Below are 57,671 nucleotides of genomic sequence, written 5' to 3' on the forward strand. Positions count from 1 at the left end.
CACGCCGCCAGCGTTCGTCCTGAGCCAGGATCAAACTCTCCATTAAAGTGTTTGTCTTGCTCATTTAGAAAAACTGACGAGAATTTTACTTCTCAAGATGATATTTCAAACGGCCTCGCGACCAGCTTGGAATTCATCCATTTTAATACTCACTCGTTGTTCAGTTTTCAAAGATCAACTTCGTTTTTCTTCGTTACCGTTGTTTCAGCGGCAACTTTTATAATATATCACCATTCACAAGTAATTGCAAGAGTTTTTTGAAAAACAATATTTTCGATTCATCCAGCTCTTCTTCATTACCTCAAACGGTAAGTAATAATATACCCTAAACCGCAGCTAAATATCAACCCTAGGAAAGAACTTCCTCGATATAGAGTTGTCTTTCCTGTATAAGGTTCACGATCTGCCCCTGAACGGACACCATTGGACGCGTCGGGTGGTCGCGATCGGAGAACACGATTTCGCCCACTTTATCATTACTAAGCCTAACGCGCATTCCGGTATGGAATTGCGTCACTTTATCTATGAACGCCTGCACAATGCCGGGGTCAAGTTTGCCGAACGCTTCGGTTTTGATTTGCTCTAGCACCAAATAAGGCGACTTGGCTTTACGATAACGGCGATTCAGTGTCATGGCATGGAAAATATCCGCAATCGCAACGATTTTCGCATAGACATGCAGTTTGTCGCCGGTCAAATGAAAAGGATATCCGGAGCCGTCCATTTTCTCATGATGCTGCAGCGCCGTTAAGCGAACTCCCTCGTTAATCGCCGCCGTTTTTCGCAGCTGCTGATAACCGTAAGTAGTGTGCATCCGCATTTCTTCGGCTTCTTCCTCCGTAAGCGCACTCGGTTTATACAGAATAACCGGGTCGATTTTGGTATTGCCGATATCATGGAGCAATCCGGCAAAAGCGACCTGCATCCAATCCTTTTGCTGCAATCCGTACCACTGTGCCAACAGATAGGAAGTTAACGAAGAGAGGATCGCATTATGATACAGGTAGTCATACTCGTTCATATTCCGCGGAGCAAATGTCAGTACGTTATAAGATTTAATATGCCGGATAAGAGCTTCCAGTTGATGCCGTAATTCATAGATGGGAAGTTCGGAAGCAAGTACGGACTGAAAGGCGCTTTTCGTTAAATGCAACATTCTGTCGTATTCCTGATGCAAGGGACTGCTTTCATTCCTGATGTCATTAATAGCTGCGCCGACATTGGCGGCATTCGAAGAAGCCGCTGAGCCCGCTTTTGTACTAGTCGTGTCCTGCCCGGAGGCCGCAGGAGTTGTCCCTTTACGATCCGTAGCAAAAGGTTCCTCAATATCTACCTGCTGGATCATAAACGCACGAATAATATCGAGATCCCGAGGCAGCAGGACCTTTCCTTTTTGCAACAAGAGTCCGCCAAGCGGAGTATAAACGGAACTGATCAGCTTTACGCCGGGTTTTATGTCCATCACAGAAATACTAGTCATATCCATACTCTCCTCAATTGTACAACTGGGGCTTCCATCACCTAAAAATAGGGAAAAAGAACTATTCCTCACCCACTAACATTATAGTACGCCTTTAAAAAAGCAAGCAATCCTTCTTTTTCAACGGAGAGTAAAAGAGTAGTAAAAAAGCGGACCTCCTTGGGGGAAGTCCGCTCTATGCTGAATTTCTGTTATTCTTCCGAATCTACGCCAGGTTCCGTCTGGGAAGGATCGGTGACACCTTCACCGTTCTCATCGTCCGGCTCATCCGTATCCTCGCTCTTATCCGAGCGGCAGACGGTAGCCACCGAATCATCGTCCCGAATATTGATCAGCTTCACGCCCTGCGTATTCCGGCCCATGGTCGAAATGCCGGCCATGCTCGTACGAATCAAGGTGCCGCTGCTCGTAATGATCATCAAGTCTTCTTCATCTTTGACGACCTTCAGACCAACTACGGAGCCGTTTTTCTCGGTCACGTTGATTGTCTTTATCCCTTTGCCGCCGCGGCTTTGCGTCCGGTATTCCGAAGCAGGCGTCCGTTTGCCGTAGCCCTTCGCCGTAACGATCAGGATATCCTGCTCAGGCACCACGACATCCATACCGATCAGCTCGTCACCATCGTCGAGCGTGATCCCTTTGACGCCTGTAGCCGCCCGTCCCATAGAACGAACATCGCTTTCCGGGAAGCGGATGGACATGCCTTGCGCCGTCCCCATGATCACTTCATGAGAACCGTCGGTCAGCTTCACATCGATCAGCGTATCGTCGTCGCGCAGATTAACTGCGATAAGCCCGCCCTTGCGGATATTGATATAATCCTCAAGCGGCGTCTTCTTAACGATGCCCTGCCGTGTGGCAAAGAACAAATATTGATCCTCGTCAAAGCTTTTCACCGGTATGACGGCATTGACGGTCTCGCCCTGCTCGATTTGGATCAGGTTGATAATCGGAGTTCCCCTTGCCGTACGTCCAAGCTCCGGAATCTCGTAGGCTTTCAGACGGTAAGCTTTGCCCCGGTCGGTAAAGAACATCAAGTAGTGATGAGTATTCGTCACAAACAGATGCTCGACAAAGTCATTATCCTTGGTGTCCATGCCAACGACACCCCGGCCTCCGCGTCTTTGGCTGCGGTAGGTCGTAACCGGCAATCGCTTGATATAACCGGTATGGGTAATCGTAATAACGACTTCTTCCTGCGGAATCAAATCTTCATCCAGAATGCTTTCTTCCCCGATCGTAATCTCCGTACGACGAGGGTCCGCATATTTATCGCGAATCTCGTGAAGTTCATCGTTAATAATCTGGAGAACCAATGATTCGTTCGCCAAAATATCGCGATACTCGGCGATTTTCTGAAGGAGCTCGTTATACTCGTTCTCGATCTTGTCGCGTTCCAAACCGGTCAAGCGGCGAAGTCTCATATCGAGAATCGCTTGTGCCTGCTCGTTGCTCAGACCAAATCTTGACATCAAGCCGTCGCGGGCTTCCTCGTCCGAATTGGATGCGCGGATCAAAGCGATGACCTCATCAATATAATCCAGCGCGATACGCAAACCTTCCAGAATGTGCGCGCGAGCTTCCGCTTTCTTCAGGTCAAATTCCGTACGACGACGGATCACGGTCACTTGATGCTGCAAATAGTGGCTGAGAACTTCCTTCAAGGTCAAAATCTTAGGCTCGTTATTCACGATCGCCAGCATATTGATCCCGAACGAAGTTTGCAAAGCCGTATGTTTATACAAATTGTTCAAAACGACATTCGGATTAACGTCACGACGCAATTCGATCACGACGCGCATCCCCGTACGGTCCGACTCATCCCGCAAATCGGTAATGCCGTCGATTTTTTTCTCCCGCACGAGTTCGGCGATTTTCTCCACCAGACGTGCTTTATTCACCTGGTACGGGAGCTCGTCGACGATGATTCGAGCTTTATTGTTATGCTCTTCGATCGTCGTCTTGGCCCGCATCGTTACCGATCCGCGTCCCGTCGTATAGGCTTGACGAATTCCGGAGCGGCCAATGACATAACCGGCCGTCGGAAAATCCGGGCCATGTATATAATCCATAAGCTCCAGCGAGGTAATATCCGGGTTTTCAATCAGCGCATGAACCCCATCGATGACTTCGCCCAGATTATGCGGAGGAATATTGGTCGCCATCCCGACCGCGATCCCTGAAACCCCGTTGACCAGCAGATTCGGGAAACGGGACGGAAGCACAACCGGCTCATGCTCTTCCCCATCATAGTTAGGCATGAAATCAATGGTTTCTTTATTGATGTCGCGAAGCATTTCCATGGCGATTTTGGATAACCGGGCTTCCGTATACCGCATCGCTGCGGCCATATCGCCGTCAACCGATCCAAAGTTGCCGTGTCCTTCGACAAGCATATATCTCATGGAAAAATCCTGGGCCATACGCACCATCGTTTCATAAACCGCAGAATCCCCGTGAGGATGGTATTTACCGATAACTTCGCCGACGATTCTCGCCGATTTCTTGAATGGCTTGTCCGGATGCATTCCAAGCTCCGACATCGCATACAAAATACGGCGATGCACCGGCTTCAAACCGTCCCTTACATCCGGCAAAGCACGGCTGACAATAATGCTCATGGCATAATCCATGAAGGATTCGCGCATTTCCACATTAATGTCCCTATCGACGATTTGCGGGTAATTTTCTTCTGCCATGCTGGACCTCCTTTGTTATTCATCCACGTGCCAAATGTATGGGAAAAGACTTGAAACCAGTATCCAACTCGTCACTTTATATCATTTTTCACAAAACAAGCCTAATTAAAACCTCTTGTTCTTCCAATCCTTTTTCCCATACGACAGCAAAAAAATGGGGATGTGTCCACTCCCATCGTGATGTCCGCTCATACACTACGGATATAGCTTTTTCTTAAATTGCTTAAAAAACTAATAAAATCCCCGTATCTTATTATTATATCATTGTTTATCTCTTCTGTCCTATGTTTTTCGCAGTCAGGGATGCAAATTCCGAACATTGCTTCAGAAAGGAAGGGTTGTCATTTGGCCATTCAGCGGATCGCGAGCAAATGGGAAAAAACGAAGATTATCAGGCAGCAGGAGTCTCTTCGCGCCTATATTCCCGACACCCGCAAATACAACTTGGAAAATCTCACGGAGATGATGGAGACGTATGGCATGGTGTTTGTGAAACCGGATCACGGCACCTATGGCAACGGCGTCATGAGCATTGAATTTTGGACGGATGAGCTTGTTCCGGATTCCTCCCGCAAATATAAATTGAGGCACGGCATCGAGTATGAACTTTATGACACGGCCCAGGAACTGCATCATGCGCTTAAGAGGAAAATCAATGAGAAGCTTTACTTGATCCAAAAAGGCATTCATTTGCTTACCTATCGGCGCCGCAGATTTGACATTCGCGCCTTGGTTCAGAAAACTCCGCTTCAAACCTGGGAAACGACCGGGCTTATCGGCAGGGTAGCCGCACTGCAAAAAGTGGTGACAAACTATCATGGCGGCGGCAGCATCATGTCCATAGAAGAGTTGCTTGGCTCCTACCTGTCCCCTAAAGAATTTACCGAGCTATACAAAGAAATGAAAAAGGTCGGTGTGCGCGTCGCTGCCCAACTGGCCAAAAAGCTTCCGAATCTGAAAGAGATCGGCCTTGATATCGCAATTGACGAGCAGTATCGCATTTGGATTTTGGAAGTCAATACGCTCCCGGCTTTGTTCCCTTTCAAACTGCTCGAAAATAAAGACATTTACAAAAAAATCAAGAGATACGCTGTCGCATACGGCCGGTTGAAACCGTCGTCCGTAAATACGCCTCCCCGCCAATAAGAAAGGGCTGCTCCAATGAACCGGATCCATTCGCCGGCATTTGGAACAGCCCTTTATGTCAGTCCGTCTCCCGGACCTTTAGATATCGAGATTCTTCACGTATTTCGCATGCTCCTGGATAAAGTCATACCGTGGAGCGACATCGTCGCCCATCAGCGTATCGAAGATCGCGTCCGCCTGAATGGCATCGGAGATGGATACCTGCTGCATCGTGCGGCTTTCCGGATCCATAGTTGTCTCCCACAGCTGCTCGGCGTTCATTTCGCCCAAACCTTTGTAACGCTGGATATTGAGCTTCACGTTTTCGCCGAATTCAGCGATGATCTCGTCGCGTTCCTTTTCGGAACCGGCATAGCGCACCACTTTGTTGCGTTCGATTTTGAACAGCGGCGGCTGCGCGATGTATACGTATCCGGCTTCGATAATCTTCCGCATGTAACGGAAGAAGAACGTCAGCAGCAGCGTCCGAATATGGGCGCCGTCGACGTCGGCATCGGTCATGATGATCACCTTGTGATACCGCGCTTTCGTAAGATCGAATTCTTCCCCGATCCCCGTTCCCAAAGCCGTGATGATCGCCCTGATTTCAGCGTTGCCCAAAATGCGGTCAAGCCGCGCTTTTTCCACGTTCAGAATTTTACCGCGCAGCGGCAAAATCGCTTGAAAATGGCGATCCCGCCCTTGTTTGGCCGAACCGCCGGCCGAATCGCCTTCGACGATGTACAGTTCGCTGAGCGAAGCATCTTTGGAGGAACAGTCGGCCAGTTTTCCCGGCAAAGCGCTCACTTCAAGCGCACTCTTGCGGCGAGTCAACTCGCGGGCTTTACGCGCGGCTTCGCGAGCCCGGGACGCCTGCAGCGATTTCTCCAGAATCCGCCGCGATACGGACGGATTTTCATCCATGAACTCCTGCAGCTTTTCGGCGAAAAGCGATTCCACAATCCCTCGCACTTCGCTGTTTCCGAGTTTGGTTTTCGTTTGTCCTTCAAACTGCGGCTCCGGAATTTTTACGGAAATAATCGCATTCAATCCCTCACGCACGTCATCCCCGGTTAGGTTGGAATCATTGTCCTTGATCATGCTGGTCTTGCGGGCATAATCGTTGATGATCCGGGTCAGCGCGCTCTTGAAGCCGGATTCATGCGTTCCGCCTTCATGCGTATGAATATTGTTCGCGAACGACAAAATATTTTCCGTATAGCTGTCATTGTACTGAAGGGAAACTTCCACTTGGATCATGTCCCGCTGGCCTTCAACGTAAATCGGCTGTTCGTGCAATACCTGTTTATTATGATTCAGGAATTTGACGTACTCCATGATCCCGCCTTCGTAGTGGAAACTCTCGGAGGCTCCCGAACGCTCGTCGGTCAAAGAAATGTTGATGCCTTTATTCAAAAAAGCAAGCTCGCGAATCCGCGCCAGCAGCGTATTATAATCAAACACGGTCGTTTCCGTGAAAATTTCCGCATCCGGATAGAATCTCGTTTTTGTCCCCGTCTCGTCTTCGTCGATGTCTCCAATCTTTCTTACATCGTACTGCGGCGTTCCGCGGTGATATTCCTGCTGATAAACATGCCCGTCCCGTTTAACTTCTACGATCACTTTCGTCGACAAGGCGTTCACGACCGAAACACCGACGCCATGAAGCCCACCGGATACTTTATATCCCCCGCCGCCGAATTTACCGCCGGCATGCAGCACGGTCATGACAACTTCGAGCGACGATTTTTGTAATTTCTCATTCAGACCTACCGGAATTCCCCGCCCGTTGTCTATAACGGTAACGCTGTTATCCTCATGGACGATTACGTCGATCTTGTCGGCGTAACCCGCCAGCGCTTCGTCGATACTGTTATCTATGACTTCCCAAACCAGATGGTGAAGCCCCCGCGCGCTGGTAGATCCGATATACATCCCCGGACGTTTGCGGACCGCCTCCAATCCCTCGAGCACCTGTATATTACTCTCGTCATACGATTGTTCGTTCATTGACATGCCTTCACCTACTTCTATAGATTCAAAGAGCGGTTAACCCGCAAAAATAATGTTGGCCTTCTTTTTCAGAGTCGCGGAAGAAATCGGCGAATAATATATTCCATCCTTCGTCACTACAATGGACTTCGCTTCTTCCTCGCCGATGCGCAACACGTTTTTCTCTTCGATCGCATGGGTGATAAATTGCTTGGAAATTTTGGACGATTTCTCGATCGAAATGTCAAAAATCGCTATGAGTTCCGAAGAGAGAATGATCTTCTCCCCGCCTAAATGAATATACACTCGCATCCCTCCGCCCTTGATTAATGGACTTGTCCTTCCTGAACATGAAAAAGGCTGGCGTCCGTAAGCCGGCTCGCATTGAGACTCTCGATCCCCGTAGCCGTAATGAACGTCTGCACTTTACTCTGAAACGTCTCGATCAATTGGGTTTGCCGGTAAGGATCAAGCTCGGACAGCACATCATCGAGCAGCAAAATGGGGTATTCTCCGATCTCCGCGTGAATCAGTTCGATTTCCGCCAGCTTAAGCGATAAAGCCGTCGTTCGTTGCTGTCCCTGGGAGCCGTAAACCTGCGCCTCATTGCCGTTAATATGAAAAGCCAAGTCGTCACGATGCGGTCCGGCCAGCGTCATGCCGCGGCGAATTTCCTGATCTTTCATTTGTGATAACTTTATCATAAATTGCTCCAATAGGACAGCTTCATCTTCCTCTTCCGCTTCTCCGAACGAGGGAAGATAGGATAATTTCAGTTTTTCCGAGCCTCCGGTAATGCCCTCGTGGATCTGCTCTGCCCAAGTTTGCAGTTTTCTTATAAATTGTTTCCTTTTTTTGATGATTTTAACACCGTGCTCGACAAGTTGCTCATTCCAAATTTCCAGCATCGTCCCAAGCTCCGGACCTGCTCCCCAGGCTTGCTTAAGCAGATTGTTGCGCTGGATAAGCACCTTCTGATACTGCTGGAGATGAAAAAGATAGCTGGGCTGCACCTGGCCGATCTCCATATCCAGAAAACGGCGCCGGATGCCCGGTGTTCCTTTCACGATCTCCAGATCTTCCGGAGCGAACATGACCACGTTCAGAGCCCCGATAAAATCGCTGAGCTTCCGCTGTTCAAGCCCGTTCAGCTTGGCTTTTTTGCCTTGGGCCGACAGCCGGAGCTCCATCTGAACCGTTCCGTACTTTTTCTCCACCTCGGCATGGATCAGGGCGTGGTCGCTGCCAAAAGCGATCAGCTCCTTATCCTTGGCCGTCCGGTGCGATTTCGTCAGAGCGAGCACGAACAAGGCCTCCAGCAGGTTGGTTTTTCCCTGCGCGTTGCGCCCGATAATGAGGTTAACGTTGCCAAAAGAGTTCAGCGAGAGTGTGCCATAATTCCGGTAATGCTGCAATGACAATTGATTGACGAACACGTAGAGACTAACCTCCTCATTCCCGCTGACCGCTTTTTGCCTTCATTCTTGGGCAGCCACCCGGAAGGAACCGCAATCTTCAACGTCGACCACATCTCCCGAGTACAGCTTTCTTCCCCGGCGATCTTCCGGTTCGCCGTTCACCTTGACGGCGCCTTCCTGCAGGATTGCTTTGGCCATGCCCCCGGTAGGAACGCAATCCGCTAGCTTCAAGAATTGGTCCAACTTAATATATTCCGTCGAAATGGAAATTATCTTCATCGTTTTACGATTTCCTTTCCGTTATCAGTTCGTCGTCCGGTAAGGCAGAATCAGATACAAGCTTTGGCTGTCATCCACCGGTTTGATAATGATCGGACTCATCGCGCCGGTAAAGCCGATATGCAGCTGCTCGCTTTCTACGACTTTCAGAACGTCCAGCATATATTTGGAGTTGAATGAAATGCGCAGCGGGTCGCCGGTAAATTGAGCAACCTCCAACTGCTCCGTAACTTTCCCGAGCTCGGAAGAGCTGGAAGAGATTTCGATTGATCCGTCTTCCAAAGTTTGCAGGCGGACGATATTCGTTTTCTCCTCGCGCGACAGCAAATAAGCCCGGTCGATCGAATCGCTCAATTTTTTCGTATCAAGGACAAGTTCTGTTTTATAGCTTGTCGGAATAATTTTAGAAGTGTCCGGATAAGTTCCGTCCAGGATGCGGGTATAGAACAGCACGCGGTCGATTTTGAACAGCACTTGATTGTCGGCCACGACAATATCGACACGGGTGTTTTGATCCGGAATGATTTTGCTAAGCTCGTTCAGCGTTTTGCCGGCAATGACGATATTGCTGAAACGAACGTTGTCAGCGTCATCCATTTTGGCCATCCGGCTTGCCAGCCGATGACGGTCGGTAGCGACGAATTTGAACAGGTTTTCGCTTAAATTCCAGAGAACCCCGGTCAGAATCGGAGAGGTTTCGTTGAAGGAAATTGAAAATACCGTTTGGCGGATCATATTTTTCAGCAGGTCACCCGGAATCGAGATCGTTTGGTTCTCTTCAATGCTCGGGAGAACGGGGAATTCCTCTGGATCCAGTCCTACCATCTGAATATCCGTCGAGCCGGAACGAATCAAAGTTTGAAAACCTTCCAGCACTTCCATTTCGATATCCTGCGAAGGGAGCTTTTTGATAATCTCTACAAAAAATTTTGCAGGCAGCACCACGCTGCCGGGGCGCTCGATTTGGACGATTTGCTTGTCTTTGTCTTCGGCCGGAATAAACGCTTGAATGGAAATATCGGTATCGCTGGCAGTCAGCGTCATGCCTTGAAAGTTCACGTCCAGCTTAATCCCCGTCAAAATCGGAATCGTAGTCCGGCTGGAGATCGCTTTGGACACGTGTTGGATCGACTCGTTTAATTCATGCTTTAAAATACGTATTTTCATAAATTCAACTCCTAAAAGTTTTATGAAGCATAGGCTTCTTGGGATTACTTCGCAATAAAACTTACTTCGTAAGCACAGGCTTAGTTTTTATGAAGCATAGGCTTCTTTGAAATTACTTCGCAATAGAACTTGCTTTGTAAGAGCAGGCTTACTTTTTATGGAGCTTGGCTCCTTTGAAATTACATCGGAATAAACTCGTCGTTTTGGAGCAACAGCCGATTGGGTTAAGCTGGGGCTTCTATCAAAACCTCGCTAAATCCAGATAACTTTTCCAAGCACTATCAATATCTTCGGCTTTTATATTTTTTTGCATAAAGCAAGTTTTTATCGCATAGAATGGTTGCGAAGAGCAAGTTTTTTTCAGGTGCCGTATGGATGATAAATATCTTTAAAAATATAGAAGAAGTAGTAGGGGCCCTGAATATGTGGATAACAACATAAAACAGATGAAATGAAGCCTATCCACATGTGAATATCATGTGCATAGGCTCTTTGCTTATTCAGGTCGCACTTTTTATTTTTTCGGTTATGTTATTAATAATTTTGAATAGATCTTGGTCGGTTTTGAGCTGCTGAGTGATTTTTTCGTGAGCGTGAATGACCGTGGTATGGTCGCGGCCTCCGAAAGCGTCGCCGATCTTAGGGAGGGAGAAGTCCGTCAGTTCCCTGGAAAGATACATGGCGATTTGACGAGGGAACGCGATGGCTTTCGTCCTTTTACGAGCTTTGAAATCATCCAGCCGCAGATTATAGTATTCTCCTACTTTTTGCTGAATGTCCTGAATCGTGATCATCTTGGGACGACTGGATGGAATGATATCTTTCAGCGCTTCCGCGGCAAGGTGCGTGGTCACGTCCTGGTTGATCAGGGAAGAGTAGGCCACAACCCGGATGAGAGCTCCTTCCAGCTCACGAATGTTCGTGTCGATCTGATTTGCGATATACATCATCGCTTCGTTCGGAATATCGAGGTTTTCCGCCTTAGCTTTCTTGCGTAAGATGGCGATCCGGGTTTCGAGGTCCGGAGGCTGTATGTCGGTGATGAGTCCCCATTCGAACCTGGATCTAAGCCTCTCTTCCAGCGTAGGAATTTCTTTGGGCGGCCGGTCGCTGGAAATGATGATTTGCTTGCGTTCTTCGTGCAGAGCGTTAAAAGTATGGAAAAATTCCTCTTGCGTCGATTCTTTGCCGGCAAGGAACTGGATATCGTCAATCAGCAGAATATCGATGTTCCGATATTTGTTGCGGAAGCTCTCCGCGCGGTTATCCCGGATCGAATTGATAAATTCGTTCGTGAATTTCTCAGAGGAGATGTACACGACTTTGCTGCTGGGACTGTGCTCCAAAATGTAGTGGCCGATCGCATGCATCAAATGCGTTTTGCCGAGTCCAACGCCGCCATATAAAAACAGCGGGTTGTACGCCCGTGCAGGCGCTTCGGCAACGGCCAGCGAAGCCGCATGGGCGAAACGGTTGCCCGACCCGATGACGAACGTATCAAACGTATACTTCGGATTAAGCATATGGGAAACGCTTTCTTCAGTCTGGACGGGTGCGGGAGGCTCTTTGATCGTTGGGATTTGCTCGGGAGGAGCCGATTCTTCAATAACGAAAGAAACACTGACTTGTTTCCCGATATATTCGAATACGGTGGTCGCTACGAGCTTGGTATAACGGCTCTCCAGCCATTCCACGGCAAACGTGGTCGGTGCGGAAATGACGATCGACTGGTCGGTCAGACTGACGATCTTCGTAGCCTTGAACCAGGTATCGAAGCTGGGTTTGCTGAGTTTGGTGTTGATGATGGATAAAATATGTTGCCATATTTCCGAAGTATGGCTGTCCACAGACTGTCACTCCTTTTAAATCTTCCAATTGTGGCTTAAGCCATGCAGAAAGAGTCGAAAAAACATAAATAAAGGGGAATTTTATCCCCAGTAGTAAGTAAAGTATAATCATTATAAACAGAATTAAATTCGAATTGTTCACAATGTTATCCACAGGTTGTTAATAAATCAGTCCATAAACTCAGATATTCACAACAAAAACAATATAATCATAGCAAAAGAAGCCTTATTTTTCAATGGACAGTCAGCTTTTATCCACAAATTCAATAACTTGTGCATAATTATCATTAACACCACTACATATTGTTTATAGTATGTTTAAAATTCGACAGAAAGAGGTAAAATTCAAAAAAAATATGCACAGGTTATTAGAGGATGCTGCTAATTTTGAAATTCCGGGCTTGTGAATAATCTTCGATTGTATCCGTAAAAAAAGAGCCGTTATCCTTTTCGGATAACAGCTCTTTTTGAAATGGGGGATATTCGCTTTAGGCCTTCGGCTCGTCCATGTCCATTTGCCGCTGGAATTTGGCGATGGCCTCGTATTCCTCCGTCAATTTGCGCGAAATGCGGATGTAGATCGGCAGCAACTGCTTGTATATAGCGGCGTTCTCGGCAATCGGCGTATGCTCGTGCGTGCTTCCCACCATCGTTTTAACGATATCGAGCGTATCGGTTTTGCCCAAGGCATACAGGCCCAGCACAACGGCGCCAAGACAGGAGCTCTCGATGCTTTCCGGGATCACGACTGGCTGGTCGAAAATATCCGCCAGCATTTGCCGCCACAGAGGGGAGCGGGCAAAGCCGCCCGTAGCCTGAATTTTGCTCGGCCGTCCGATTTGTTCTTCCATAGCCAACAACACCGTGTAGAGGTTGTAAATAACCCCTTCCAGAACGGCGCGAATCATATGCTCTTTCTGATGGCCCAGCGTTAGCCCGAAGAAGGAGCCACGGGCATTCGGATCCCAAAGCGGCGCACGTTCACCGGCCAGATAAGGGTGAAAAATAAGCCCGTTGGAGCCGGGGCGCACCCGTTCGCCGATTTTGGTCAGCACATCGTAGGGGCTAATGCCCAGCCGTTTGGCCGTTTCCACCTCGGAGGCGGCAAATTCATCCCGGACCCAGCGGAATATCACGCCACCGTTATTCACAGGTCCGCCAATGACCCAATGTTTGTCCGTCAGCGCGTAGCAGAAGATTCGGCCCTTCGGGTCTGTCGTCGGACGGTCTACGACCGTCCGAATCGCGCCGCTGGTTCCGATGGTCACGGCGACGACCCCGGGATCGATGGCATCAACCCCGAGATTGGACAATACGCCGTCGCTCGCTCCGATCACAAATGGAGTAGAAGAGGACAAGCCCATTTCGGCGGCGTATTTTGACGATAGCCCCTTAAGGGAGTGGGTCGTCGGAACGATCCGGGACAGCTGTTCCGGCGTGATGCCGGCAACTTTCAACGCTTCTTCATCCCAATCCAGTCGTTCAAGATTCATGAGCCCCGTGCAGGATGCGATGGAATAGTCGATCACGTATTCTCCGAACAACTTGAAGAAAACATACTCTTTAATAGAAATAAACTTTTTGGATTTGCTGAAAATTTCCGGACTTTCATGGCGCAGCCACAGCAATTTCGTCAGAGGGGACATCGGGTGGATTGGCGTTCCGGTCCGCAAATAAATCTCATGACCGCCGAGCTCGTTTTTCAACCGTTCCGACCACAGCGCGCTGCGGTTATCCGCCCAGGTCATGCAGCGCATCAGCGGCTCGCCGTTTTCATCGACGGGAATGACGCTATGCATCGCCGAACTGAAGGAAACGAACATGATTTGCTCCGGATCAACCCCGCTTTGTTTCATGATTTGCCCAACCGAATGAATCACAGCATTGAAAATCTCTCCAGGCTCCTGCTCCGCAATGGAAGCGGAAGGCGTGTACAATGGATATTCCTCGTTCGCGGAAGCTGCAACCTTTCCGTTTTGCTCAAACAAGACGGCTTTGGTGCTTGTCGTGCCGATGTCAATTCCGATCATATACGCGTGTGCATCCATTTTATAACCTTCTCTCTGTATTTAGCTCTTTTCCTTTATAATTTCACTTTGTTATCCACGATATTAGAAAACCAGGCTGACGGCAAGAATCAGAATCAGGCCAACGACGGATAGAATCGTTTCCATGACGGTCCATGATTTCAAGGTTTGCGGCACGGACATGTTGAAAAACTCTTTGACCATCCAGAATCCGGCGTCATTAACATGCGAGAGTACGATCGAACCTGCGCCAGTGGCGAGTACGGCCAATTCCACATTGGCACCCGGGGTCATGGCGAGAACCGGCGCAACAATGCCGGCAGCCGTCGTCATCGCAACCGTAGCCGAACCGGTGGCCACACGAATCAGGGCGGCAACGAACCAGGCAAAGAGGATGATATTCACATGCGCGCCGGTGGCAATTTGCGCGATGGCGTCGCCGACGCCGCTGTTGATCAGCACTTGCTTGAACGCACCGCCGGCGCCGATGATCAGCACGATCGTAGCGATAGGCGCAAGACATTCACTCGTAAACTTCGAAATTTCGTTTTTCGTAAATCCTCTGGAAAAACCAAGCGAGAAGAAAGAGAAAACGACGGCGATCAGTAGGGCCATAATTTCATGACCGATAAATTCACAGAACAAGGTGATGGGTCTCGTTGCCTCCGGATCGAGAATGTCGGCGATCGAGCCGATCAGCATCAAAATAACGGGCAGCAAAATCGTAAATAACGTAATTCCGAATCCGGGCAGCTTGCGGTCGTTTTTCACGGAAAATTGCTCCGCCAGCTGTGCCGGCGGTTCAAGCACGATTCGTTTGCCGATAAATTTACCGAAAAGCGGTCCGGCGATAATTGCAACCGGCAGGCCGACGACGATAGAGTAAAGAATCGTCTTCCCGAGATCCGCCCCGTAAGCGTCGATTGCGATCATTGGCGCCGGATGCGGCGGGACCAGACCGTGGACGGTGGACAAGCCGGCCAGAATCGGAATCCCGATTTGCAGCAGCGACATTTTGGTCTTCTTGGCGACCGTAAACACGATCGGAATGAGCAAAATAACCCCAACTTCGAAAAATACCGGAATACCTACGATAAAGCCGACCAGCATCATAGCCCAGTGGACTCTTTTTTCGCCGAACCGGTCGACTAATGTCGTGGCGATGCGCTCCGCGCCGCCGGATTCGGCCATCATTTTACCGAGCATGGTGCCAAGTCCGATGACGATGGCTATGGTCCCCAGCGTTCCGCCCAGCCCGGAGGTAATTGAGTTGACGACATCAAGCGGCTTCATGCCGGCCAGAAGTCCGAGAAGTAAGGCCGAAATCAGCAGGGTGACGAAAGGATTCCATTTAAACTTCGAAATGAGGATAACGAGAAAAACGATTGTTAGCAAAGTCCAAAATATCAATGTGGCATTATGACTCATGCCGAATAGCGTATCCATTTTGAATTCCTCCTTCATGCATTTGCGCAAGCCCGCGTTATTTCATAGATGCAGCGCTTTCATAAACCTTTTTCAGATAAAGCTTGCATTATTATGAGTTTTTTTTCCTGAATCGATGAGTGTATACTTGTCGACAACTAAAGTAAAAGAAAACGGAACGGTTTAACTCCTATTAAAAAGCGTCTTGATCACCCGGATTAACTTGGGATACTGGTATGCAGCGTGTTGCGCGAATCGGCAAAATACTCCTCCACACAAGCTTGGATGGTTTCGATGTCTCCCGATTCCAGACCTTTTAGCAGCTTGCGGTGTTTATTGACGACATATTCGATTTTTTCTTCGCCTTGCGACAGGACTTCCTTGGTCGTGATAAGCATGACGGTCATGACGATCTGGCGGATGCTGGTCCACAGATGAAAAATTCTCGTATGTTTGGCTTCCGTGATGACCAGTTCATGAAAACTGAGATCCTGATAGGCAAACTCCACGATATCCTGATGTTTTCCGGCGAGCTCCATTTTGTCGATAATTTGCCGCATTTGGGCCATGACCTTGGTTGGCTCGGCCGCAAGCCGTTTCCAGGCAAAGCTTTCAATCAGAAAACGTACGTCGTACAGTTCTTCAGTATCGAGCAAACTAAGTCCGTTCACAACGGCACCCATTCGTTTCAATGTAATCAGTCCTTCGCCGGACAGCGTTTTCATGGCTTCCCGAACCGGGGAACGGCTCGTTCCGAAATCCGCGGCGATGCGGTTCTCGGATAATACCTCGCCCGGCTTGATCGTTCCATTGATGATTTGCAGACGCAACTCGGAAGCGATCGATTCGCCGAGTGAGCTGCCTTTTAACCATGAAGAAGGATATTGCATCTTGCTTATCTCCTATCCAAGGGATTTCATCCCGATATGATCAAATGTTCTGAAACAACTTTCTGAAACATTTAAATCATAGCATGATTTCCCTTGAATTGGTACGTGGCGCCTACTTGGACGATTCTACCCCGTGGCCTCCGAATTCGTTGCGTAGGGCGGCTACAACCTTGCCGTGGAAAGTGTCTTCTTCCAGCGAACGGTAGCGCATGAACAGCGACAGGGCGATAACCGGCGCACTAGCTTGCAAATCAAGCGCGGTTTCCACCGTCCATTTGCCTTCGCCTGAGGATTTCATGACACCGCGGATGCTTTCCAGTTTCGGATCCTTGGAGAAGGCGTTTTGCGCCAGCTCCATCAGCCAGCCGCGGATAACCGAGCCGTTCGACCATACTCTGGCGACATCTTCGAATTGAAAGGCAAAAGGACTTTTATCAAGCAGTTCAAACCCTTCCGCAATCGCCTGCATCATGCCGTACTCAATCCCGTTGTGCACCATTTTGAGAAAATGGCCGCTGCCGTTTGGTCCGGCATACAGGTAGCCGTTCTCGACGGAGATATCTTTGAAAATGGGTTCAATGAGGCGGAACGCCGTTTCGTCTCCGCCGATCATGAAACAAGCGCCTTGTTCCGCACCTTCTACGCCACCGGACGTGCCGACATCGAAAAAGTTGATCCCGGTCGTTGATAGCTGGTCGGCTAATGCGAGCGAATCCTTATAATGCGAATTGCCTCCGTCAATAATGATGTCGCCTTGCTCCAGCAGGGGAGTAAGCTGATCAACAACGGATAGAAGCGGGGCGCCGGCGGGAACCATAACCCAAACGATGCGCGGAGCCTCCAGCAAAGATACGAGTTGTTCCAAACTGCCCGCTGGAATGGCGCCTTGACTCGCGGCATTTTCAACCGATTGGCTGTTCATATCGTAAGCAACGACTTCGTGCCTGTGACCCAGCAGATTCGACACGAGATTAAGGCCCATTTTTCCAAGACCGATCATCCCTAATTTCATGAAAGTCCACACTCCTTTTTAGACAAGTATACTTGTATACAACTTTACATTTTCAATATACTCCGATCCATTCTGCCTGTAAATACTTTTCTGGAAGCGCTTATTTTCACATAGCCATTTCACTTAAAAAATACTTTTCCACATGTGCATAACTTATATTCATCCTGAAATGGAAGTGTTGCTGTGGAAAACTCGGAATTCAAGCGATTCACATGTGAATAACCGGGAATTTCGCCCAAAAAGAGATGCCAGGTTCTGTTGACTTTTCAAAGGGGTTATGGTTAAATGTAAAAAGGCATTTTCTGTGGACATGGAAATGATAATAAGACAGTGATTCCTGTAAGGGGGTGCAATAAATGAAACCGACTTTTAAACCAAATGTGAGCAAACGTAGTAAGGTTCACGGTTTCCGTAAAAGAATGAGCACGAAAAACGGCCGCAAGGTTCTCGCAGCTCGTCGTCTTAAAGGCAGAAAAGTATTGAGTGCGTAATGCGTGCGTGAAGACCACTACGGTGGTCTTTTTTTGTTAATGCGAATTTTGCCGTTTTACTTGGCCCTATCGTTGCCGACGGCAGAGGTTTACCGCCTATGACGTTGGTTTATAATACATTAGAAGTTAGCCAACCATGGATTACAGAGCCATTTTTGAAAATCAATCGGGTTTGAAGCAGGGAGATTGCTGTGCATAGAAAGCTTCGGTTACGGAACCGGGCCGATTTCAATCGGATCTACCGGTACGGAAAGTCATTTGCCAATCGGCAACTGGTCGTCTATTGGGCGGGCAGATCGGATATCGAGCGGTTTCGGCTCGGCGTGTCCGCCAGCAAAAAAATCGGCAACGCCGTTGTTCGCAACCGGATGCGCCGCATGCTGAAGGAGATCGTTCGTCTGCATGAAGCGGAGATTCGGGATCATGTCGATCTCATTCTGATCGTTAGAAACGGCGCCGTCGGAATGGAGTACAAGGAACTGGAAAAAAGCGTGCTCCATGTACTGCGAAAAGCCTCGCTGCTGCGGCCTTCGAGGCCTTAAGTGGTCTTGTTTCTTTGTCCTTTTAAATATGTTATGATTTACGATGAATGGATAGGTTAAGAGAGGGGTTTTGAAGTGTCGCGAATGATCAATAACAGAAGAAGATGGCTTCTTCTCATTCTTGCGATCGGACTGGTGGCTGTGCTCGCCGGTTGCGGAGTGCAAAGCAACAATATTACAACAACTACGGAAAGTATGAGAGGCAGTAACTCTTGGTGGACGGCCAACGTCGTTTATTACTTCTCGCTTGCTCTGGATACCTTTGCAAAATGGTTCGGCGGAGCATACGGGCTAGCGATCCTCGTGATGGTTATTATTGTTCGGACATTGATTCTTCCCCTGACGCTGAAGCAGGTGAAGAGCTCGAAAGCGATGCAGGCTATTCAGCCGCAGCTTGCGAAGATCAAGGAACAATATAAAGATAGCCCTGAGAAACAGCAGCAGGAAACGATGAAGCTGTTCCAGGAGCATAAAGTAAATCCGATGGCCGGCTGTTTTCCGCTGATTATTCAAATGCCGGTGTTCATTGCACTGTATAACTCGATTTACCATAATGCCGCGATCCGTGAACATTCCTTCCTGTGGCTTCATCTCGGTGAGCCGGACAAGCTGTTTATCCTGCCGGCGCTTGCCGCACTGACGACGTTCATTCAAACAAGAATGATGTCGAACATGAACCCTTCCGGAATGCAAGGGCCGATGCAGTTTATGATGTTTGTCTATCCGATTTTGATTTTCATCATGGCTTACAACTTTGCCGCGGCGCTTCCGCTTTACTGGATTTTCAGTAACTTGTATACGATTGCGCAGAACTTTTTTATTTACCGGAAGAAAGATCCGGTCCTGGCCGTCAATGGGCCAAGCGGTTCTTCACCTTCAGGTTCGAGTTCGGGTTCGGGTAAGAAAAAGGGCGGTTCGAATTTAAAAGCCGGTCATCCCGGCAAAGGCGCCAAGGAGGCCAAAAAATCGAAATGAATAAAATCATGACGTCGGGAAAAACCATTGAAGATGCTGTAAAACAAGGATTGGCCATGCTCGGCACTACCGAGGATAAAGTCGCCGTGAATGTGTTGGAGCAGCCGTCAAAAGGATTCCTGGGACTGATCGGAGTCAGGGAGGCCAAGGTGGAGCTCACCTTGCTTGAAAAGACTTCGGCAGAACCATCATCGCTGGGGAAGTCTTCGGAACCCTTCGCTTTTCCTTCTAATAAGGAAGGCTTGGTTCACGATGGCAGAGACCCCTATGAGGAGGCGGCGTTATTTGTACGGGACGTCGGTACGAACATGGGGCTTGAGATTGAAGTCGATATCGAGCACAAAAAAGACAGCACCGTATTGAACATTTCGGGAAATGATTTGGGACTCTTAATCGGGCGGAGAGGTCAGACCCTCGATGCTCTGCAATATTTGGCGAATATTATCGCTAACCGTTATTCCGATAGCTTTATTCGCATTGTTCTGGACGCGGAAAACTTCCGCGAACGCCGGAGAAAGACGCTGGAGGAGCTCGCCATCCGGTTGGCCGGGCGGGTCGTCCGCACGCGCAAAGAGGTTACTCTTGAACCGATGTCGCCGCAGGAGCGCAAAGTGATTCATTCCAAACTTCAGGATCATCCGGAGGTTAAAACGTACAGCAAAGGCGAGGAGCCAAACCGGCGGGTCGTTATAACACTGAAGCAAAGCAAATGAATGAGACGCAATGACGTTGGCTACGGCATGATGCCTGGTGACGTTGTTGCGTTTATTTTTATGGGCCTCAGCCCTCCCAAACCCTCCCTTACCGTAAGGGAGGGCTCCGAGGGCCCGCAGCCCTCTGGACTCACGCAAACTGGACTAACGTTGGAGGGACAGAGGTGCACCTTTATCGCTGTTCCCTACGGGAATGCGCTGGACTGTGGCGGCGGAACGCTTTTCTCCCCCTAACGGGGGTACGTCTTACTGTTGGAGCTCCTTGGGGACCTGGAAAAGCGGAAGTAACGAGGGAGAGGCAGAGGCGCACCCTCGTCGCTGTTCCCTACGGGAATGCGCTGGGTTACGTGCAAGGAGGCGCTGTTCCTTCGGAATGCGCTTAGGTTTGAGCAATTCGGTGAAATGATGTTATAGATGAAGCAATGTTTGTGAGTTCCGTGAATGAGAGCGGAGATGGCTGTTTGAGTCTGGAGAAGCGAAAGCGTTCGCCTTTGCCATTGGATTGTAACCTTGCAAGGTGTTATATAATATTGGCAATCCAATGGCAACAGCGATCGGAAGATCAAACAGCTGGCGCAGCCCATTATTCACGAATAAATATCAACAGCGAGGTGAGAACATGCTAAGCGATACGATAGCAGCGATATCGACGGCGGTGGGCGAAAGCGGGATCGCGGTGATCCGGGTCAGCGGGCCCGAGGCGATTGACGAGGTGGGACGGTTGTTCCGCTCCAAAACGGCTCTGCCGGAGGCGGAAAGTCACACCGTGCATTACGGGTTCATCGTTGACCCCGAAACGGGGGAGAAGCTTGAGGAGGTTTTGGTCACAGTATTTCGGGCCCCGCGGTCGTTCACTACCGAGGATGTGGTGGAGATCAGCACCCACGGCGGGATTATTTCCGTGAAACGGGTTATGGACCTGCTGCTCATGCAGCGCGGCATTCGTCTCGCTGAGCCGGGGGAGTTTACCAAGCGGGCGTTCCTGAACGGGCGGATCGATTTGTCGCAGGCGGAAGCCGTGATTGACCTGATCCGCTCGAAGTCGGACCGGGCCTTTTCGGTTGCGCTGAAGCAGGTTGAAGGCGAATTGTCGCGTAAAATCAATCTGCTGCGGCATACGTTGGTGGAAACCCTCGCACATATCGAAGTGAACATCGATTATCCGGAGCATGACGTCGAGTCGATGACGATGGAGTTCATAAAATCGAAATGTGATGAGGTTACAGAAGGAATCGAAGCCCTGCTGCGGACGGCGAACCAGGGGAAAATTTTGCGGGAAGGCATTACGACGGCGATTGTAGGACGGCCTAATGTCGGAAAATCGTCGCTAATGAATGCGCTGGCCCGGGAGAATAAAGCGATCGTCACGGATATTCCGGGAACGACGCGGGATGTTATTGAAGAGTACGTCACCATTAACAATATTCCACTGAAACTGCTCGATACGGCCGGTATTCGCGAAACGATGGATGTTGTCGAGAAAATCGGGGTGGAGCGCTCCAAGGCTGCGGTGAATGAGGCGGACTTGATTTTGCTGGTGCTGAACAGCGCCGAAGCTCTTCATGAGGATGAAATTTCTTTAATGAAGCAATTGTCGGGAAGATCAACGATTGTTTTGCTAAATAAAATCGATCTTCCGCAGGGACTTGATCGTGAAGTTGTAGGCGAGTATTTTTCGGCGGAATCCATCGTGGAGCTTTCCGTTAAGACGGAAGAAGGACTGGGCCACCTGGAGGAAGCAATCTCTCAGCTGTTTTTTGGCGGACAATTGGAATCAGGCGATTTGACCTATGTCAGCAATGTGCGTCATATTGCACTGCTGAAAAAAGCGAAGCAGTCGCTTGCCGACGCGTATGAAGCAGCGGACAGCGGCATTCCGATCGATATTTTGCAGATTGATGTGCGGCTTGCCTGGGAGCAACTTGGCGAAGTTATCGGGGACTCGGCGCCGGATGCGCTGATCGATCAGATTTTCTCCCAATTCTGCTTGGGGAAATAAGTCGGAACTTCATAGCGTTCATGATATGATAAATTTAAGTATTTTAAATTGCAACTATTCCGGAAACCAGAGAAGTCTCTCTTTTTTCCGTGTATATAAAGGAGGTTCATTTGATGGGTTATCCTGCCGGAAATTATGATGTGATCGTCGTCGGAGCAGGCCATGCCGGCTGCGAAGCCGCTTTGGCTGCTGCCCGGATGGGCAGCCGTACGCTGATGATCACGATCAATTTGGATATGGTGGCGTTTATGCCTTGCAACCCGTCGATCGGAGGCCCGGCGAAGGGCCATGTGGTACGCGAAATCGATGCCCTTGGCGGCGAAATGGGCCGAAATATTGACAAAACGTTCATTCAAATGCGGATGCTGAATACCGGCAAAGGTCCGGCGGTTCACGCTCTTCGGGCTCAGGCCGACAAGTTTTTGTACCAGCATGCAATGAAAGAAACGATGGAAAAGGAACCGAACCTTACGCTTCGCCAAGGTATGGTTGAAGAGCTGATCGTGGAAGACGGCAAATGCGTTGGCGTCGTTGCCAAGACCGGTGCCGAATACCGTGCTCAAGCGGTCGTACTCACGACCGGAACGTATTTGCGCGGCAAAATCATCATGGGCGAGCTGATGTACGAGAGCGGTCCAAATAATCAACAGCCTTCGGTAAGACTTTCGCATCATTTGAAAGAGTTAGGCTTTGATCTGGTTCGCTTCAAGACCGGAACGCCGCCGCGTGTGCATGGGGATACGATTGATTTCTCGCAGACGGAAGTTCAGCCGGGCGATGACAAACCCAAGTTTTTTTCTTATGAGACTAAGGGTTCGGACAATGAACAGCTGCCTTGCTGGCTCACTTATACCTCGGCGGAGACGCATCAAATTATCACGGACAATTTGCATCGTGCGCCGATGTTTACCGGGGTGATTGAAGGTACTGGCCCGCGTTATTGTCCTTCCATCGAAGATAAAATCGTTCGCTTCAGCGACAAGCCGAAGCATCAAATCTTCCTGGAGCCGGAAGGGAAAAACACGTCCGAATACTATGTTCAGGGTTTTTCCACCAGTATGCCTGAAGAAGTTCAATTGAAGATGCTCCGCTCCATTCCGGGACTGCAAAACGTCGAAATGATGCGTACCGGGTACGCCATTGAATATGATGCGATGGTTCCGACCCAACTGTGGCCTTCACTTGAAACGAAGAAACTGCCGGGCCTATTTACGGCGGGACAAATTAACGGGACATCGGGATACGAAGAAGCGGCGGGACAAGGCATCATGGCCGGAATTAATGCGGCCCGCAAGGTGCAGGGGAAAGAGCCGGTCATTTTGGACCGTTCCGAGGGGTATATCGGAGTGCTTATTGATGACTTGGTTACGAAGGGAACAAATGAACCTTACCGTCTCCTCACTTCCCGGGCGGAATACCGTTTGCTATTGCGTCATGATAACGCCGACCTCCGGTTAACGCCTAAGGGTTATGAAATCGGGCTGATTTCGCCTGAGCGTTATAACCGCTTTTTGGATAAAAAACACAAAGTAGAGCAGGAAATCGAACGTTTGAAAGCGACAAAAGTCCGTCCGGCAGACATTAACCCGCTGCTTGAATCGATCGGTTCCGCGCCTATTCAGGATGGAAGCAACCTGCTGACGATTCTGCGCCGCCCCGAAGTTACTTATGCTCAAATACATTCGGTTTCTCCTGCGGAAGTGGAATTGGATGAAGAAATGCAGGAGCAAGCGGAAATCCAAATTAAATATGCCGGTTACATCGAGAAACAACTTATCCATGTTGAACGGTTACAGAAAATGGAAAAGAAAAAAATCCCTGAAAATATTAATTATGAAGACATCCAGGGATTGGCGATTGAGGCACGGCAAAAACTAATGAAGATCCGTCCGATTTCCATCGGTCAGGCTTCCCGGATTTCCGGCGTCACACCGGCGGATATTTCCATTTTACTGGTTTATTTGGAACATTATAATCGAGTTACGGCAGCGGGAGGGTAACGCTTTGGATTCCGTACAATCACATTTTCACGAACTGCTTTCAGAAAAGGGAATTGAGCTTTCCCCCGTTCAAATGGGTCAGTTTGAGGTTTATTTTGAGGAACTCGTTTCCTGGAACGAAAAAATGAATTTAACGGGGATCACCGAGCGCGAGCAAGTGTATATCAAGCATTTCTATGATTCTATTACGCTTGCGTTCCATGTTCCTATGAATGAAATCGCATCGCTTGCCGATATTGGATCGGGTGCCGGGTTTCCCGGTATTCCCTTAAAAATTTGTTTTCCCCATCTGCAGTTGACCATTATCGATTCGCTGAACAAACGCATTCACTTTTTACAAAATGTGGCGGAAAAGCTGGGACTTGAGCAGGTCAATTTGCTCCACGGCAGAGCGGAGGATTTGGCCCGACAGAGTCAATTGCGCGATCATTTTGATTTGGTTACGGCTCGTGCGGTAGCGAAACTGGCTGTGTTGAATGAGTTTTGCCTGCCTTTTGCAAAGCCGGACGGCATTTTCGCTGCGATGAAAGGGAGCAATCCCGGTGAAGAGGTAAAAGAAGCCGCCAAAAGCTTCTCGGAATTAAACGGAAAGCTGTTAAGCGTTTCCGAGTTTTTGCTGCCGCTGGAGAACTCGGAACGTCATATTATTATTGTCAGCAAAACCGGCACTACACCGAAGAAATATCCGCGGAAAGCGGGAACACCTTTGAAATCCCCAATTCTATGAGCAAAACCCACAAATATGCGCTGTGACAATGTTCCACGTGAAACAAAATTAAAATTTGTAAGCAAATTTACGAGATTAGAGAATAGGATTATAGAGGAAAAAGTGGTAGAATAGATATATCGGGTACTAGACGAAGGTGTGGTACATAAAGTGATCGCTCAACGAGTTATTTAAACACAAAGACCGTTATGCAGAAGTTTTCTGTTTTTGGTTTAAATGACTTTATTTGAGCTTTCTCCCCAAGGATCAGCCTTTTTAGCGGGTGGCTTTCACCCTTACACTGCATAGCGTATTCATCCCTGCAAAGGGATGCTGCCCGTAAGGCTGAATGCCTTATGTCACTATGAAACTAGGTGGTAATTAACGGAATGAAAGATCAATTTTCTAAGTTGTTCGGTTTAGCCGAACGAAGCAGCGGAGATGAAGTGAGACAAATCCCGGTGGGGGAAATTGTCAGCAGTCCTTACCAGCCTCGGACTATTTTTGATGATGAGAAAATCGATGAATTATGCCAAACCATTCGTACTCATGGCATCATTCAGCCGATTGTCGTACGCTTCCGCAATGACAAATACGAGATTATTGCCGGGGAACGTAGATGGCGTGCAGTAAAAAAACTGGGGTTAGAGACCATTCCGGCCATTATGCGGGATTTCAATGACTCGCAGGCGGCATCCATCGCTTTGATTGAGAACCTTCAACGTGAAGGCCTGACCTCAATTGAAGAGGCGCTGGCTTATCAGAATCTCATCGATCTCCACCAGCTTACCCAAGAAAGCTTGGCTCAAAGGTTAGGAAAGAGCCAATCCACCATCGCCAACAAGATTAGGCTGCTGCAGCTTCCTGAAGCTGTGAAGAATGCATTGATGGAACGCAAGATCACGGAACGTCATGCTCGAGCTCTTTTATCGTTAGATACCGAAGAGCTTCAAATGAAGGTATTGAATGAAATTATCAGTAAGGAATTAAACGTTAAACAGACGGAGGCCAGGATCGCCTTTTATAAGGAAGTCGCCAAAAATAAAAAGTCGGCTAAACGAATTTCGTTTACGAAAGACGTCAGACTGGCACTAAATACGATCCGCCAATCGATCGACATGGTTTCCGGTTCCGGGCTTGCGATCACTACCCAGGAAAAAGATCATGATGACCATTATGAAATTGTAATTCAAATTCCCAAAAGGTCGAAATGAGTGCTCGCTGACCATAACCGCGAGGTTACGGGGTCAGCTTCTTTTTCGCTTATTTGTAGATGTTGCTGCACACTCGCCGAATATATTGCTTTATGCCGTATCCGCAGCTCACGGTGTTATTTCTAACCGTAAGGTTATCGCCATGCAAAGCTTTTTTGGTCTTTTTGTAGCTGCAGCTTTGTCGTCTCTATCATGTTAAAAAAACTACAAGAAGATTCTTCTAATATATTGAGGTGAAATGGATTGTCTAAAATCATAGCCATTGCTAACCAAAAAGGAGGCGTCGGGAAGACGACGACTTCAGTCAATTTGGGAGCGGGACTTGCTGCGATCGGTAAAAAAGTGCTGCTCATTGATATTGACCCGCAAGGGAACACGACTAGTGGTGTGGGTATTAATAAAGCTGATGTTGCCAATTGTATTTATGATGTGCTTATCAATGAGGTCGACCCAAAGGAAGCAATTGCTCATACGGATGTGGAGAATCTGGATATCATTCCGGCAACGATTCAATTAGCCGGGGCGGAAATCGAACTGGTTCCGACCATTTCCCGCGAAGTGCGATTGAAGAAATCACTTCAACAAGTAAAACACCTGTACGATTATGTTCTAATCGATTGCCCGCCGTCTTTAGGCATTTTGACGATTAACTCGTTAACGGCCGCCAATTCGGTGCTTATTCCAATTCAATGTGAGTATTATGCTCTTGAAGGGCTGAGCCAACTGTTGAATACGGTACGCCTTGTTCAAAAGCATTTGAATACATCCCTTCAAATTGAAGGGGTTCTATTGACGATGTTTGATGCCCGAACCAATTTGGGTATTCAAGTTATAGACGAAGTTAAAAAATATTTTCAGCAAAAAGTGTACAAAACGGTTATTCCGCGTAATGTACGGCTAAGTGAAGCTCCATCGCATGGTCAAACGATTATTACCTACGATCCCCGGTCCAAAGGCGCGGAAGTTTATTTAGAGCTGGCAAAGGAAGTGGTCTCATATGAATAAACGTTTGGGCAAAGGATTGGATGCTCTGATTCCCGCACTTTCGATTCAAGACGATGATAAGGTTGTGGAAATACCGCTCACTCAACTTCGTGCCAATCCGTATCAACCACGCAAGACTTTTGACGAAGAGGCAATAAAAGAGTTGGCGGAATCGATCCGCCAGCATGGCGTGATTCAGCCGATCATCGTTCGCAGTGTGCTTAAAGGTTATGAAATTATTGCCGGTGAACGACGGTTCCGGGCATCCCAATATTGTGGTAATGCTACCATTCCTGCAGTGGTACGTACGTTTTCGGACCAGCAGGTTATGGAGATTGCGTTAATTGAAAATCTGCAGCGGGAGAACCTGAACGCAATGGAGGTTGCGGTTGCTTATCAGGGGCTTATGGATCAATTTCAATTGACCCAGGAGGAGCTTTCCCTGAAGGTTGGCAAATCCCGTTCGCACATTGCTAATTTTTTGCGGCTTTTGTCCTTACCTGAAGAAGTTAAAGATTATGTTTCACGTGGAACATTGTCCATGGGACATGCGCGTGCATTGGTTGGGATCAAGGATCCGGCCGTGATCAAGCAATTGGCTAAACAGTGTATTGATCATGAGTGGAGCGTCCGCGATCTTGAGGATGCCGTTCAACAGCTGGATCGCAAAAAACAGGACAAGCCAAAACCTTCCAACAAAAAGCGTGATCCTTACATTGATGAAGTAGAAGAAAGTTTAAGAGAACGCTATAAAACGACGGTCAAAATAAAATCGAATAAAGATAAAGGTAAAATCGAAATCAATTACTACAGCATGCAGGATTTGCAAAGATTGCTCGATTTACTGGGTTAACCGGCGATGACATATTCATCTTTCTTATGGAGGCAGAGGTTCTTCCGGGGGAGAGAAGAATATGTCATTCTTGACTCCGAAGGAGGTAACATTTTGGACAAGAAATCCGTTATTTATTTGGATCATGCAGCCACTTCTTGGCCTAAACCTCCTGGGGTAGGAGAAGCGGTGTTGGAGATAATAAACAAACCGGTCGCAAATGCCGGAAGAGGAAATTACGGTATGGCGCTTCTGGCGGGAAGGGCAATATACAAAACTCGCTCGAAGCTAGCCGACTTGTTTCACATTTCCAACCCGAATGATATCGCCTTCACATCTAATACGACATCAGCGCTGAATTTAGCCATCAAAGGTTGGCTGAAACCGGGTGACCATGTGATCGCGACCATGGTTGAGCATAATTCGGTCAGAAGACCGTTGGAATTTTTGAAAAGAACCCGAGGGATCACGGTCGATTATGTGGAGGTGAGCCGCCAAGGAGAACTTGATCTTGAAGTGGTGAAAGGTTCCTTTCGTCCAGAAACCCGGATGCTGGTTTGTTCGCATAGTTCAAATTTACTTGGCAGCATTTTACCCATTCGAGAACTGGCTGCGATTGCCCATGAACATGGAGCCGTTATCCTGCTGGACGCCGCTCAAACGGCTGGTTGTTATCCGATTGATGTGCAGGCACTGCAACTGGACATGCTTGCTTTTCCGGGGCATAAGGGACTGCTTGGACCACAGGGGACGGGCGGACTTTATATCCGTCCGAAAATTGAACTGGAGCCATTGCTTCACGGCGGGACCGGAAGCCAGTCTGAGGAACCGGAACAGCCGGCGGTTCGTCCGGACCGGTATGAAGCCGGTACGGCAAATGCGCCAGGCATCGCCGGACTTGGCGCGGGAGTGGAGCACCTGCTTAAGCGTGGCGTGAGTAAGATATACGAGTGGGAATGGGGCTTGACGCAAATATTGATGGAAGGCCTGCTATCGCTGCCGGGCATCGCGATTTTGGGGCCGGATTTGGGACAAGCGAGAACCGGGATCGTATCGTTTAACTTGGAGGGCCGTGACGCCTCCGAGATCGCCTTTACGCTGGATCGGAACTATGGGATTGCGGTTCGCGCCGGATATCATTGCACGCCCCTTGGACATATGACGGCAGGAACTACGGAAGGCGGAGCAGTGAGGGCGAGCGTAGGGTACGATACATCTATCGAAGAAGTGGAAGCATTGATTTCGGCCATGAGAAAAATAATTTAATAAAAGCAATTATATGGCATAGAGGAGTAGACGAGAGCATGCAAGAATGGAACGAGCTCATTTTTGACCAGTTGATTTGGGTAGTTGGCGGTATTGCGATTCTGCTGGTTTGGCTATTGATTTGGAATTTTGTTCAAGGAAGCCGGCTGCGGAAAATGCGCAAGAAATATGAGCTGATGATGCAGGGAACCGGGATCGACAATCTGGAAAGCCTACTGATCGATTTGAAGGTTGGGCAGGGCAAAATTGAAGATATCCAGGAAGGTCAAAAACAGCAGCTTGAGCGTATGCAAAAATTGCTGCCGAAGCAAAAAGCGAAAATCGGCATGAAGCGGTATAACGCATTTGCGGAGCATGGCAATGAATTAAGCTTCTCCGTTGCGTTTGTCAATGACGAGCTGGATGGTGTGGTCATCACCAGCATTTACAACCGGGAAGGCTCGTTCATCTACGCCAAGCCTCTGGTCAAAGGCGAGTCGCAGCACGCTCTTTCTCCGGAGGAAAGAGAAGTTATTGCTCTCGCCGCGCAAGGGGAATAACACTCCGGTTCCATTCCTTAATCGCTGTATAAATACTGGTGGAAATAATTTCCGATAGTTTCATGACCAAGCTGAGCCTTGTGTTTTGTAATACGAAGTACTCCATAAAACCGCCGACATTGACGATTCCCGTTAGATGGATATCGCCGACCGGCGGTAATTCTTTATTTACGCCTGCCCCGGGGCGCAGAGGGCCCTGTACGACCTGGATCGAACCCACGCTGGATGTTTGTCCCAAACAAGCGTCAATCCCGATGATGAACGGTTCCTGGTAACTCTGTTGAATATGCTGCAGGGTATCTTTTAAATTCATGGCGTGAACCGGTTCCTCCAGCGTGCCATAAAGATAGAAATAGGGGCTTTTATATTTGGACAAGCTTGTCCCAACGAGCGGACCCAGGCAATCGCCTGTGGAACGGTCGGTACCGATGCATACGATCACGATTTCCTGACCGGGCAGGACTTGGCCAAAATGAAGCAGCAGCCGATGAATGATCGCTGAGTGGACACCCGGCTCGGTATGGGGCATTTTTAAAAAGGGAATCTCTTGTCCGGAAGGCGTCGGTTCGATCTGTGACATGGAATCTTCCTTTCCTTCATTTTAGGTTGCTGTTTGGAGAATTAGTAGATAGTATATGGAAGAAAAGGCCATTATATACTCGGACTAAAGTCATGATTGCGAAAGGAGAGAAGAGCGATGGAGGAGTGGCTGGTTATGGCGTTTGATTCGACGCAGCAGGCACTGCGCGCCGAAACGCTGCTTGAGTACGCCGAAATCGATATCGATCTGTTTCCTACGCCAAAAGAGATCACTGCGGGCTGCGCTTTATCGATACGGTTCCCGCAGCAGTCCCTTTCGGTCGTTAAAGACATCATCGTTTCGGAATCAGTAGAGATCCGGGGGATTTACTCCCAGAGCGGGATGGGCTATGATAGCATAAAGTTATAGGCAAGGGGTGGTATGATGCGATTAACTGCTAATACTCAAAATTTGTTGGCATCCGCGGATTCCTGGAAGGATAATGTCTGGGAATGGTTTACAAATATAGAAATGTGGCAGCAAGTTTTATTTGCGGGCCTAAGAATATTATTGATCTTTTTATTGACTCGTTTGTTTGTTAAGGTGATTTACCGGATTATCGACCGTTCGCTGCAAAGACGGGAGAAGAGCCGGCTGCAAATGAATCCTCGCAGATTGGTGACGGTCGGGGAACTTTTGAAAAATGTCACCTGGATCACAAGCAACTTCATCATGATCATGCTGGTGCTGGGGGAGGTCGGATTTCAGCTCGCTCCGCTGCTGGCCGGCGCAGGAGTGCTTGGGCTTGCTATCGGGTTCGGCGCTCAGAGTTTGGTCAAGGATGTCATTACGGGATTTTTCGTCATCCTTGAGGATCAGTTCGCCGTAGGCGACGTCATTCAGACGGGGAGTTTGAAAGGAACCGTTGAAATTATCGGGTTAAGGTCTACCCGGTTGGTGAGTTGGACAGGCGAGGTTCATATCATTCCGAACGGAATGATTACCAATGTAACTAACTTTTCGCTGGGGACCGCTTTAGCAGTTGTGGATCTTCCGTTTAGCAATTCGCGCAAGCTGGAGGACAGCCTTGATATGCTTAGAAACGCAATGTATTTATTGAAGGAAAATAATGAGCAGATTCCGCAGGTTCCTAATGTGCTTGGGATTCAGTCGATTACGGCTAGTGAGTATGTCATCAGGATCGCGGTAGAATGCCAGCCTGGCGACCGAGCATCGGTGGAAAGGGAAATCCAGACCTATGCCAAGGAAGCGCTGGAGGCGGCGGATACGGGCTCTCAGAGGCCGTCAGGTAACAGCGGAGCCTGAGACAGTGTTTGAGCTGAGATCGGATTTTTAGAAGGCAAAGAAGCCGGAACAATGAACTATATAAGTTGAATTAATGTAAAGGTAACCTATTCAATCTTTAGTTCAACTTATATATAAGGGGGAGAGGTTATGGAACGAAAAAATTTTCAACTTGGCGATATTGTATTAATGAAGAAAAATCATCCGTGCGGCAGCAACGAGATGGAAATCATTCGCATGGGAATGGATATCCGGATCAAATGTGTGGGATGTAAGCACAGCGTACTTGTGCCTCGGGCAAAATTTGAAAAAAATATGCGGAAAGTGTTAAGATCGGCGGGTACGAATGAGACTGGGGAGACGGGGGAAGCGATGGAATAACAGGGTGCTGGGCGGCTTTTGGACACGAATGATTCTTCTATTGCATTGACTTTGGATTCGTGGTACAATCATTCTTGCTTGCTGTGGAGAGGTACCCAAGAGGCCCAAGGGGGTTGACTCGAAATCAATTAGGCGTCGCAAGGCGTGCGTGGGTTCGAATCCCACCCTCTCCGCCATTCAAAGCACATATTAAATTGACTATAGCCCTTTACGTTTACCCAAACGTGAGGGGTTATTTTATTTGCATTCGAATCAGCAAAAGAAGGACCCTTTGGGGTCCTTCTCGTTTGACGGCGCGCTTATTTGGGAATTCTTCATTCACAACGTAAGAAACATTCGATTTTTTTGCTTTTTCAAGCAAAGCATAAGTTAGTGAAGAGGGGTCTTCGCTAATTTACAAAATCTAGGCTTCTTGGTTTAGTGACCAAGACTCCAAGCGATTGATGTTGCCGTGGATGTCTCCAACGGAACCACCTCTCTTGCTCGCCGTCTGATTGTATTATGTGCAGCCTTTGATTTTTTATACGCTTACAAATAATAACAGCCATCGTTTCAAAAAACGGTTAAAAGAGAAATGACCCGTAACAGATCACTTTTTTAAGGTGTCTATTTACGGGTCACTTTTACCCTTACGGGTAGTTGACGGCGTGCTTATTTGGGAATTCTTCTCTCACAGCGAAGAAACGTTCGATCTCTTGCGTTTAGGCAAGCACGAGTTATTGAAGAGGGGTCTCCGATAACCCGTGATCTAGGCTTCTACAAGTGGTGAATAAGACTCCGACGATTGATGTTTCTCGCGGAATTGTCCAACGGAACCACACCTCTCTTTGCTCGCCGTCTGATTGTATTATGTGCAGGCTTCATTTTTCTATACATCCAAAAAAACATGGAAAATCGAGTTAATGGACACGGGCTTTCTCGACTTTTTTCCATTTGCGGTTTTTGTTTGACGGCTCAGGAAAAGTATCGCCCTTTTCCATTGTAATTTGTTTTGGATTTTTGACTTGGGTATGGAAGCTCCGGGACTCGCCGACCTCGGTATAGATGCCGGGGTTCGGGGCTTTGTCGCCCTCTTCGAACTCGGTACGTTCGCCCATAAAATGAAGACCTCCTTTCCGAAAAAGATCACATTCGAATAAGAAAGCATTGAAAAAACGTTTATATTGTGTGCTGTCCGCCAGCGAAACATGTAAAAGGGAAATTATGCCTGAGTCGATGCCCAAAGAAAGAAAAGGTCCAAACTTTATACCAGTAAATACATAAAATGGCACTATAAATTGAGAGGAGGAATAAAACATGTATTGTTATCCCAAAAAACCGAAAACATTCTTCAAAAAAGTTACGAAAACATACGTAACAAAAGTGAAGTTCGTTCCGAAAGTAAAAAAATATTCATGGGTCGACGTTAAATGTGGTTTTAAGCATGAACACCACAACAAGAAAAAAAGACATCATGATTATTACGATGACTACATGTTTTAATTCAAAAAGGTTTCAAAGCTGCCGGGATTTTCTCGGCGGCTTTTTTAATGTTTAAATCATTTCATCCGGTCCCAAGGATTGGACGATTTCATTTAACTTGCAGGCGATGCGGTAATTTGGTATATTAATATGGTGCGAGTTTACGCTCGCTCCTTGCTCCCAAGGTCTACAAATTGGGGGCCATAGTCCAAGAGGAGGTGAATCAGATGCGCAAATACGAAGTGATGTACATTATTCGTCCTGACGTTGAACAAGAAGCTGTTCAAGCTACAGTCGAAAAATTCCAAGGCATCATCCAAAACGGCGGTGAAATTACCAAACATGACGTAATGGGCAAACGCCGGCTTGCGTATGAGATTAACAAAGTTCGTGACGGAATTTACGTACTCGTAAATTTCACGGCTACCCCTGAAGTGGTTGCCGAACTTGAACGGATTTTGAAGATTTCCGACGAGGTTATCCGTTATCTCATTACAAAAGACGTAGCCTAATATTCAAGCTTTGAGTAATACTTGCCCGAAGGAGGGGATTTGATTGTTGAACCGTGTCATTCTAATTGGACGTCTTACCCGGGATCCCGAGCTGCGTTATACGCCTGCCGGTGTTGCTGTGACCCAGTTCACGCTTGCCGTGGACAGACCGTTTACCTCGCAAGGGGGAGAACGCGAAGCGGATTTTATTCCGGTCGTTACATGGAGACAGCTCGCCGAAACCTGCGCGAATTATTTGCGCAAAGGCCGTTTAACGGCGGTGGAAGGACGCATTCAAGTACGGAATTACGAAAATAACGAAGGAAAACGTGTATACGTAACCGAAGTCATTGCCGATAATGTTCGTTTCTTGGAATCGAGCCGCGAAGGCGGAACGGGTGGCGGCGGTCAGCGGGAGGAAGCTCCGTTGGCAGGTGGCGGTAACACCAGCCGCAGCAACGGCAATTTCTCGCGCGGCAATCAAAATGATCCTTTCTCCGACGACGGGAAACCGATCGATATTTCGGATGACGATTTGCCATTTTAATAACGGAAAGGACTGAAAAGCATGAGCTTCAAACAAAGAGAAGGCGGAGACGATAAGAGACCGGCTCGCCGCGGCGGCCGCAACAAACGTCGTAAAGTGTGCTACTTCACTGTGAACAAAATTACTCACATTGATTATAAAGATACTGAGCTGTTGAAGAAATTCATCAGCGAACGCGGCAAAATTTTGCCGCGTCGTGTCACTGGCACAAGCGCGAAGTACCAACGCCTTTTGACGATCGCTATCAAACGCTCCCGTCAAATCGCACTGCTTCCTTACACCACGGAGTAAGCAAGATGAGAGAAACGGCCGGATCCAACAGGATTCGGCCGTTTTTTTAACCCCGCAAGTTCATCCTGAAATCCCTCAAAACCATCAAAAATATCCTCGGAGTGTCCTCCACAGAAATACACATGTATTTATCTGGCAAGCATTAATTGAAAAATAATAAGCAATTTTCAGAAGGAATTCAAGCGTTATTACGACATAAAACGACACAAAAAACAAAGTTTTTATGAATAAAATGGAAATTTTAATCGATATCTGTAAAAAATATATAACCATCGAAGTAATATGTATGTCATAAAATATAACTTATATTTTGTTGGAGGCGGTTACCTTAATACATGACTATCCGTATCCAGTGTATATTGAGCGAAAACCATTAATAATTCCTATAAAAAACGTATTGACGTGAGATAAATTCACATGTATTATGTACAATAATTCAGATGGAAGTTTCTTACCTTCATTTTACACAGGGTTGAAAGCATTCCATTAATTAACCATTGGTTTATATTAACGCATTGCCGCTTTATATAGTTAATACTAGTTTTTTTATGCGGTTAATCAGTTTCTTCCTCTATCGTTCATTACATCATCGTTTTTGTACTTCCGCTCCAAGATCTGCTCAAACCAACCTTAGCTTTTCTTCAATAAATGATTCTTCAAGCTTTTACTCTCGTTGCCACATAAAATTTCGTTAGCCCAATGTCGGTCAATGACCGGCGTATTTATAAAAATCCATAGAAAGAAATGCTGTTATTGCGTTAAGGGGGGATTAGAGAAAGAGATTTTTTCAAGCATTTTGGTGGTGGGGCTGAAACGGCTGTGATTTTTTATGATTACATATTTAGAGGAGGAGTCAATTGAATGAAGGCAAAGAAGAAGAGTTTATGGTCCATCTTGCTGATTTTATCACTCGTAGGGATTTTATTTACCGGTTGCAGTACGAATAACTCTGCCTCAAATAATACACCGGCTCCTACTACGGAGAATAACTCGACGAATGAGACAACAGAGCCGGAAACTGAGCCAACGGCCGACACGCCGGTAGACGGAGGCACGATCACGGTCAGCTCTTTTTCCGATATTGTTAGTGAGAATCCATTGATGATTAACGATACGGCTTCAGGCGACTTGGAACAGTTCCTGTTCGCGAAGCTGTATGATCTTGACCGCGAAGGGAACGTAAGCGTACAGCCTTGGTCCTTGGCTGCCGAGCTTCCGCAAATTTCCGAGGACGGCAAGACTTACACCGTGAAATTGAAAGATACGCCAAAATGGACCGACGGACAGCCGGTTACGGCCGATGACTTGATATTCACCATCGATACAGCCCGTAATCCCGATGCCGGATCCCCAGGAATTAGTTTGTTCGATAAAGTAGATAAAGCTACAAAAGTAGACGATCATACGGTTACGATCACCTTGAAATCCGTTTATGCTCCATTCCAATATTCGCTGGTTACGGAACTTGTACCGTTCCATGTCCTCAAGGACGTTCCGGTTAAAGAGCTGCAAACCAACGCGTATGGCACCGATCCTGCGAAAACGGTAACGAACGGTCCTTGGAAATGGACTTCGTGGAAGCAAGCTGACAGCCATACGCTGGATGCCGATCCTAACTATTGGGGCGCAACCAAACCGCATATTGCGCAAATCATTTTCAAAATCTATGCGGACCAAAACACCGAAGTTCAAGCGATCCTGAAAGGCGACACCGATCATATCAGCGCCATTCCGGTTACGCAAGTGGATGCGGTTAAAGCCAATAAAGACATTGCCATTATCCAAAAGCCGGGTCCAACCTATGAATATTTGGGATTCAACTTCGATGCGAAGAACTTCCCGGATAACTACGGATTGTTTGCAGGCCAAAAGACAAGACAGGCGATTGCTTACGCTCTGAACCGTCAAGGCATGGTCGACAACATCCTGAAAGGCGTAGGCGCTCTGATGAACGCACCATTCCTTCCGGATACTTGGGCAGACCCGAAAGACGCTGCTGTTAACTATGAATATAGCGCCGATAAAGCGAAACAATTGCTGGCTGATGACGGATGGGTAGCAGGCTCAGACGGCATCTTGGCGAAAGACGGCCACCGCTTCTCCTTCGAGCTTCAATACAATGCAGGCAACAGCCGTCGTGAACAAGTCGCCGCGGTCATTCAACAAAACCTTAAAGATGTAGGTATTGAAGTTAAACCAAAAGCGATCGACTTCGCAGCTTGGATTGACCAAAACGTAACGCCGGGTAAATTCCAAGCGGTACTCTTGGCTTGGTCCTTGAACACGCCGGACCCTGATGCAGAAAGCATTTATTCGTCCAAATACTTCCCGCCGGCTGGACAAAACAGCGGCTGGTATAAAAACGAAAAACTCGATCAATTGTGGGTAGACGGATACTCCACGGTCGATCAAGAAAAACGTAAAGAAATCTATAAAGAAGTGGCTAAAGAAATTTCCACCGATCTCCCATACGTCTTCTTGTATCAATACGGCAGCGCCATCGGTACAGGACCAAGAGTTCATTGGGCAGAAGATGACAGACCAGAACCTTCGCTTGGCTATGGGCAATACTTCCACATTATTAATTGGTGGGTAACCGACTAAAAGAGCGGATACAGGAAATAGAGTCACCCCAGGGGAAAGAGAGTATTCTCTTTCTCCTTCTCCTTTAAGGGGATGCGTTTTTGGTGGTTCTATCCTTGCAATCTGTAGGAGGATAAACGATGACAGAATATCTGATCCGTCGCTTGCTGCAATCATTACTCGTAATTTTTTTAATCACGATCCTAACCTTTCTACTCATCCATGCTGCCCCGGGCGGTCCGACTCAAGTTATGTTATCCCCTGGTCTTTCTCCGGAAATATTTGAGCAGCAAAAGCACAATTTAGGTCTTGATAGACCGATTCCCGTGCAATATGTGCATTGGGTTGGCGGTCTGTTGAAAGGCGATTTGGGCTATACATTCAAAAACCATCTTCCGGTGGGCGATTTGCTGTGGCCTCGTATCGGCAATACATTTATTCTCATGGGAGCCGCTTGGCTGCTTTCTTTGATCATCGCTCTTCCTTGGGGGATCTATAATAGTACGAAAGAATATGGAATATCCGACCAGACGGCTTCATTTATATCGTATATAGGTTTTGCCATGCCAAGCTTCTGGTTTGGTATACTGCTGCAGCAGTGGTTATCGCTTGGCCTGGACTGGTTTCCGCTTTCCGATATGCACAGCAGAGGCAAGGATGGAAGCATCGCCGACTTGTTCATGCATTTGGTGCTCCCCGTAACCGTGTTGTCTCTAGGCTTTCTCGCTTATTACATTAAGTATTCGAGATCCAGTATGCTGGAGGTGCTGGATCAGGATTATATTCGTACCGCTCGGGCAAAAGGCGTTAAGGAGAGAAAAGTGGTGTTCCGTCATGCGCTGCGCAACGCGCTGATTCCGATCATCACGATTCTTGGGCTTGATTTGCCAATCCTGGTAGGGGGAGCGGCGCTTACCGAAAACGTATTTAACTGGCCGGGGATGGGGCGGCTTTATGTGGAGATGGCAACGCAGCGGGAGTATTCCGTACTGATGGCCATCACAATCGTAACCGCGGTTGTGGTTATCATCGGCAACCTGTTGGCGGATATTTTATATGCCGTGGTGGATCCTCGGGTTAAGTTGGGTGGAAAAGGGGGTAAAGCGGCATGAGTGAACTGAAGATGGAGTTTCCAACCAGTCCGGCCCCTGAACCGGCTAAGTCCCCTCGATTCGATTCAGGTACCAGTAGCGGAGATTCTGAACCGTTAGCACTTTCCAAGAAGCCGCCGGGTCCCTGGCTGATGCTTATGAAAAAGTTTTCGCGTAATCCTTATGCGATGACCGGGCTTGTAGTATTGCTGGTTTTTGTGATTTCGGCCATTTTGGCGCCAATACTCACCAAATATGACCCGACTCGGATTGACATGATGTTTCCGAATCTGAAGCCGGGTACCGACGGGCATTTGCTCGGTACGGATGAGCTTGGACGCGACATTTTTACCAGGCTGCTGTACAGTGCGCGCATATCGCTGATGATCGGTTTTACCGTCGCCCTTGCTTCCGTATGTATCGGTTCGATTATCGGAGCGATTTCCGGCTATTTTGGCGGATGGGTTGATGCTGTATTTATGCGTCTGGTTGACGTTATGAACTCGGTTCCTACGATTTTCTTGAACATTTTGGTATTGTCCATCTTCGGTTCGGAAATCAAATACATGATTATGATCCTTACGTTTACAAGTTGGATGAGTATTGCGAGATTGGTTCGGGGCACATTCCTTCAGCTGAGAGAGATGCAGTATGTCGAAGCGGCGAAGGCCATTGGGGTTTCAAATTGGGGGATTATTTTCCGGCATCTGCTGCGGAATTCAAGCTTCCCGATCATTGTCAATGCGACGTTGATGGTAGGGTCCGCTATTTTGAGCGAATCGGCATTGTCTTATCTCGGACTCGGGATACAAACTCCGGCGACAAGCTGGGGGGTCATGCTGAGCAACGCGCAGGAATTTATGTTGATCGACAAGTGGCAGGCCGTATATCCGGGCCTATGCATATTGCTGGTTGTATTGGCCGTTAACTTTATCGGCGACGGAATACGTGATGCGCTTGATCCTAGACAGGGCTTGACCAAATCCCGGAGGAGGCTGAACCAATGGCGGAAAAATTACTCGAAATCCGCAAACTGACCGCCGGTTTTGTGACGGAGAAGGGGCTGGTCAAAGCGACCGACCAGATTTCGCTGAACTTGAATAAAGGCCAAACCATTTGTCTGGTAGGCGAATCGGGCAGCGGAAAGAGCGTCACTTCGCTTGCCATCATGCGGCTCATTGATTATGCCGGCGGCATTATTATGGAGGGAAGCATTAATTTCCAGGGGCAGGACCTGACGGAAAAGGGTCAGGACGAAATGCGCGACATCCGCGGCAATAAAATTGCCATGATCTTTCAAGACCCGATGTCGGCGCTGAATCCCGTATTCACGGTAGGGGAGCAAATTAGCGAGAGCATTCGGTTGCATCAGAACAAAAGCGGCGATGAAGCTTGGAAAATGGCCATCGATATGCTTCGATTGGTTGGCATTCCGGCTCCGGAAATCCGGGCCAAACAATATCCCCATGAGCTTTCCGGGGGGATGTGCCAACGGGTTGTCATCGCGATTGCGCTGGCATGTAATCCGGAACTGCTGATTGCGGACGAACCGACAACAGCGCTCGACGTTACGGTACAAGCGCAGATCCTGGATCTGCTTCGGAAGCTTCAAGCCGAACTGGGAATGTCGATTCTGCTTATTACGCACGACATGGGCGTGGCCGCTGAAATGGCGGATCGTGTCGCGGTCATGTACGCAGGGGCGATTGTTGAAGAAGGACCGGTTGAGCTTATTTTTGCCGACCCGAGTCACCCTTACACGATTGGCTTACTGCAGTCGATTCCGGGTTTGGAAGGAGAACGCGGCGGGGAGCTGTACACGATTCAAGGTACGATTCCGCCGATCGGTCAGCTTCCAAGCGGCTGCCGGTTTCATCCGCGCTGCCCGAACGCCACGGATATTTGCCGGAAGCAGGAGCCACCGAATTTCCTGGTTGGAGAAGATCACCGGGCCGCCTGCTGGTTGTTTGAAAATAAGCCGTTGGCGGAAGAAACAAGCGTCAGGGATGAGGTGAAACGGGCATGACAACGGAAACGGTCAATGTATTAAACGCGCCATCTGCACAGACGAACGAGGATATCTTGGTCGATGTCCGCAACATAAAGAAATATTTCCCGATTCACAAAGGACTGCTCAGCCGGGTGGTTGGTCAAGTAAAAGCCGTGGATGACGTTTCGCTGGCGATCCGCAAAGGCGAAACCTTCGGACTGGTTGGCGAATCGGGCTGCGGCAAGTCTACCTTTGGACGCGTCATTTTGCGGCTGCAGGGTGCGACCGGAGGCGAGGTATTGTACAAGGGCCGTGACATCCATTTGATGGGCGGTCAGGACCTGCGGAAGCTGCGCGAAGAGATGCAGATTATTTTTCAGGATCCGTTTGGCTCTTTAAATCCGCGATTCCTTGTTAAAGACATTATCGGGGAACCGCTTCGCGTGCACCGCAATATGTCCGCGAAGCAGATCGATAAACGGGTCGTTGAATTGATGGAGTTGGTAGGGCTGGATGCGTCGCGTCGCAATCGGTACCCGCATGAATTTTCCGGCGGTCAACGTCAGCGGATCGGGATTGCCCGTGCCATTGCGCTGAATCCCAAGTTCATCGTGGCTGATGAAGCGGTGTCGGCGCTGGACGTATCCGTGCAATCCCAGGTCATCAACCTGTTGATGGAGCTTCAAAAGGAGCTTGGGCTGACGTTCCTGTTCATTGCCCACGGCCTGAATGTCGTCAGACATATATCGGATCGGGTAGGCGTCATGTATTTGGGTAAGCTGGTTGAAGTGGCGGAGACGAAGACGCTGTTCGCTTCCCCGCTGCATCCTTATACGGCGGCATTGCTGTCGGCGATTCCAAAACCGTCGCCCGGAGGCAGAAAGGAACGGATCGTGTTGCAAGGGGATGTGCCGTCTCCGGCGAATCCGCCGTCGGGTTGCCGGTTCCATACCCGTTGTCCATTTGTCCAGGAGAAATGTTCCAAGGTGGAACCGATTTTGACCGAAGCGGGGGAAGGTCGTCAGGTGGCCTGCCATTTCCCGCTGTCAATAGCGTCAAATCTGCTCTAATCTTGGCCGGGAAGTCTATCGGACAAGAAAATATAGGATGGAGGCTCGCTCTCTTCGGAGAGGGGCCTCTATTTTTTGCATAGGCATGAGACCAGTAAAAAGGCATCCGGAAAACGCGCCAATTCTGGGGCTTTCAGGACATTGTTGAACCCAAAATCGCGGATGTGGTATAGTACGAGACGATAGAGTTATTTTATGAAATCAAAATCTAGCATGTCGTCATAGATTCGGATCGATTATTATTCATTGAAGGCAGCATTGGAGGTTCAACATGTTACGAAGAACAAAAACGGAAAAACCAAAAAAGAAGCATAGAGGAAAAAGAGCGCTGATCGCGCTTTTGATTGTAGCGATTCTCGGATCGGGAGCATATGTGTTTCGCAAGCCGCTGGCCGTGATGGCATTTGACCTCTTCCTCTCCGGCAAGGTCGAACAGAAACTGCAAAAGTCTTATGCTCCGCTTGAGGGTGAAGAGCCAAAGCCGGTCGTACAAGAGAAGAAGCTGGATCCATTCAGCGTGCTGCTGCTCGGAGTTGACCAGCGGGATCAGGAGCCGGCCCGTTCGGACACGCTGATATATGCCGTTGTTCGCCCGGAGGATTCCAAAGTGCTGCTCATTTCGATTCCGCGCGATACGTATACCGAAATCGTCGGCAGGGATAAAGAGGACAAGATCAATCATGCTTACGCGTTTGGCGGCGAGAAAATGGCCAAAGATACGGTGGAGCATTTCCTTGGCTCCCCGGTTAATTATTACGCGGCGATTAATTTCAAGGGCTTGCGCGAGGTCGTAGACACTCTTGGCGGCATCGAGCTGCCGATTACGGAGGACATCGTCAATAAAGGGAAAGACCACGAGAAGTTTACCATTAAGGCGAATAAACCTCTCTATAATGGCGAGGAAGCGCTGGACTTCGTCAGATACCGGGAGGACAGCGACTTTAACCGGACAAAACGTCATCAGGAGTTTTTGAGCGCGATCGTGGATCGGGTCCTCCAATTGGATCAGGTCTCGAAAATCCCCGATCTCATGAATATGCTGGGCGAAAACTTCAAGACGGACATGCTGCCGAGCTTTATCATCGATTTGTCGAAGCAGGTGCTGCTGGATGAACGTCCGCAAATTGACGGCTTCACGATCATGGGCACGGGTATGAGAAAGAACGGGATCTATTATGATGCGGCCGATGAAGAGGACCTGGCTTTTGCCAAGCAAATGATCGAAAGCTGGAGCAATCCGGACACCGAAACCGATCAACTGCTGACCCCGGAAGCTAGGGACGCAGTTTCGAAGAAGGATTCCGCAGAATCGGAAGGAACCCCGGCGGCCGGGGAAATAGACCAACCTGTGGCACCGTCCGGGCAAGAATGACGGTTTTATAGCCATCATATTTTAAATAGAGAGAACCTTTCCCGTTTCGAAACGTATCAAATAGGGGAGTCTTAAGAAAAGCGAGGAGGATTTCTGTTCCCATGAATATTGCGTTTTTTTTACTGCCGAAAAATGATGTGGTCACGGTGACGCTCGATTCGACGCTGCGGCAGACGCTGGAACGGATGGAATACCACCGGTATACGGCGGTTCCGATTATTGACAGAGATGGGGCATACGTCGGTACGGTGACGGAAGGCGATTTGCTCTGGTACATGAAAAATTCTGGAGGCAAGGCCACTTTTGAGACCGCTTCAAAATATCTGCTGAAGGATATTCCGCTTAAAATGGAAATAAAGCCCGTTTCCATCGATGCGGATATGGAGGATTTGATCAATCTGGCGAAGGTGCAGAACTTTGTTCCGGTCGTAGATGACCGGGGACGGTTCATCGGGATTGTACGGCGGAGCCAAATCATCGAATATTGCGAAAAATTCGTGACAAAGGACTTGTCCGGGCCGGTAAAATAGTCAAGGCTCCCAGGTCCCTTGAAGCCTGGGGTTATGCTATAATGAAGAATAAAGCTTTTTTCAGGGAGGGTGGAAGCTGTCCGCCATGCAAAGGGAAATGGATGTGGCCAAACGCGCCAAAGTGATTGAATGGCTGAAAACGGAAGTAGTCGATCACGTATCCCGTTTGTTTAAAGCTTTGTGGGAAGGCAGTACGACACGGGTAACGGACAGTCTTGCCAGTCTGATCGTCAGCAGTTATATATTGGGGCGCAGACTTGGGGTTTCCTTTCGAGATTTGGATGATGAAATCCTGGAGAAGTTAAAGAAACACAAAGAGGAAGGTCATCAGCTCGAAGATTGGTACCAGGATATTTCAACACTTGAAGAACATATGCGTAAGAGGTGAACCCAATTGAAGTTGCGCTGGACATCAGTTGCATGGAGTATCATTTACCTGCTTCTTTTGCTATCGCTCGCTACTCCGCTAACGGTGATAACGGCCTTTTTTCTAATTGTGCCGGGCGTCCTGCTATATACGACTTTGTCAGCCAGAGCGTTTGTCCTGTACATAGCCCCGGTATGGATTATCGCTACCCTGGTATTCGGGCCGTTTATTCTGCTGCAGGCCGCGTATTTTCTTATCCCTGCGATTGTCATGGGACATTTATATAAGAAAAGAGCTTCGGCTTTGCGAACGATTGCGATGGGGGCGGGAACGATCCTCCTGGAATTTTTGCTCGTGCTTCTGGTAAGCACGGTGTTTTTTGATTTTAATCTGGCCTCGGCGATTGAGGATCTGATCAATAACGCGGTGGCGCCGCTCCAGAACATGGCCGACAGCTCGATTTCGGGGGGCGTGGTTTGGTCTCCGGAGATGAGTGAGCAGTTCTCCAATCTGACGGTGCGGATGATTCCATTCACGATGATCGTCTGTTCGCTGGTCATCGCCATGGTGGCTCATGCCGTTTCAAGACCTACGCTGAGCAGCCTGGGACACGCGGTGCCGAAGCTTGCGCCCATTCGGGAATGGCGTCTGCCCCGCTCGCTGATCTGGTATTATCTGATCGGTCTGCTGATTCAGATGATTGCCGGGACCGCTGCTCAAAACGGATTTATGGGCACCATCCTGCTGAACATGATGCCTTTGCTGCAGTTCTTTTTTATGATTCAGACGGCAAGCTTCTTTTTCTTTGTAGCTTATCACCGCAAGTGGAATCCGGTGCTTCCCGTGCTGCTCGTCGTGGTTATGCTGTTTTTGCCGCCGCTGCGCATCATCGGGATTCTCGACATCGCGTTTCCGCTGCGTGACATGATTACTAGATCAAGACGATAGGGTGAGAGGGCATGCCTAATTTACTGCAAAAGCGTTGGCACGGTTATCAAACGGTATGGGTATCCATGCTTGAGCTGCTGCTCGTCATATTCGTCTCGTATTACAACTGGATTCTCGGTCTCGTCAGCCTGGTTCTGGTTGGCGTGCTCTCGTACAGCCTGCTGCAGGCGGAGCGGCGCTTCCGCAAGGAGCTGGTCCGCTATGTGACCGATTTGAATTACCGTGTCAAACGCGTGGAAGGGGAGGCGGTCAGCCGCCTGCCTTTCGGCATTATGCTGTTCAGCGAAGACCGATCCGTGGAATGGCATAACCGGTTTGTCTGCGGGATGTTCGGTAAAGATACGGTAGTCGGGCAGCCGCTTTCCGAGCTGCTTCCTCAATTGTCTTTAACCCGGGACAAAAAGGATACTTCCGGCGGCCGGTTCATGGTCGAAGTCATGGTGAATCAGCGGTTCTACGAGTTGTCGGTCGATCTCGAGGAACGGCTGATTTACATTCATGACATGACGGAACTGGCAATCCTGCGGGAGCGTTACGAGGATGAGAAAGCCGCGCTCGGCATCGTGCTGCTGGACAATTTGGACGAGGCCTCGGCGGGCATGGACGACCAGCAGCGCACGGCATTGATCGCCCACGTCGCCACGGCGATCACGGAATGGGCGAAGCAGTACCGCGTGTACCTGCGGCGTTTGTCCTCCGAGCGATATCTGATGATTCTGAATCAGAAATCGCTGAACGAACTGGAGCAGAGCCGGTTCGTGATCCTGGACGAGGTCCGCGAGATGACCGCGGACCTAAAGGTGCCGATGACGCTCAGCATCGGCCTCGCTTTTGGCACCGAGCGCTTCAGCGAGCTGGGCGAACTCGCCCAGTCGAGTCTGGATATGGCGCTCGGGCGCGGGGGGGACCAGGCCGCCGTGAAGGCCGGTCAACGGCTCTCTTTCTATGGCGGCAAGTCGGGCGCCATAGAAAAGCGGACGCGCGTCCGCGCCCGCGTCATCGCGCATGCGCTGCGCGATTTGATGCAGGAGAGCGACCGCGTCATCATCATGGGCCATCGCGTCCCGGACCTGGACGTGCTTGGCGCCTCCATCGGCGTGCTGAAAGCCGCCGATATGTACAAGGTCGAGGCCCATATTGTCCTCGACGGGCCGAATCCGGGCATCCAGCGGCTGATGGAGCGGATCGGCAAGGAAGAGGCGCTGATGCGGCGATTCATTTCGCCGGAGCAGGCGATGGGCATGATGACGCAGCATACCCTGCTCGTCGTCGTCGATACGCATAAGGCATCGATTACGATGGAGCCGCGGCTGGTGGAAGAGGCCAGCCGGGTTGTGGTGGTCGACCACCATCGCCGCGGCGAGGAATTCATCAATGACGCGGTGCTCGTCTACCTCGAGCCGTACGCCTCCTCGGCGTGCGAGTTGGTCACCGAGCTTCTCCAGTACATTCACGAGAAGGTCGAGCTCAGCCCGCTGGAGGCGACGACCCTGCTTGCGGGGATTACGGTCGATACGAAGCATTTTGCGCTGCATACCGGTTCGCGGACGTTTGAGGCGGCGGCGTTCCTGCGCCGGCTGGGTGCGGATACGGTGATGGTGCAGCGGATGCTGAAGGAAGACCTGCAGGAATACATCGCCAAGGCCGATATCATCAAGCACGCCCGTATGATTCATGGGCATATTGCGCTGGCGGTGACGGAGCCGAACCGCAAAATTCCGCAGCTGCTGATCGCCCAGGTGGCGGACACGCTGCTGAATATGACCAACGTACTCGCTTCGTTCGTCATCAGCGAACGGCCGGACGGGCTGATCGGCATCAGCGCCCGCTCGCTCGGCAGCATCAACGTTCAAGTCGTGATGGAGCGGCTTGGCGGGGGCGGGCATTTAACGAACGCCGCCGTACAGCTGGAAGGAACCCAGGCGGAAGCGGAGAAGAAGCTGCTCGCCGTCCTGGATGAAATAGAGAAGGAAGAGGGGTTATTCGAATGAAGGTAATTTTTCTGAAAGACGTGAAGGGTCAAGGGAAAAAAGGGGAAATCAAAGAAGTATCGGAAGGCTACGCACAGAACTTCCTGATGCCGCGCGGATTGGTTCGTCTGGCTACGGACGGTAACGTGAAGACGCTGGAGCATCAAACGGCGGCGGAACAAAAACGCAAGGATCAAGAGAAGGAAGACGCGGTTCAACTTGGCAAGAAGCTGGAGGAAATGACCGTTCAGTTGAAAGCCAAAGCCGGTGAAGGCGGACGCCTGTTCGGTGCGATTACGAGCAAGCAGGTGGCCGAAGCGCTGGAGAAAAGCGGCGTGAAGCTCGACAAGCGCAAGATCGAAATGCATGATCCGATCCGTACGCTGGGCGTGACTCAGGTTGCGGTAAAGCTTCATCCGGAAGTGAAATCGTCGCTGAAGGTTCATATAACGGAGGAATAAAATGAGCGGAGATCTGTTTTTCGATCGGATCCCCCCGCAAAATCTCGAAGCGGAGCAAGCGGTGCTCGGTGCGGTGCTGCTGCAGTCGGAGGCGCTGATCACCGCGATGGAGCGGGTTCGGACCGAGGATTTCTACGACAAGCCGCACCAACTGATTTATGACGCGATGGTACAGCTCGGTGAAGACAATCAGCCGATCGACCTCGTGACGCTGACGGCGAAGCTGCAGGATCGCGGCGAGCTGGAGGATATCGGCGGCGTCAGCTATTTGGCCAAGCTGGCCCATGCGGTGCCGACGGCGGCCAATGTGGATTATTATGCGCGCATTATCGAGGAGAAGTCGATGTTGCGCCGTTTGATTCGCACTGCGACGCAAATCGTCAGCGACGGGTATTCCAGCGGCGAGGACGTTTCGGGAATGCTGAGCGACGCCGAGCGGCGGATTTTGGAGATCTCCAACCGCCGTTCCGGCAGCGGGTTTATTGCCATTCGCGATGTGTTGATGGAAGTGTTCGAGCGGGTGGAGGTGCTTCACCAAAACCGCGGGAACACGACGGGAATCCCTTCGGGTTTCGTCGATCTCGATAAAATGACGTCCGGTTTCCAACGGAACGATTTGATCATCGTGGCGGCCCGGCCTTCCGTGGGTAAAACGGCGTTTGCGCTGAACATCGCCCAAAATGTCGCGGTTCGCGCCAAAGAGACCGTCGCCATTTTCAGTCTGGAAATGTCCGCGCCGCAGCTCGTGCAGCGGATGATCTGCGCCGAGGCCAACCTTGACGCCGGCGTGATGCGGACGGGCGACTTCAAGAGCGACGATGACTGGGCGAAGCTGACGATGGGCATTGCGGCTTTGTCGGAGGCCGAGATTTATATCGACGATACGCCAGGGATCACGGTTGCCGATATCCGCTCCAAATGCCGTCGTCTGAAGAAGGAAAAAGGGCTCGGCATGATCGTGATCGACTACCTGCAGCTGATCCACGGCCGCGGGAAACCCGGCGAGAACCGCCAGCAGGAGGTCTCGGAAATATCCCGGACGCTCAAACAGATTGCCCGGGAGCTGGAAGTGCCGGTCATTGCGCTCTCCCAACTGAGCCGGGGCGTCGAGCAACGTCAGGACAAGCGTCCGATGATGTCCGACTTGCGGGAATCGGGTTCCATCGAACAAGATGCCGATATCGTAGCGTTCCTCTACCGGGATGATTATTACAATCAGGAAACCGAGAAGAAGAACATTATCGAAATTATCATCGCCAAGCAGCGGAACGGTCCGGTCGGAACGGTCGAGCTGGTGTTCTTGAAAAATTTCAATAAATTCGCCAACTACGAGCGTTCGCATGCGGACGCGTTCGCGGGGTAACGGCGCTTGTGGCGGTAATAGCAATGAGGGAAGGGACTGGCGGGCGCCGGTCTCTTTTTTTCTGGAGGAGCGAACGGGCCAAGCCCCCATTAGCCTGTTGGCAAACGCAGAAGCATCTCAGAAGCCTATATAGGGGAACAAAAGGGTGCTATTGGGACGATATCCCTCATTTTTCGCGAAATAGAAGACATGAAGGGCGCTATTTTCTTGAATCGCCGGGAAATGGCCGCTTTTTGCACCGTTCGTTGGAAAATAAGACCCTATAATGCCCCTAATGACGCGTAACACGCTGGAATCCGGAGAATAAGACCATAAAGTGCCGCTATTTTTATGGAGTATATTAACCATAGGGTGCCCTTAGCCACGGGGGCATTGCCGGCAGACGAATCACGTTATTTCCGGATCGATCTGCTAGTTGCATGAGTGTAAGCCGTTGAGGCGAACTATGGAGTTAAGGCTATTGACTGCACCCGTTCTCTTAAGGGGCTCAATATTTATTCGGAGACTGACTGTCAAAACAGAAAAGAACCCGTTGTAATCCCGAACAATTTTCGTAGAATCGGCAAAAATTGTTCGTTTTTCGATTTGACTTTGAAAAAAGAGACTGATAAACTGGTATTGCTGCTTGAAAGCGGTGAACTGACTTGTTTTGTCATAGTTTTATGTTTGTTGTGAAGAGGGTTGATTTGCAGCGTACGGCTCCGCTTTTCGCGATGGTTCCGGTATGGGTCCGGGCATTTGTTGGAAGGTTAAGCTGAGGCTGCCTTTTGCATGGTTCAAATAAAGGTGCTGACTTGCACCGCGCGGGGGAATGTACATGTCAACGGTAGTCGTTGTAGGCACGCAATGGGGAGACGAAGGTAAAGGTAAAATCACGGATTATCTGGCGGAGAGCGCCGATGTGGTGGCCCGTTATCAAGGCGGCAACAATGCCGGTCATACCATTCTGATCGACGGCAAGAAGTACAAACTCAGCTTGATTCCGTCCGGCGTTTTTTACTCGGATAAGAGATGCGTCATCGGAAACGGGATGGTCGTGAATCCGGCTGCGCTGATTGAAGAGATCAATTACATCCATGAGAGCGGCTTCAGCACGAAAAATCTCGTGATCAGCGACCGCGCGCATGTCATTATGCCTTATCATATGGTACTGGACGCACTTGAAGAGGATCGCAAGGGTCCCAACAAAATCGGCACGACCCGCAAAGGGATCGGACCGGCGTACATGGACAAAGCCGCACGCAGCGGCATTCGGATTGCCGATCTGATGGATCCGGAAGAGTTCGAGCTCAAGCTGCGCCATCTGACGAAAGAGAAGAATCATATCATCCAGCAGGTGTATGGATCGGAGCCGCTGGACGTTGAAGATATTTTGCACAAATATTTGGAATACGCCGAAACCATCCGTCCATACGTGACCGATACTTCGGTTGTCCTCAACGACGCCATCGACGCGGAGAAAAAAGTGCTTTTCGAGGGTGCTCAAGGGGTTATGCTCGATATCGACCAAGGTACCTATCCGTTCGTTACGTCTTCCAATCCTTCGGCCGGCGGCGTGTGCATCGGGTCCGGCGTAGGTCCGTCGAAGATCGACCAAGTCATCGGCGTGGCCAAGTCTTACACGACCCGTGTAGGGGACGGTCCGTTCCCGACCGAGCTCAAGAATGAAATCGGCGATTTCATCCGCGAGACCGGCCATGAATACGGCACGGTAACCGGGCGTCCGCGCCGCGTAGGCTGGTTCGACAGCGTGGTAGTGCGTCATGCCCGCCGTGTCAGCGGACTGACCGGGTTATCGCTGAACTCGCTCGACGTATTGACCGGCCTTGAGACCGTTAAAATCTGTACCGGTTACAAATACCGCGGCGAAGTCATCACTCACTATCCGGCAAGCCTGAAAATGCTGGCGGAATGCGAAGCGGTGTATGAGGAGCTTCCGGGCTGGTCCGAGGATATCACCGGAGCCAAAACGCTGGAGGACTTGCCGGAGACAACACGCAATTACGTGAAACGCGTATCCGAGCTGACCGGCGTGCCGATCGCGATTTTCTCGGTAGGCCGCAACCGCAGCCAAACGAACCAAGTATTGCCGATTTACGAGTAATCCGGATCGGTTATAGGACTAGTTAAAAGGTACGCAAAAAGATAAAGCCGTTCGAAGAGGATGGGACATCTCTTATGGAGATTGCGCCAATCGCTCTTGGAACGGCTTTTTTACGCTCAATTTTGTCGTTTCAGGATTTAGACAAGTATCTGATCGCCATATCGACCACTTCGTTTTTGAGCCGGACCGGGTCGATAATATTCTGTCCGAATACCATGATGTCCACCATCCGGTTAAACAGCTCGAAAATGACAACCGAAGCGGCTTCCAGATCGGTAACCCGCAGTTCGCTTTTCCACTCTTGAACATACGCCCTCGTCATATCCCTTCCAAGTTGATACTGGGCGTCCATCAATGATTTAACTTCGCTATCCGAATGGTACATGAGCTCCAGCTCGCTGTGAAACTCCGTAAACACGCCGTGCGCCACGATCATGCTGTCGATCAAATGGCTGAGCTCCGCACGTTGATCACCGGTTTCCAGCGTCATCGATCCGAGGTATTGGTTCAGGCGATCATGGAACTCTAAATTGTAAAGCTTCAGCGCCTCGAGAAAGACCGCCCGCTTGTCCACGAAATACGAATAAAAGCTCCCGATAGATACGTCGGCCAGGGCGGCGATTTCCTTGGTGTTGGTTTTATGATAGCCCTTTGCCGAAAACAGCTCCATCGCGGCGGCCAGAATGGATTCCTTCGTTTTGATGCTTCGGCTTTGCCGGGGGCGCCTTACTTTTTCATCATTTTCGTTCACGTTCAACCGCTCCTTTAATTCGATTGTAAAAAACAATGGACGGAACGTCAAATTTAAATATGAACTAAAGTTCAATTTATTATTGACAAACATGAACTAAGGTTCATATAATCTAAACATGAACTAAGGTTCGTATTTGGAGAAGGGTGTGGAGCTTTATGAATATCAAGCTTTACCGGACGCTTGCGTTTATCGCCATCGTGATCGGGTTTTTCATGGCGCTGCTCGACGCAACGATCGTCAACGTGGCTTTGCCGGAGATCAGCCGGCATTTCGGCGGGGATGTCGCTCAGATATCCTGGATCATGAACGGGTATAATCTGGCTTTTGCGGTGTTTATCCTGACCGCATCGCGGATCGCCGACCAATTTGGCCGCAAGAAAGTTTTTTTGATCGGACTGTTTTTGTTCTCGCTGGCTTCATTGCTGGCCGGGTTTTCCAATTCCATGGAACTGCTGATCACGCTGCGGATTATCCAGGGGCTGGCCGGGGCAATCATCGTGCCCGTTACTGTCCCGCTCACGACGGAATTGTTCCCGAAAGAGATGCATGGCACGATCATCGGGGCATGGGGAGGCATCGCCGGTTTGGCGGCTGCGAGCGGACCGGCGCTGGGCGGAATCCTGACCGAGAAGTTCGACTGGCAGTGGATCTTTTTCGTAAACGTTCCGCTGGGTGTGATCAGCATTCTGCTTTCTATATGGCTGCTCAAGGAGTCCTATGATCCGACATCGGGCAAAAGAATCGACTACGCCGGGACGATCAGCATTACGGGGGCGATGTTTTGCTTCACCTATGCGTTGATTAAGGCCAACGACCTCGGATGGGATTCGCTAACGATCATCTTGCTGCTGGTTGGGGGCGGACTTCTCAGCATTGTGTTTTTTCTGGTGGAGTGGAGGGGAAAAGAACCGATGCTGCCCATGTCGCTGCTGAAGATCAGACCGTTCAGCGGGGCGGCGTTAACACTGCTGGTGGTAGGCGCGGGCATCAGCAACCTTTCTTTCCTGGCCTCCTTTTACTTGACCCGTATTTTGGGGATGACGGAGCTCAAAGCCGGCCTCATATTGTCGGTTCTGGCGTTGTCCTCCATGGTTTCTTCGGTGCTCTTCGGGCCATTGTCCAATAAATTCGGGGCCCGCTATTTCGGAGCGGCGGGCGTGGCGCTGATGATCGGGGCGAACTACTGGCTCAGCGGTTTGGACGCGGCTTCGACCACAGCGGATGTGATTCCGAGATTAATTTTAGCCGGGCTCGGATTAGGCATGACGATGGCTCCGGTAATGGCTTCGACGATCCGCAACGTGCCGGAAGAGAAGGTCGGGATTTCCTCGGGAGCGGTGAACATGACTAAAGCGCTGGGGAGCGTGCTTGGCGTTGCAATCATCGTTACGGTGCTGCAGACGCAGTTGACGGGGAATATGGAGGATGTCCGGAAGACCGCGGCGGACACGATTCAAGCGAATGCCGTCCTTGCTCCGCCGGTCAAGCAGCAAATGCTTGATATGATGGGGCAAATGGATAACGACTCGTCTTCGTCGCTTTCGGTGTCGGCGGAGGATTTGCAGAAGCAGATTTCCGGGGCGATGGCGAAGGAAACGGAACAAGCTCTGTCCAAGCTGCCGGAAGATCAACGTGCGGCGCAGCAGGCGGCCATGGAGCAGCAGGGCGCGGAGATTCAGCGGTTGATTCCGGGGATTGTGGGGAGCTACCGCAAGGCAGCGGCGGACGCTTTTGGCAGCGCGTTTGTATTCTCCGGCTGGCTGCTCGTCATCGGCATTCCGTTGGCTCTGATCAGCGACCGCCGGTATAAGAGAAAGAAAACGGCTGCAGCGGTGTCTACGGCTGCCATAGAGGAGTAGCGTAGCGCCGCATCCGGTTGATTTGCCGGAATGGGAAAGGCCGCGGGATGCGAAAGGTGCAGGAGGTGCCGGGCGTTAAAAGCCGGATACTAAAAGCCGGATGCCCAATTGGCCCATGTCTCATCTCCAACGACGGATGTCCTGGGTAGGATGGGGGATATTCGCCCGATGGTTATTCCTGCGACTGATACTATCATCCCGGATCTAACAACCTGAGAGCAGACGGGGTTTGTCTACCAATCTCTCTAACGAACCCAGCACGCGCTATTTGTGACAAAACCGACGCCGGTGGATTCTAACGGACTCAGGATGCGCTATTTAGCTGAAACAGCGGTGTTTTGGCGGATTGTTAAGCAAATAAGGGCACTGGAGTTCGTTAGAATCCGAAAATGGCTCAAAACCGGTAAATAACGTCTCTGAGATCCGTTAGAAGTACCATGCTAGACGTAACCTGAGGCTTATTTGGCAAAATAAGGTTGAAATCTCCTTCTGTCGTCCATACTGGAACTAGAGTAGAGTCTTTGAATCTGCTATTTGGCGGACATTGCAGAGGCAGAAGGAGGAAACTTGCATGAAATGGATCGCATGGCTGGCAAGGCTGGTCGTCACGATCGTCGCGGTAAGCCTGTTGACGGTAATGACAACGGGATACGTGGTGAACTCGTACATTCAGTCGCTGCTCGGCAGTTATAACATACCCGTAACGGGACAAGCCCCGACCTTTGGCGGCATCATGAAAGGAATGCTTGGGTTTGGGGGAAGCGGGGACGCCAAGGCGGAGGGGGATCACGAGGTATCGGATTCGAAAGATCCGTCGGGGGATCAGGCCGGCGACGGAAGTAAGGAAGACCTTTCGGGAGAGGATTCCGGGGGTGACGGGGATGTCCAAGGCGACAACGGAAGTACGGCTGGGGGGGTGCCCAGAGCTGACGATGAGAACGGAACCCCGCAATCGGGCGTTGATACCGATGGAGCCCAAGCGGCAAACGGCAGCGGCACGACGGGTGCGAACAACGGCGATGGCTCAAACCTGCAGGGCCCATCGGGGGGCGCGGGCAGCGGATCCGGGTCGGACAAAACCGCTCCGGAGGATTCGGTGCCCGCAATGGGCGGAATCTCCGGAGAAACCGGTCAGGATACGCTCGGTCAGGATCAGCAGGTCGTCGTAACGCCGGACGATCTGATTGCGAAAAAGGACGAACTGCCGGACAAGGACAAGGAGGAGGTATTCTCCATCCTTATGAACAAGCTGCCGCAGGAAGATATGCAGACGATGACCGAAGCGCTGGAAGGCGGATTGACGGAAGAGGAAATGATCAACATCGAGCAAATATTGTCCAAACATTTAGACAAAGAAGAATATGCCAAGGTGATGGATATTTTGAAAAAATGATAGAATTCCCCTTAAAATGAGGTTGGTAGCGCTAACATTCACATGATTGTAAATATCGTGCCGACCCCGGAATTCACTATAATTCGCATTGAAACCCGCACCACGTGCGGGTTTTTCGCTTTTTTACCGATGGTTGAAATCGCTCCTTTGCCTGTGTTAAAGTAAACAATAGTGAAAAAAGGTTAAAATTTTGAAACTATTTTATGTCGAAGAGAGTCGATGGGAAAAGGAGATCAGTATGAAAGGTTTCAGGGAAAGGGTTTCGAAGTTATGGGGCGACCTTTCGTCCAGGCCAGCGAAAAACGGCCACCCGGAAAACGATCAGGAGATATCCACTCAAGTATCGGAAGCAGATGTAGACTTAAGTCGAAACCGCAAGCGGCGGATCATTGCGATCACAGCTGTTGCGGCTGTTCTTATTATAGGCACGGCCTATTTTGCCGAGCAACAATATGTAAATGCGAATACGATTCCTTACTATCGGGTTTATCTGGGCGGCCAAGAAGTCGGCACGATTTCCAGCAAAGCGCAATTGCAGGCTCTTATCGATCGTAAGGAGCAGGAATATAAGCAGCAATACCCGCAGGTCGAAATGGCGGTTCATACGGAAGGCATTACGACCAAGCCTGAAAAGGCGTATAAAGCCGAAGTGAATACGGATGAGACGTTGAACAAGCTGTACGGGATGCTGACGGGATACGCCAAAGGCGTGGACATCAAGGTGGACGGCAAAGTCGTGGCCACCGTAAGCAGCGAGCAAGCGGCCAAAGACGTGATTGAGCAAGTGAAGGGTAAATACATGCCGAGAACTTCAAACAGTCTCGCATCCAAGGTGAAATTGACCGGGGGGACTCCATCCGCCAAAGCGGGCAGCGGAAACGGCGATACTTTGGAGTCGGTCAAGATCAACGAAACCGTCGACGAAGCTCCCGTGGTGACCAGCCCAACCAAAGTATTGACCACCGAAGAGGCCGTTAAGCGGATTATTCAAGGCGATAAAGAAGCAATCCAGTACGAGGTGCAGGAAGGCGACACGATTTCGTCGATTGCGGCCCGTTATGATATCACGCAAAAAGAGCTTTTCAGCAACAATCCGGGAGTCGAAGAACTTACTATGCAAATCGGAACGATGCTGAACATTCGGGCCATGCAGTCGGCGATAACCGTGACTACCGTGGAGAAGGTTTCCGAGGATATCGTGACGGAGCCGCAGGTCATTATTCGCAAAAGTCCGGATATGCGGGCAGGGCAATCGAAGGTAATTTCCCCCGGTTCCAGCGGTTTAAAGACTATGCACTACCGCCTTACCAAGGAGAACGGTCAAGTGGTAGCCGAGGACTGGCTGGGCCAGGATGTCAAAAAGGCGTCAACGCCCAAAATCGTTGTGAGAGGCACGAAAGTGATCGTCGGTTTAGGAAGTGGGCAGTTCGCCTGGCCGGTAACCGGCGCCCGGATCACCAGCAGCTACGGCGTGCGTTGGGGCGACTTGCATAAAGGCATCGATATGATCTCCTCCAATCGGTCCATTCTTGCCGCGGATGACGGGGTAGTTTCCTTTGTAGGCCAGAAAACCGGATACGGCAACTGCATTGTCATCGACCACAAAAACGGTTACGAAACGTTATACGGCCATTTAAGCAAGATTAGCGTGAAAAAAGGTCAGGTCGTCCAACAGGGGACCAAGATCGGCGTTATGGGCAGCACGGGACGTTCGACCGGCACTCATCTTCATTTTGAGATTCATAAGAACGGAAGCCTGCAAAACCCGATGAAGTACCTGTAAATGAATCTCTCTACCCTAACATCGGCATTTACGAAAATAAAAGCAGCCGGGCTGCCCACATGCGGATTCTCGAAAGAGAACGCAGGGCTGGCTCGGTTTTTTTCATGCGCTGCGGGATACGCGGAACCGGTGTGCCTAAAGTTCCCATTCCTGACGGCGGATGGCTGTATGGTTGCTTGATATGGTAAGATAGAGGGAGATTGGCCAAAGGCTGAAGGTATGGGGTGAATTCGATCATGCAAGGTAAAATTTTGGTGGTGGATGACGAGAAACCCATCGCGGATATCTTGAAATTCAATTTGGAAAAAGAGGGCTACGAAGTCGTGCTCGCCTTCGACGGGATTAAGGCGGTCGAGCTGGCGTTTTCCGAGCAGCCGGATTTGATTCTGCTTGATTTGATGCTGCCCGGCAAGGACGGCATGGATGTGTGCCGGGAGGTGCGCGCGAAGCTGCAAACCCCGATCATTATGCTGACGGCCAAGGACGGAGAGATCGACAAAGTGCTGGGGCTTGAGCTGGGCGCGGACGATTATGTCACCAAACCGTTCAGTGCGCGTGAGTTGATCGCCCGGGTCAAGGCGCAAATGCGGCGCCAGCAGAAGCCGGCCGCCCAGGAAGGGACGGAAGAACGTCAAGGCATCAGCTTGTTTGAGCTGTTTATCGACACGGACATGTATACGGTCCATAAGAACGGCGAGCCGCTGGATCTGACGCATCGGGAATACGAGCTGGTTCACTACCTGGTGAAAAACGCCGGCAAAGTGATGACCCGTGAGCATTTGCTGCAAGCGGTGTGGGGGTTCGAGTATTTTGGCGACGTACGGACGGTCGACGTGACGATCCGCCGCCTGCGGGAAAAAATCGAAAAGGATCCGAGCAAGCCGGAGTATATTTTGACGCGGCGGGGACTCGGATATATGATGCGCAGCTCCAAGGCGGGTGGATTCTAGATGAATCTGCCTTCCTTTTTCCGCACGATCCAGGCCAAGCTGATCATCATCTACGTGCTGCTGATATTGATCGCGATGCAGCTCATCGGGGTTTATTTTGTCAGCGCCATGAAGAACTCGCTCACGAGCAATTTCACGAAGGATTTGCAGGAGCGGGCGGAGCTGCTCTCCGTGCTGGCGGCACAAAACCTGGGGGTGACCGGAGAATCGGCGGAAGAATCGCTGGAGAATCTGCGCGTGCTGGTCAACAATTTGTTCAACATTAACGGAGCGGAAATACAGGTGCTCGACGCAAGCGGCAAAGTGCTGACGACCTCGAAGCCTTCCCATGCCGATTATGTCGGCACGAAGAATACGCAGACGGTAGTCAACCGCGCTTTGCAGGGCATTCGCGACAACGAGGAATACATCATCGACGACGATAACGTTCGCAAGAAAGTCGTCGCCAAGCCGGTGGTTACCGGG

General features: G+C 49.8%; 53 protein-coding genes and 1 tRNA gene (1 of these 54 running past the window's edge). 39 read left to right on the forward strand and 15 right to left on the reverse strand.

Annotated elements, in window-relative coordinates:
• The coding region (locus ACI48K_RS17055) for a hypothetical protein (protein WP_475028820.1) at positions 1-261 on the forward strand (261 nt) is incomplete at its 5' end.
• A gap of 88 nt (positions 262-349) precedes the next feature.
• Here ACI48K_RS17055 and ACI48K_RS17060 read toward each other — a convergent pair.
• Together ACI48K_RS17060 and gyrA are read right to left on the reverse strand one after the other, a co-directional pair.
• Positions 350-1,480 (reverse strand): HD-GYP domain-containing protein, encoded by a 1,131-nt coding sequence (locus ACI48K_RS17060; RefSeq protein ID WP_475028821.1) that lies wholly within the window; start codon positions 1,478-1,480, stop codon positions 350-352.
• Between the two features lie 191 nt (positions 1,481-1,671).
• Positions 1,672-4,179, reverse strand: a complete 2,508-nt coding sequence (gene gyrA / locus ACI48K_RS17065) for a DNA gyrase subunit A (protein ID WP_475028822.1) — start codon at positions 4,177-4,179, stop codon at positions 1,672-1,674.
• A 345-nt stretch (positions 4,180-4,524) separates the two neighbouring features.
• Between gyrA and ACI48K_RS17070 the strand changes: the two genes are divergently transcribed.
• Entirely contained in the window at positions 4,525-5,325 is an 801-nt protein-coding gene (locus ACI48K_RS17070; protein ID WP_475028823.1) for a YheC/YheD family protein, read from the forward strand.
• 78 nt (positions 5,326-5,403) lie between these two features.
• Here the strand turns inward: ACI48K_RS17070 and gyrB are convergent, their stop codons facing one another.
• From gyrB to gnd, 10 genes are all read right to left on the reverse strand, one after another.
• On the reverse strand, positions 5,404-7,320 hold the full coding sequence (gene gyrB, locus ACI48K_RS17075) for a DNA topoisomerase (ATP-hydrolyzing) subunit B (RefSeq protein WP_475028824.1): 1,917 nt from the start codon (positions 7,318-7,320) through the stop codon (positions 5,404-5,406).
• Positions 7,321-7,353: 33 nt separating this feature from the next.
• Positions 7,354-7,602, reverse strand: coding sequence for an extracellular matrix regulator RemB (remB, locus tag ACI48K_RS17080; protein WP_475028825.1), 249 nt, complete (start codon positions 7,600-7,602; stop codon positions 7,354-7,356).
• Between the two features lie 20 nt (positions 7,603-7,622).
• Positions 7,623-8,732 (reverse strand): DNA replication/repair protein RecF, encoded by a 1,110-nt coding sequence (gene recF, locus ACI48K_RS17085; RefSeq protein WP_475028826.1) that lies wholly within the window; start codon positions 8,730-8,732, stop codon positions 7,623-7,625.
• A 42-nt stretch (positions 8,733-8,774) separates the two neighbouring features.
• Positions 8,775-8,993, reverse strand: a complete 219-nt coding sequence (gene yaaA / locus ACI48K_RS17090) for a S4 domain-containing protein YaaA (RefSeq protein ID WP_475028827.1) — start codon at positions 8,991-8,993, stop codon at positions 8,775-8,777.
• Between the two features lie 24 nt (positions 8,994-9,017).
• Entirely contained in the window at positions 9,018-10,160 is a 1,143-nt protein-coding gene (gene dnaN, locus ACI48K_RS17095) for a DNA polymerase III subunit beta (protein ID WP_475028828.1), read from the reverse strand.
• Positions 10,161-10,660: 500 nt separating this feature from the next.
• Complete coding sequence (gene dnaA / locus ACI48K_RS17100; protein ID WP_475028829.1) at positions 10,661-12,007, reverse strand: chromosomal replication initiator protein DnaA; 1,347 nt, start codon at positions 12,005-12,007, stop codon at positions 10,661-10,663.
• Between the two features lie 488 nt (positions 12,008-12,495).
• Positions 12,496-14,055 (reverse strand): gluconokinase, encoded by a 1,560-nt coding sequence (gene gntK / locus ACI48K_RS17105; RefSeq protein WP_475028830.1) that lies wholly within the window; start codon positions 14,053-14,055, stop codon positions 12,496-12,498.
• Between the two features lie 63 nt (positions 14,056-14,118).
• Complete coding sequence (locus ACI48K_RS17110; protein ID WP_475028831.1) at positions 14,119-15,480, reverse strand: GntP family permease; 1,362 nt, start codon at positions 15,478-15,480, stop codon at positions 14,119-14,121.
• Positions 15,481-15,677: 197 nt separating this feature from the next.
• Entirely contained in the window at positions 15,678-16,349 is a 672-nt protein-coding gene (locus ACI48K_RS17115) for a GntR family transcriptional regulator (protein ID WP_475028832.1), read from the reverse strand.
• Between the two features lie 112 nt (positions 16,350-16,461).
• Positions 16,462-17,361 carry a phosphogluconate dehydrogenase (NAD(+)-dependent, decarboxylating) gene (gene gnd, locus ACI48K_RS17120; protein WP_475028833.1) on the reverse strand — a complete coding sequence of 300 codons (900 nt, stop codon included), beginning with the start codon at positions 17,359-17,361 and terminating at the stop codon, positions 16,462-16,464.
• Between the two features lie 356 nt (positions 17,362-17,717).
• Here gnd and rpmH point away from each other — a divergent pair, with 356 nt between their 5' ends.
• The 12 genes from rpmH to ACI48K_RS17180 all read left to right on the forward strand — a co-directional run bounded on the left by rpmH (position 17,718) and on the right by ACI48K_RS17180 (position 29,622).
• Positions 17,718-17,852 (forward strand): 50S ribosomal protein L34, encoded by a 135-nt coding sequence (gene rpmH / locus ACI48K_RS17125; RefSeq protein ID WP_068621644.1) that lies wholly within the window; start codon positions 17,718-17,720, stop codon positions 17,850-17,852.
• A 191-nt stretch (positions 17,853-18,043) separates the two neighbouring features.
• Positions 18,044-18,394, forward strand: coding sequence for a ribonuclease P protein component (gene rnpA, locus ACI48K_RS17130; protein WP_475028834.1), 351 nt, complete (start codon positions 18,044-18,046; stop codon positions 18,392-18,394).
• A 75-nt stretch (positions 18,395-18,469) separates the two neighbouring features.
• Positions 18,470-19,369, forward strand: coding sequence for a YidC/Oxa1 family membrane protein insertase (locus ACI48K_RS17135; RefSeq protein WP_475028835.1), 900 nt, complete (start codon positions 18,470-18,472; stop codon positions 19,367-19,369).
• Positions 19,366-20,082: an RNA-binding cell elongation regulator Jag/EloR gene (gene jag / locus ACI48K_RS17140; RefSeq protein WP_475028836.1), complete on the forward strand. Its 717-nt coding sequence runs from the start codon at positions 19,366-19,368 to the stop codon at positions 20,080-20,082. The genes ACI48K_RS17135 and jag overlap by 4 nt, the downstream gene beginning before the upstream one ends.
• 619 nt (positions 20,083-20,701) lie before the next feature.
• On the forward strand, positions 20,702-22,081 hold the full coding sequence (gene mnmE, locus ACI48K_RS17145; RefSeq protein WP_475028837.1) for a tRNA uridine-5-carboxymethylaminomethyl(34) synthesis GTPase MnmE: 1,380 nt from the start codon (positions 20,702-20,704) through the stop codon (positions 22,079-22,081).
• A gap of 113 nt (positions 22,082-22,194) precedes the next feature.
• Positions 22,195-24,081: a tRNA uridine-5-carboxymethylaminomethyl(34) synthesis enzyme MnmG gene (gene mnmG / locus ACI48K_RS17150; RefSeq protein WP_475028838.1), complete on the forward strand. Its 1,887-nt coding sequence runs from the start codon at positions 22,195-22,197 to the stop codon at positions 24,079-24,081.
• Positions 24,082-24,085: 4 nt separating this feature from the next.
• Positions 24,086-24,808 carry a 16S rRNA (guanine(527)-N(7))-methyltransferase RsmG gene (gene rsmG, locus ACI48K_RS17155; RefSeq protein ID WP_475028839.1) on the forward strand — a complete coding sequence of 241 codons (723 nt, stop codon included), beginning with the start codon at positions 24,086-24,088 and terminating at the stop codon, positions 24,806-24,808.
• Between the two features lie 368 nt (positions 24,809-25,176).
• Positions 25,177-26,001, forward strand: a complete 825-nt coding sequence (gene noc / locus ACI48K_RS17160) for a nucleoid occlusion protein (RefSeq protein ID WP_475028840.1) — start codon at positions 25,177-25,179, stop codon at positions 25,999-26,001.
• 243 nt (positions 26,002-26,244) lie between these two features.
• Complete coding sequence (locus tag ACI48K_RS17165) at positions 26,245-27,006, forward strand: ParA family protein (protein ID WP_475028841.1); 762 nt, start codon at positions 26,245-26,247, stop codon at positions 27,004-27,006.
• Positions 26,999-27,838 (forward strand): ParB/RepB/Spo0J family partition protein, encoded by an 840-nt coding sequence (locus ACI48K_RS17170; RefSeq protein ID WP_475028842.1) that lies wholly within the window; start codon positions 26,999-27,001, stop codon positions 27,836-27,838. Before ACI48K_RS17165 ends, ACI48K_RS17170 begins: the two co-directional genes overlap by 8 nt.
• A gap of 93 nt (positions 27,839-27,931) precedes the next feature.
• Positions 27,932-29,083, forward strand: a complete 1,152-nt coding sequence (locus tag ACI48K_RS17175; protein WP_475028843.1) for an aminotransferase class V-fold PLP-dependent enzyme — start codon at positions 27,932-27,934, stop codon at positions 29,081-29,083.
• 38 nt (positions 29,084-29,121) lie between these two features.
• Complete coding sequence (locus ACI48K_RS17180; RefSeq protein WP_475028844.1) at positions 29,122-29,622, forward strand: DUF4446 family protein; 501 nt, start codon at positions 29,122-29,124, stop codon at positions 29,620-29,622.
• Here the strand turns inward: ACI48K_RS17180 and yyaC are convergent.
• A complete protein-coding gene (gene yyaC / locus ACI48K_RS17185) occupies positions 29,594-30,202 on the reverse strand; it encodes a spore protease YyaC (RefSeq protein WP_475028845.1) in 609 nt (202 codons plus the stop codon). The two genes, ACI48K_RS17180 and yyaC, sit on opposite strands and share 29 nt — an antisense overlap.
• 117 nt (positions 30,203-30,319) lie before the next feature.
• Here yyaC and ACI48K_RS17190 point away from each other — a divergent pair, with 117 nt between their 5' ends.
• The 4 genes from ACI48K_RS17190 (at position 30,320) to ACI48K_RS17205 (ending at position 32,004) form a co-directional block, all read left to right on the forward strand.
• Positions 30,320-30,571: a putative Se/S carrier protein gene (locus tag ACI48K_RS17190; RefSeq protein ID WP_475028846.1), complete on the forward strand. Its 252-nt coding sequence runs from the start codon at positions 30,320-30,322 to the stop codon at positions 30,569-30,571.
• 141 nt (positions 30,572-30,712) lie between these two features.
• Complete coding sequence (locus ACI48K_RS17195) at positions 30,713-31,468, forward strand: mechanosensitive ion channel family protein (protein ID WP_475028847.1); 756 nt, start codon at positions 30,713-30,715, stop codon at positions 31,466-31,468.
• 129 nt (positions 31,469-31,597) lie between these two features.
• On the forward strand, positions 31,598-31,828 hold the full coding sequence (locus ACI48K_RS17200; RefSeq protein WP_475028848.1) for a DUF951 domain-containing protein: 231 nt from the start codon (positions 31,598-31,600) through the stop codon (positions 31,826-31,828).
• Positions 31,829-31,913: 85 nt separating this feature from the next.
• Positions 31,914-32,004, forward strand: a tRNA-Ser gene (locus ACI48K_RS17205).
• Between the two features lie 723 nt (positions 32,005-32,727).
• On the opposite strand, the gene ACI48K_RS17210 is transcribed toward ACI48K_RS17205, so the two are convergent.
• Positions 32,728-32,925 carry a YjzC family protein gene (locus ACI48K_RS17210; RefSeq protein WP_475028849.1) on the reverse strand — a complete coding sequence of 66 codons (198 nt, stop codon included), beginning with the start codon at positions 32,923-32,925 and terminating at the stop codon, positions 32,728-32,730.
• A gap of 591 nt (positions 32,926-33,516) precedes the next feature.
• Here ACI48K_RS17210 and rpsF point away from each other — a divergent pair.
• The 16 genes from rpsF (at position 33,517) to ACI48K_RS17290 (ending at position 50,467) form a co-directional block, all read left to right on the forward strand.
• A complete protein-coding gene (gene rpsF / locus ACI48K_RS17215) occupies positions 33,517-33,801 on the forward strand; it encodes a 30S ribosomal protein S6 (RefSeq protein WP_068784284.1) in 285 nt (94 codons plus the stop codon).
• A gap of 43 nt (positions 33,802-33,844) precedes the next feature.
• Positions 33,845-34,327 carry a single-stranded DNA-binding protein gene (gene ssb / locus ACI48K_RS17220; protein WP_475028850.1) on the forward strand — a complete coding sequence of 161 codons (483 nt, stop codon included), beginning with the start codon at positions 33,845-33,847 and terminating at the stop codon, positions 34,325-34,327.
• Positions 34,328-34,348: 21 nt separating this feature from the next.
• Complete coding sequence (gene rpsR / locus ACI48K_RS17225) at positions 34,349-34,618, forward strand: 30S ribosomal protein S18 (RefSeq protein WP_009223360.1); 270 nt, start codon at positions 34,349-34,351, stop codon at positions 34,616-34,618.
• 861 nt (positions 34,619-35,479) lie between these two features.
• Positions 35,480-37,222, forward strand: coding sequence for an ABC transporter substrate-binding protein (locus ACI48K_RS17230; protein WP_475028851.1), 1,743 nt, complete (start codon positions 35,480-35,482; stop codon positions 37,220-37,222).
• A gap of 119 nt (positions 37,223-37,341) precedes the next feature.
• Positions 37,342-38,313, forward strand: coding sequence for an ABC transporter permease (locus tag ACI48K_RS17235; protein ID WP_475028852.1), 972 nt, complete (start codon positions 37,342-37,344; stop codon positions 38,311-38,313).
• Positions 38,310-39,329, forward strand: coding sequence for an ABC transporter permease (locus tag ACI48K_RS17240; RefSeq protein WP_475028853.1), 1,020 nt, complete (start codon positions 38,310-38,312; stop codon positions 39,327-39,329). The genes ACI48K_RS17235 and ACI48K_RS17240 overlap by 4 nt, the downstream gene beginning before the upstream one ends.
• Positions 39,296-40,318, forward strand: coding sequence for an ABC transporter ATP-binding protein (locus ACI48K_RS17245; RefSeq protein ID WP_475028854.1), 1,023 nt, complete (start codon positions 39,296-39,298; stop codon positions 40,316-40,318). The genes ACI48K_RS17240 and ACI48K_RS17245 overlap by 34 nt, the downstream gene beginning before the upstream one ends.
• Positions 40,315-41,352, forward strand: coding sequence for an ABC transporter ATP-binding protein (locus tag ACI48K_RS17250; RefSeq protein WP_475028855.1), 1,038 nt, complete (start codon positions 40,315-40,317; stop codon positions 41,350-41,352). The genes ACI48K_RS17245 and ACI48K_RS17250 overlap by 4 nt, the downstream gene beginning before the upstream one ends.
• A gap of 271 nt (positions 41,353-41,623) precedes the next feature.
• Positions 41,624-42,724, forward strand: coding sequence for an LCP family protein (locus ACI48K_RS17255; RefSeq protein WP_475028856.1), 1,101 nt, complete (start codon positions 41,624-41,626; stop codon positions 42,722-42,724).
• A 101-nt stretch (positions 42,725-42,825) separates the two neighbouring features.
• Positions 42,826-43,254, forward strand: coding sequence for a CBS domain-containing protein (locus tag ACI48K_RS17260; protein WP_475028857.1), 429 nt, complete (start codon positions 42,826-42,828; stop codon positions 43,252-43,254).
• 85 nt (positions 43,255-43,339) lie between these two features.
• Entirely contained in the window at positions 43,340-43,642 is a 303-nt protein-coding gene (locus ACI48K_RS17265; RefSeq protein WP_475028858.1) for a MazG-like family protein, read from the forward strand.
• Positions 43,643-43,648: 6 nt separating this feature from the next.
• A complete protein-coding gene (locus ACI48K_RS17270; RefSeq protein ID WP_475028859.1) occupies positions 43,649-44,569 on the forward strand; it encodes a DUF2232 domain-containing protein in 921 nt (306 codons plus the stop codon).
• A gap of 11 nt (positions 44,570-44,580) precedes the next feature.
• A complete protein-coding gene (locus ACI48K_RS17275; protein ID WP_475028860.1) occupies positions 44,581-46,560 on the forward strand; it encodes a DHH family phosphoesterase in 1,980 nt (659 codons plus the stop codon).
• Entirely contained in the window at positions 46,557-47,000 is a 444-nt protein-coding gene (rplI, locus tag ACI48K_RS17280) for a 50S ribosomal protein L9 (RefSeq protein ID WP_475028861.1), read from the forward strand. The genes ACI48K_RS17275 and rplI overlap by 4 nt, the downstream gene beginning before the upstream one ends.
• Position 47,001: 1 nt before the next feature.
• Positions 47,002-48,363, forward strand: coding sequence for a replicative DNA helicase (dnaB, locus tag ACI48K_RS17285; RefSeq protein ID WP_475028862.1), 1,362 nt, complete (start codon positions 47,002-47,004; stop codon positions 48,361-48,363).
• 817 nt (positions 48,364-49,180) lie between these two features.
• Positions 49,181-50,467, forward strand: a complete 1,287-nt coding sequence (locus ACI48K_RS17290) for an adenylosuccinate synthase (RefSeq protein WP_475028863.1) — start codon at positions 49,181-49,183, stop codon at positions 50,465-50,467.
• Between the two features lie 130 nt (positions 50,468-50,597).
• Here the strand turns inward: ACI48K_RS17290 and ACI48K_RS17295 are convergent, their stop codons facing one another.
• The gene (locus ACI48K_RS17295) at positions 50,598-51,218 is read right to left on the reverse strand and encodes a TetR/AcrR family transcriptional regulator (protein WP_475028864.1); all 621 of its coding nucleotides are present in this window, start codon (positions 51,216-51,218) and stop codon (positions 50,598-50,600) included.
• Positions 51,219-51,376: 158 nt separating this feature from the next.
• Here ACI48K_RS17295 and ACI48K_RS17300 point away from each other — a divergent pair, with 158 nt between their 5' ends.
• The 5 genes from ACI48K_RS17300 to walK all read left to right on the forward strand — a co-directional run.
• A complete protein-coding gene (locus tag ACI48K_RS17300) occupies positions 51,377-53,080 on the forward strand; it encodes an MFS transporter (RefSeq protein WP_475028865.1) in 1,704 nt (567 codons plus the stop codon).
• A 571-nt stretch (positions 53,081-53,651) separates the two neighbouring features.
• The gene (locus ACI48K_RS17305) at positions 53,652-54,473 is read left to right on the forward strand and encodes a hypothetical protein (protein ID WP_475028866.1); all 822 of its coding nucleotides are present in this window, start codon (positions 53,652-53,654) and stop codon (positions 54,471-54,473) included.
• Between the two features lie 238 nt (positions 54,474-54,711).
• Positions 54,712-56,256, forward strand: a complete 1,545-nt coding sequence (locus ACI48K_RS17310; protein WP_475028867.1) for a peptidoglycan DD-metalloendopeptidase family protein — start codon at positions 54,712-54,714, stop codon at positions 56,254-56,256.
• A 236-nt stretch (positions 56,257-56,492) separates the two neighbouring features.
• Complete coding sequence (yycF, locus tag ACI48K_RS17315) at positions 56,493-57,206, forward strand: response regulator YycF (RefSeq protein WP_475028868.1); 714 nt, start codon at positions 56,493-56,495, stop codon at positions 57,204-57,206.
• Positions 57,207-57,671, forward strand: the 5' portion of a protein-coding gene (walK, locus tag ACI48K_RS17320; protein WP_475028869.1) for a cell wall metabolism sensor histidine kinase WalK. It continues 1,362 nt past the right edge of the window; the window shows 465 of its 1,827 coding nt (coding positions 1-465); the start codon lies at positions 57,207-57,209; the stop codon falls past the right edge of the window.

This window comes from Paenibacillus terrisolis (assembly GCF_056171975.1).

What these genes read in the sequence shown, in the direction of transcription:
- ACI48K_RS17060 (WP_475028821.1), bottom strand. Translation starts at nt 1,480, where the DNA reads ATGACTAGTATTTCTGTGATGGACATAAAACCCGGCGTAAAGCTGATC.
- gyrA (WP_475028822.1), bottom strand. Translation starts at nt 4,179, where the DNA reads ATGGCAGAAGAAAATTACCCGCAAATCGTCGATAGGGACATTAATGTG.
- gyrB (WP_475028824.1), bottom strand. Translation starts at nt 7,320, where the DNA reads ATGTCAATGAACGAACAATCGTATGACGAGAGTAATATACAGGTGCTC.
- yaaA (WP_475028827.1), bottom strand. Translation starts at nt 8,993, where the DNA reads ATGAAGATAATTTCCATTTCGACGGAATATATTAAGTTGGACCAATTC.
- dnaN (WP_475028828.1), bottom strand. Translation starts at nt 10,160, where the DNA reads ATGAAAATACGTATTTTAAAGCATGAATTAAACGAGTCGATCCAACAC.
- gntK (WP_475028830.1), bottom strand. Translation starts at nt 14,055, where the DNA reads ATGGATGCACACGCGTATATGATCGGAATTGACATCGGCACGACAAGC.
- ACI48K_RS17110 (WP_475028831.1), bottom strand. Translation starts at nt 15,480, where the DNA reads ATGGATACGCTATTCGGCATGAGTCATAATGCCACATTGATATTTTGG.
- ACI48K_RS17115 (WP_475028832.1), bottom strand. Translation starts at nt 16,349, where the DNA reads ATGCAATATCCTTCTTCATGGTTAAAAGGCAGCTCACTCGGCGAATCG.
- gnd (WP_475028833.1), bottom strand. Translation starts at nt 17,361, where the DNA reads ATGAAATTAGGGATGATCGGTCTTGGAAAAATGGGCCTTAATCTCGTG.
- rpmH (WP_068621644.1), top strand. Translation starts at nt 17,718, where the DNA reads ATGAAACCGACTTTTAAACCAAATGTGAGCAAACGTAGTAAGGTTCAC.
- jag (WP_475028836.1), top strand. Translation starts at nt 19,366, where the DNA reads ATGAATAAAATCATGACGTCGGGAAAAACCATTGAAGATGCTGTAAAA.
- mnmE (WP_475028837.1), top strand. Translation starts at nt 20,702, where the DNA reads ATGCTAAGCGATACGATAGCAGCGATATCGACGGCGGTGGGCGAAAGC.
- mnmG (WP_475028838.1), top strand. Translation starts at nt 22,195, where the DNA reads ATGGGTTATCCTGCCGGAAATTATGATGTGATCGTCGTCGGAGCAGGC.
- noc (WP_475028840.1), top strand. Translation starts at nt 25,177, where the DNA reads ATGAAAGATCAATTTTCTAAGTTGTTCGGTTTAGCCGAACGAAGCAGC.
- ACI48K_RS17170 (WP_475028842.1), top strand. Translation starts at nt 26,999, where the DNA reads ATGAATAAACGTTTGGGCAAAGGATTGGATGCTCTGATTCCCGCACTT.
- ACI48K_RS17180 (WP_475028844.1), top strand. Translation starts at nt 29,122, where the DNA reads ATGCAAGAATGGAACGAGCTCATTTTTGACCAGTTGATTTGGGTAGTT.
- yyaC (WP_475028845.1), bottom strand. Translation starts at nt 30,202, where the DNA reads ATGTCACAGATCGAACCGACGCCTTCCGGACAAGAGATTCCCTTTTTA.
- ACI48K_RS17190 (WP_475028846.1), top strand. Translation starts at nt 30,320, where the DNA reads ATGGAGGAGTGGCTGGTTATGGCGTTTGATTCGACGCAGCAGGCACTG.
- ACI48K_RS17200 (WP_475028848.1), top strand. Translation starts at nt 31,598, where the DNA reads ATGGAACGAAAAAATTTTCAACTTGGCGATATTGTATTAATGAAGAAA.
- ACI48K_RS17210 (WP_475028849.1), bottom strand. Translation starts at nt 32,925, where the DNA reads ATGGGCGAACGTACCGAGTTCGAAGAGGGCGACAAAGCCCCGAACCCC.
- rpsF (WP_068784284.1), top strand. Translation starts at nt 33,517, where the DNA reads ATGCGCAAATACGAAGTGATGTACATTATTCGTCCTGACGTTGAACAA.
- rpsR (WP_009223360.1), top strand. Translation starts at nt 34,349, where the DNA reads ATGAGCTTCAAACAAAGAGAAGGCGGAGACGATAAGAGACCGGCTCGC.
- ACI48K_RS17230 (WP_475028851.1), top strand. Translation starts at nt 35,480, where the DNA reads ATGAAGGCAAAGAAGAAGAGTTTATGGTCCATCTTGCTGATTTTATCA.
- ACI48K_RS17235 (WP_475028852.1), top strand. Translation starts at nt 37,342, where the DNA reads ATGACAGAATATCTGATCCGTCGCTTGCTGCAATCATTACTCGTAATT.
- ACI48K_RS17240 (WP_475028853.1), top strand. Translation starts at nt 38,310, where the DNA reads ATGAGTGAACTGAAGATGGAGTTTCCAACCAGTCCGGCCCCTGAACCG.
- ACI48K_RS17245 (WP_475028854.1), top strand. Translation starts at nt 39,296, where the DNA reads ATGGCGGAAAAATTACTCGAAATCCGCAAACTGACCGCCGGTTTTGTG.
- ACI48K_RS17250 (WP_475028855.1), top strand. Translation starts at nt 40,315, where the DNA reads ATGACAACGGAAACGGTCAATGTATTAAACGCGCCATCTGCACAGACG.
- ACI48K_RS17255 (WP_475028856.1), top strand. Translation starts at nt 41,624, where the DNA reads ATGTTACGAAGAACAAAAACGGAAAAACCAAAAAAGAAGCATAGAGGA.
- ACI48K_RS17260 (WP_475028857.1), top strand. Translation starts at nt 42,826, where the DNA reads ATGAATATTGCGTTTTTTTTACTGCCGAAAAATGATGTGGTCACGGTG.
- ACI48K_RS17265 (WP_475028858.1), top strand. Translation starts at nt 43,340, where the DNA reads ATGCAAAGGGAAATGGATGTGGCCAAACGCGCCAAAGTGATTGAATGG.
- ACI48K_RS17275 (WP_475028860.1), top strand. Translation starts at nt 44,581, where the DNA reads ATGCCTAATTTACTGCAAAAGCGTTGGCACGGTTATCAAACGGTATGG.
- rplI (WP_475028861.1), top strand. Translation starts at nt 46,557, where the DNA reads ATGAAGGTAATTTTTCTGAAAGACGTGAAGGGTCAAGGGAAAAAAGGG.
- dnaB (WP_475028862.1), top strand. Translation starts at nt 47,002, where the DNA reads ATGAGCGGAGATCTGTTTTTCGATCGGATCCCCCCGCAAAATCTCGAA.
- ACI48K_RS17290 (WP_475028863.1), top strand. Translation starts at nt 49,181, where the DNA reads ATGTCAACGGTAGTCGTTGTAGGCACGCAATGGGGAGACGAAGGTAAA.
- ACI48K_RS17300 (WP_475028865.1), top strand. Translation starts at nt 51,377, where the DNA reads ATGAATATCAAGCTTTACCGGACGCTTGCGTTTATCGCCATCGTGATC.
- ACI48K_RS17305 (WP_475028866.1), top strand. Translation starts at nt 53,652, where the DNA reads ATGAAATGGATCGCATGGCTGGCAAGGCTGGTCGTCACGATCGTCGCG.
- ACI48K_RS17310 (WP_475028867.1), top strand. Translation starts at nt 54,712, where the DNA reads ATGAAAGGTTTCAGGGAAAGGGTTTCGAAGTTATGGGGCGACCTTTCG.
- yycF (WP_475028868.1), top strand. Translation starts at nt 56,493, where the DNA reads ATGCAAGGTAAAATTTTGGTGGTGGATGACGAGAAACCCATCGCGGAT.